Source organism: Rhizobium sp. NZLR1, from assembly GCF_017357385.1.
Lineage (GTDB): Bacteria > Pseudomonadota > Alphaproteobacteria > Rhizobiales > Rhizobiaceae > Rhizobium.
The window spans coordinates 3,845,086-3,902,756 of record NZ_CP071632.1 but is presented as its reverse complement, the minus strand read 5'-3'; the positions used below and the strand labels follow the sequence as shown (position 1 = coordinate 3,902,756).

The window sequence follows — 57,671 nt, the reverse complement described above, 5'->3', positions numbered from 1 at the left end:
GCCCCCTGTCTTGATCAAAGGGAAGACTTCGGATGAAACCGAAAGAACTTTCATAAGTCAGATATCCAGCTTGTCGATCATCGGTTGGGTGATCAGGCAGATGCCGCTTTCCGTCCGCCGGAAGCGCTTGGCGTCGAGTTTCGGATCTTCACCGACGACCAGGCCTTCCGGAATGACGACACCATGGTCGATCACCACATCCTTGAGCTGCGCCCGCCGTCCGATCTTCACGTTCGGCAGGATGACCGCTCCTTCCAATTTGGAGAAGGAGTTGGCCCTGACACCGGTAAAGAGCAGGCTGTTGTTGAGGCTGGCGCCGGAGATGATGCAGTCGCCGGAGACAACGGAGGAGGTGGCCGAGCCGCGGCGATCCTCGTCGTCGTGGACGAATTTCGCCGGCGGGGTGATCTCGGCATAGGTCCAGATCGGCCAGGACTTGTCGTAGATATCAAGCTCCGGAACGATCGCAGTCAGGTCGATATTGGCCTGCCAATAGGCGTCGATCGTGCCGACGTCGCGCCAATAGGGCTCGTGCTCGAAATCGGAACGGACGCAGGACTTGGCGAAACGGTGGGCGACTGCCTTACCGTTGTTGACAATATAGGGGATGATGTCCTTGCCGAAGTCGCGGCTGGAGTTCGGGTCGGCGGCGTCTCGGCGCAGCGCATCGAGCAGGAACTTGGTGTGGAAGACGTAGATGCCCATCGAGGCGAGGGCGAAATCCGGCTTGTCGGGAATGGGCGGCGGATCGGCCGGCTTCTCGACGAAGGCGATGATCTCGTCTTTCTCGTTGACGTGCATGACACCGAAGCCTGTCGCCTCCATGCGTGGCACTTCCAGGCAGCCGATGGTGACGTCGGCGCCGGAATCGACGTGCTGCTGCAGCATCCATTCATAGTCCATCTTGTAGACATGGTCGCCGGCGAGAATGACCATGTATTCGACACCATAATCCTCGATGATGTCGATGTTCTGATAGACGGCATCGGCTGTGCCTTCGTACCACTGCGTTTCAGAAACGCGCTGGCTGGCCGGCAGGATATCGAAGCTCTCGTTGCGCTCAGGGCGAAAGAAGTTCCAGCCGCGCTGCATGTGGCGGATCAGCGAATGCGCCTTGTATTGCGTGGCAACCCCGATGCGGCGGATGCCGGAATTCAGGGCGTTCGACAGGGCGAAATCGATGATGCGGGCCTTACCGCCGAAATAGACGGCCGGCTTGGCACGCCGGTCGGTGAGTTCCTTAAGACGGCTCCCCCTGCCGCCGGCCAGAACATAAGCCATTGCATCGCGGGCAAGTGGCTGAACGCGCTTCTCTACCATTTTCTCCTCCCACCAGTCACTAATTTTCAGGTTCAAGCATGATTGTCGCCAAGGGCGGCAAGGTGATCGAGCAGGTGATGTCGCCGCCGGCATCGACGGCCTGCACGCGCCCGCCATTGCCCTTGCCGCTGCCGCCGTAGATGTCGGCATCGGTATTCAGGATTTCCCGCCAGCGGCCTGCGGAGGGCAGGCGGATCGTGTAGTTCTCGCGGTAGACGGGGGTAAAATTGGTGATGACGGCGACCGGCTTTTGGCCCGGCGACTTGCGCAGCCAGGCAAAGACCGAATTCTGGTGGTCGTCGGCGACGAGCCATTCAAAACCTTCGCCCTCGCAATCGCGTTCATGCAACGCCGGCTTGCTGCGGTAGGTGAAATTGAGATCGCGCACCAGGCGCCGCATGCCCTCATGCATGCGATACTGCAGCAGGTTCCAATCGAGCGACTTCTCCTCGCTCCACTCGCTCCACTGGGCGAATTCCTGGCCCATGAACAACAGCTTCTTGCCGGGATAGCCCCACATATACGCGTAGTAGGCGCGCAGATTGGCGAATTTCTGCCAGTCATCGCCCGGCATCTTTGCGATCAGCGAGCCTTTGCCATGGACAACCTCGTCATGCGAGAGCGGCAGGACGAAATTTTCGGAATAGGCGTAAAGCAGGCCGAAGGTAAGCTCGTTGTGATGGTGTCCGCGGTATATGGGATCGCGGCTCATGTAGCTCAGCGTGTCGTGCATGAAGCCCATATTCCACTTGAAGCCGAAGCCGAGGCCGCCTTCATGGACCGGCTGCGAGACCTTCGGCCAGGAGGTCGATTCCTCGGCAATGGTCATGACGTTGGAATGATTGCCGTAGATGCGGATGTTGAGGTCCTGCAGAAAGCGGACCGCTTCGAGGTTTTCGTTGCCGCCATATTCGTTCGGGATCCATTCGCCGTGTTTGCGCGAATAATCGAGATAGAGCATCGAGGCGACGGCATCGACGCGCAGACCGTCGAGATGGAATTTCTCGGCCCAGTAAAGCGCGTTGTTGACGAGATAGGAAACGACCTCGGTACGGCCGAAATTGTAGATCGCCGTGCTCCAGTCCGGGTGGAAGCCCTTGCGCGGGTCTTCGTGCTCGTAGAGTGCCGTGCCGTCGAACCAGCCGAGGCCGTGCTCGTCGGTCGGGAAATGCGCTGGCACCCAGTCGAGGATGACGCCGATGCCGACCTTGTGGCAGCCGTTGACGAAACGGGCGAAACCTTCCGGCTCGCCGAAACGAGCGGTCGGTGCGTAGAGACCTGTCGTCTGGTAACCCCAGGAGGGGTCGTAGGGGTGCTCGGTGATCGGCAGGAATTCGATATGGGTGAAGCCCATGTCGTCGCAATAAGGGATGAGGCTGGAGGCGAGCTCGTCCCAGGAAAGCATCGTGCCATCGTCCCGGCGCCGCCATGAGGCGGCATGCACCTCGTAGATCGAGATCGGCTGGCGGCGCTTGTCGGTCTCGCGCCAGTGCTTCAGATGAGCTTCGTCATCCCACTCCTGTTCCAGATCGGCAGCGGTGATAGAGGCGGTCTTCGGTCGGAGTTCGCTGCGGCGGGCGAAGGGATCGGCCTTCAGCGGCAGCAGCACGCCGTCCTGGCCGCGGATTTCGAACTTGTAGGCAACGCCGATCGGTACGTCTGGGGCAAAGATTTCCCAGATGCCGCTATCGGAGCGGAAGCGCATGACGTGGCGGCGGCCATCCCAATTATTGAAATCACCGACGACAGAAACGCGCTGCGCATTCGGAGCCCAGACGGCGAAATGGATGCCCTGGGCGCCATCATGCTTGATGAGGTGGGCGCCCATCTTGTCGAACAGGCGCAGGTGTGAGCCTTGGCGGGCAAAATAATCGTCCATCGGCCCGAGCACCGGACCGAAGCTGTAGGGATCGGTGACAGCCCATTCGGCATCGCCGCGCCGGGCGCGGTAACGCACCGGCTGGAGCTTGGTGAGGGAAACCGGGCCGGCGAAGACGCCGTCGGCATGGAGCTGTTTCAGTTCGCCGATGACGCCGCCGTCGAGCGTCATCGCGGTGACTTCCTCGGCACCCGGGATGAAGCACCGGGCGACGAAGGCATCGCCTGCCTGGTGTGCACCTAGGACGGCAAAGGGATTGGAATGCGAGCCGGCAAGGATCGCCGCGATTTCATCTGCCGAAATTTCCCAGGAAAGCTTTACCTCAGGGACGGTTTTCGGCGTTTTCATCCGGCTCTCCAGATTTCGTCTGCATATTGCCTGATCGTACGGTCGGAAGAGAACCAGCCCATCCGCGCCGTGTTGTTGATTGTCTTGGTGTACCAGGCGGACTGGTCGGTCCAAATCTGATCGACTTCGCGCTGCGCCTGGGCGTAGGCGTCGAAATCGGCAGCGACCATGAACCAGTCGTGCGAATAGATGCCGTCGATCAGCGCCGTGTAACGGTTGCGGTCATCGGGCGAGAAGACGCCGGAGCTGATGGCAGCGAGCGCCTGGGCGAGTTCGCGCGAGCCCTCGATGATGGCGCGGGGATTGTGACCATCGCTGCGGACCTTTGAGACCTCGTCGGCCTTGAGGCCGAAGATGACGATGTTGTCCTCGCCGACATTGTCGCGCATCTCGACGTTGGCGCCATCGAGCGTGCCGATGGTCAGCGCACCGTTCAAGCCGAACTTCATGTTGCCGGTACCGGACGCTTCCATGCCGGCGGTCGATATCTGTTCGGAGAGGTCGGCGGCCGGAACCATGACTTCGGCGAGCGAGACATTGTAATTCGGCACGAAGACGATCTTCAGCAGGCCGCGCACCGACGGATCATTGTTGATCGTGCGGGAGACGTCGTTGATCAGTTTGATGATCAGCTTGGCGTTGTAGTAACTCGGCGCCGCCTTGCCGGCGAAGAGTTTCACGCGCGGCACCCAGTCGAGCTCGGGATGCGAGCGGATCTGGTCGTAGAGCGCGACGGCTTCGATGATGTTCAGCAGCTGACGCTTGTATTCATGGATGCGCTTGATCTGGATGTCGAATATCGCCGACGGATCGAGCTTCACGCCCATGCGGCTGGCGACCAGGTTGGAGAGCGCCACCTTGTTCGCCCGCTTTACCGCTGCGAACTTCTCCTGGAAGCTCGGATCCGAAGCATGCGCCTCGAGCGGGCGCAGCTTCTCGGCGTCGTCGAGGAATTCGTCGCCGATCGCCTCGCGGATCAGGCCGGTGAGACCGGGATTGCACTGCTGCAGCCAGCGGCGCGGCGTGATGCCGTTGGTCTTGTTGTTGATGCGATTGGGATAGAGTTTATGCAGGTCGGCAAAGACCGTGACCTTCATCAGGTCGGTGTGCAGGGCAGAGACGCCGTTGATCGAATGCGAGCCGACGAAAGCAAGGTTACCCATGCGCACGCGGCGGTCGCCACTTTCATCGATCAGCGAGATCGAGCGGATTTCCCCGTCGGAGAAGTTTTTGCCTTTGCGCGCGTCGATCAGAATCTTGGCGTTGATCGCATAGATGATCTGCATGTGGCGCGGCAGCAGACGCTCGAACAGCGGCACCGCCCAGCTTTCCAGCGCTTCCGGCAGAAGCGTGTGGTTGGTGTAGGAGAAGGTCCGGCGGGTGATATCCCAGGCCTGGTCGAAATCCATCCCGTGTACATCACAGAGCAGACGCACGAGTTCGGCGACCGAGACGGCGGGATGGGTGTCGTTCAGCTGGATCGCTACCTTGTCCGGCAGCGAAGTGAAATCGTCATATTGCTGCAGATGACGGCGCAGGATGTCCTGCAGCGAGGCTGAGGAGAAGAAGAATTCCTGGCGCAGGCGCAGTTCCTGGCCGGCCGGGGTGGCGTCGGCAGGATAGAGGACCCGGGTCAGGCTTTCGGCCTTGTTGCTTTCGCGCAGCGCCCCGATGTGGTCGCCGGCATTGAAGGCATCGAGCAGGATCGGATCGATCGGCTGCGCCGACCAGAGGCGCAAGGTGTTGACGCGCTTGCCGCGCCAGCCGACGGCCGGCGTGTCGAAGGCGGCGGCGATGACGCGCTCGGCCGGTTTCCAGACGTAACGCGGCTGGTCGTCATGGGTTGTGATGAATTCGACGGCGCCGCCGAAGCCGATTTCATAGGCGCTCTCGCGGCGCTCGAACTCCCAGGGATTACCGTGGGCGAGCCAGTTTTCCGGCAGCTCCACCTGCCAGCCGTCGGCCAACTGCTGGCGGAAAAGGCCGTGGACATAGCGGATGCCGTAGCCATAGGCGGGGACGTCGACCGTCGCCATGCTTTCCATGAAACAGGCCGCCAGACGGCCGAGGCCGCCGTTGCCGAGGGCGGCATCCGGCTCCAGGCCGGCAATGACGTTGACGTCGACGCCGAGCGAGGCGAGTGCATCGCGCACCTCCTCCATCAGCCCGAGGTTCGAGACGGCATCGCGCATCAGGCGGCCGATCAGGAATTCGAGGGAAAGATAATAAACGCGCTTGGCGCCGGTCGCGTAAACTTCGCGGGTGGAGGCCATCCATCTGTCGATGATGCGGTCGCGCACCACCAGGATTGTTGCCGTCAGCCAGTCATGCGGCTTTGCCACCTTGGCATCCTTGCCGATGCGGTAGGTCAGGCGTTCGATGATTTCTTCGGCGAGAATTTCCGGCTTTGAGCTGCGCGGGGCGGGGGAGGGGATAACCGGCTTGGAAACGGTGTTCATTGTCAGGTCTCGCCAATTTTAATTTGGTTTCAGGATGTTATGCCTGATCTAATCGATTTGTCGCTCGCATCGACGACAGTTTATGCATCGTTACTAAGCACTTGCAACAAAGGATTTGGACAAACGAAAAAATTGCGAAACCTTCATATTCACAGGGTTCAAGGGGGTTGATTTCAATCGCTTTTCCCGATCAGATGGATGGGATAGCGATAACGAAAAGCCGCCCCGGTTTGTTCCGGAGCGGCTTTTTGGTTCCCGTTTCTCGAGCGTTTATCAGTTCGTCAGACGTGTCATCTGTGCAGAGGCCTTCGCTCCGATCGCCTTGAAGGCGGCAAGCAGATCTTCCATTTTTTCCGCCTGGAAATAATGGGCGTCATCGGAAGCGCAATAATGCAGCAGCGCCTGTCCGCCCGCGGGCGCCATGAAGGCGATCGTGTAAATTTCGATGCCCTTGGATTTCGCGGTGTCGCATGTTGCCTTGGTCAAGGTGTCGTATGAACGGCCGTAGCTGCTGTCGTCGTTGTTGTCGCCATCGGTCATGAAAACGATGTACTTCTTGGGTACTTGCCCGGTCTTGAGCTTGTGAGCTGCGTCCTCGGCGTCATTGCCCGCGGCGTTCTTGGCGGTCAGAGATGTGTAAGCCGTGTTCACTGCGCCGCTTGAATTCGTGCCGCCTCCCGATTGAAGCGCGTTGACATAACTCGTGACAGCGGTGATCCCCCAAGCGAGCTTGCTCGGCGCGTATTGATTGATATCGTAGGATACGGCGCCGGTGCGCACATATTCGGCATTGGGATCAGCGCTGTTGAGCTGGCTAAAGAGACTGCCGGCGGCGATCTTCAGCGCCTCTATCTTGGTGTAGTAATTTGCGCGGCTGCCGGTGCATTTGTCGTAAACCCACTTATTATTCTTGCTGTTGTAGTGGAGGTTGCAGTCGTAGGTGAATGGTTCCGTCGGATCATCCACGTTGACGGTTTCGGTAGGATCTCCCATCGACCCTGATTTATCGAGCGCGAGATACATCGAGAGCGAGCCCTGGGTTTCCGAATGGCCGCCGACGGTCGTGCTTGATGTCGAAAGATGCTGCGTGCTGAAACCGACCGCCTGCATCAGCGGGTTGACGGTGAGGTCGTAACTTGGTGAAACCGTCACCTGATAGGATGTCGATTTGCCCGACGTCGTTGTCTTGATATCGACGCCTGTCGCGCTCTTGATATCGGCGCTGCTCTGCAGGTAATTCGCCATTTGTCCGGCGACGAAATTCCGCGCGAAGGCCTCGGCCTGCGAAGTCTGGATCGTGCCGTTCGCCAGCGCGGTCGCGGTTGCGAGCGCGGCGGAATCGGCGGCTTCCTGCAATTGCTGTTTGGAGAGCAATATATCGCCCACCTGGATCGCCATGCCGGCTGCACCGAAAAGAACGGGCAGCAGGATCGCCGTCATCATACCGAAATTACCGCCACGGTCGCTGAACATGCGACGCAGGCGGGGATGCAAAAAAGAGGTGCTCATCATGTTCACCCGAAATAGACCCTGTGGGTGACATTAGGCACGCTCCTCCTTTCCGTTGTCCTTACGACGTCAATACAATTTTAACGAATCGGCGGATTCTTCCAGTTTTGGGATTATTTCAGCGGGATCACGTCGACCGCCTGGTCGGCGCGTTGGCCGCCATAGCTTTTCAACACGCCGATGACGGGGACGACGTCGGAATAGTCCCGGCCGTAGGCGACGACGATGTGGTCGGTGCCGGCGGCGATGTTGTTGGTCGGGTCGAGCTCGATCCAGCCGATCGTCTCGCCGCACCAGACCCGCACCCAGGCATGCATGGCATCTGCACCTTCCAGCCGTTCCTTGCCCGGTGGGGGGATGGTGCGCAGGAAACCGGAGACGTAGCCGGCCGGAATGCCGAGGCTCCGGAGCGCCAGGATCATGATGTGTGTGAAATCCTGGCAGACGCCGCGCTTCAGCGTGAATGCTTCGAGCGGCGTCGTGTCCACCGTCGTCGCCTCGGGGTCGTAGGTGAAATTCTTGTTGATGCGGGCACAGAGCGCATGGGCGATCTGCATCGCCGTCAGATCAGGCATGGCGCAGCTTCGGGCATAGTCGCTGATCTCGCGCGCTTGGGTCAGGCGCGGGCTGTCGCCGAGGAAGTGGTGCGGCGAATCCGGCGCCAGCGACCAGATGCCTGATATCTCCTCCGGCAAGTCGGCGAGCAATGGCGAGAAATCGGCGGCGATCGGCTGGCTTTCCACCTGCACGCGGGCCTGCATGCGAATGTCGAGCGTCTCGTGCGGCGCGCGCAGCATGAAGGAGGTGGCGGGATGATCGAAGAAATCGACGAAATGCGACTGCTCCTCTGGCGTCGGCGAGATGGTGATCGAGCCGGCGACCAGCCGTTGCCGGTTGGTCAGTGACAGCGGCATCAGGCGCATGATGTGGCGGGCGCCGGAGGCCGGCACGTCGTAGCTGTAACCCATCCGAAGCGAAAGATCGTAGAGCATTGATGTCACCCGAGATAGGTCTGGGCGAGCAGCTCGGAAAGCTGCTCCAATTCGCGTTCGAGCCGTTGATAGACCTCGACCCCCATGCCCTCCGGCGTCATCACTGCCAGGCCGGAATGGAGCCGCATCGCCTCGCGGTAGAAGGGCGACATCTGGCCGTTGATCAGGGCGTTCGGCAGTTGCTCGACCTCGTGGTGGATCTCGTTCACCTGGAAGAGGACCGAGCGGGGGTTGAGGGGGTCGAGCGCCAAAAGGTCGGTGACGGTCAGCCTCGCCGTGTTGACGTTGTAGCGGCGGCGGTGGGTCATGACGCTGTCGCCGATCTCGAGCAGCATGTCGAGCGCGCCGTCGGGTGCTTCCGGGCCGGACATGTGGCCGAGCAGCCGCGTCATGTGCAGGCCGCGCTCGATATAACGGCCGAGCGAGAGGAAGCGCCAGCCCATGAAGCGGTACATGTTCTCGTGCACCAGCCCGGCGAAGCCCGCAAGCTTGCGCAGAAGGATGGTCATCGCGTGACTAGCGTCATCGCCTGCAGCGACGCTGACATGGAAACGGCGGGCGGTCTTGGCGAGATCGTTGAGGGCGAGCCAGCCATCCGGCGAGAAGCGGTCGCGGATGTTGCTTGCGGAATAAACGGCGCTGTCGATGTGGCGTAAAAGCGTTTCGGGCACGGCCTCGGCGGTATCGATATCGACAGCCGTGAGATACTCGGAGACGTCGGCGAGCAGCGGCTGGCTCGGATCGGCAGCCTCGGCATAACGCGCATGCCAGGCGCGCAGGATGCGCAGCGCCCCTTCGGCGCGCTCGATGTAGCGGCCGAGCCAAAACAGATTGTCGGCCGCCCGGCTTGGCAGGCTGCCCGGCATGTTGCGGGTGAAGCTGCCTTCGGCCGGCAGCAGAGTGTGGCGCTCGACCGGCTTGTCGCTGACGATCCAGACGTCGGCGGCCGCCCCGCCTGACTGCATAGCGATCGCCGCGACATCGGCGCCAGAGCCGATGCGGGCAAAACCGCCGGGCATGATCTGCCAGCCGTTCGCGGTGCGGGCGGCGAAGACGCGCAGCGACATCGGCCGCGGCACGAGCTTGCCGTCCACCCAGGCGGGCGTCGTCGAGAGCGTGACGACCTCCTGTCCCACAAGTTTCGGTCCGTCCGAACTCAGCCAGTCGGTGATGGAATCCTTGGCGGCCGCACGCAGTGACGAGCCGAGCACGGATTCGCCGCTGTCGTCGAAGAAGGGGGCGCGGGAATAGGCCGGGCCGATCACCATCTTCTCGATATTCTTTGCGACGTGCTCGCGCTCTTCCTCCTGGCCGCACCACCAGGTGGCGATCGATGGAAGTTGCAGATCCTGCCCCAGTAGACGGTGACAGATGGTCGGCATGAAGGCCAGAAGCGCCCGGGTTTCGAGAACCCCCGTACCGAGCGCATTGACGATGGTGACGCTTTCGGCGCGCAGCGCTTCGACGAGGCCGGGCGTGCCGATATGCGAATTCTGGTTCAGCTCCAGCGGGTCGGCAAAGGCCGAATCGAGACGGCGCCAGAGCACGCCGATCGGCTTCAGGCCGGCGACGGTGCGCACCATGACGCGGCCCTTGACGACGGTGAGGTCCTCGCCCTCGAGCAGCATGAAGCCGAGATAGCGGGCGATGTAGGCGTGCTCGTAATAGGTCTCGTTGGCGGGGCCTGGCGTCAGCACGGCGATGCGGTCGTCGCCCGAATGTTTCATGCCCTGCAGCGCGTCGCGGAAGGCGCCGAAGAAGGAGGCGAGGCGGTGGACCGGGGTTTCGGCGTAGATATCCGAAAAGGCCCGGGTCGTCGCGACGCGGCTTTCCAGCGCGAAACCGGCGCCCGACGGCGCCTGCGTCCGGTCGGCCAGCACCCACCAGTTGCCGTCCGGTCCGCGGCCGATCTCGAAGGCGCAGAAATGCAGATAATGGCCGGAGGCCGGCCGGATGCCGGCGAGCGGGCGTTGGAATTCGGGATTAGCGGCCATCAGCGCCGGCGGCAGCACCCCTTCCTGCACCAGCCGGTTGTCGCCGTAGATATCGGCAACGATCGCCTCGAGCAGGTCGGCGCGCTGGACGAGGCCTGCCGACAGCGTCTGCCATTCGCGCTCGTCGATCAGCACCGGAATATGCGAGATCGGCCAGGCGCGTTCGCCGGTGCCCTTGCTGCCATAGGCACGGTAGAAGACGCCGGCATCCCGGAGATAGCGGTCGGCGCGGGCGAAACGCTCGGCGAGATCCTTTTCCGGCATTGCGCTCAGATGCGACAGGAAATTCTTCCAGACCGGGCGGACAACACCTTTATTGTCGACCATCTCGTCGGCGGTGCCAGGAAGCGGCTCATAGTCGAAGGCCGCATCCTTGCCGATGCGGTCCTCTGCTTCTCCCCTGCGCTCAACTGCCGGCCTCTTACCCATCAAAACCCAAGCCTTAAACCCCCGGCCTTAACCTCAGCCTCAATCCCCCGGCTTCAAATTCCGGCGGGCCGCCTCAGATCCAGCGTTAGCGGGAATTCAAGAGAACCCGTCTCGGCGCGCGGGATATAACCACCCGCCGTATGTCCCCACGGCTCGAAGCGGGCGAGCCGCCTTGCTTCCGCCTCGTTGCCGTTGACCGGGAAGGTGTCATAGGTCCGGCCGCCCGGATGGGCAACATGATAGATGCAGCCGCCGATCGAACGCTTCGACCATGTATCATAAATGTCAAAAGTCAAAGGCGTGTTGATCGGCAAGACGGGATGCAGGCCGGAGGACGGCTGCCACGCCTTGTAACGGACGCCGGCGACCGATACGCCGGAGGTGCCGGTCGGCGTCAGCGGCAGAGTGCGGCCATTGCAGGTGACGGTGTAGCGCGCCGCATTGCTGGTCTCGAGCCGCACTTGAAGGCGCTCGACGGAGCTGTCGACGTAACGGGCAGTGCCGCCCGGCGCACCTTCCTCGCCCATGACGTGCCAGGGTTCAAGCGCCTGGCGCAGCTCCAGTTTGGAGCCTTCGTATTCGACCTCGCCGCAGAAGGGGAAGCGGAATTCGAGCTGAGCCTTGAACCATTCCGAACTGACGTCGAAGCCGTTTTCGCGAAGGTCGGCAAGCACGTCGAGGAAATCGGCCCAGACGAAATGCGGCAGCATGAAACGGTCGTGCAGAGTTGTGCCCCAGCGGACGAATTTGCCATCGACCGGGTTGACCCAGAACCGGGCGATCAGCGCGCGGACCAGCAATTGCTGGGCGAGCGACATGCGGGCGTTCGGCGGCATTTCGAAGCCACGGAACTCGATGAGGCCGAGCCGTCCGGTCGGACCGTCCGGCGAAAACAGCTTGTCGATACAGATCTCGGCGCGGTGGGTGTTGCCGGTAACGTCGGTCAAAAGGTGGCGGAACAGGCGGTCGACGAGCCAGGGCAGCGGCTGCTGGCCGCGGCCGGGTGCAGCGATCTGCGCCATGGCGATCTCCAGCTCGTAGAGGCTGTCGTGACGAGCCTCATCGATGCGCGGCGCCTGGCTGGTTGGGCCGATGAACATGCCGGAGAAGAGGTAGGAGAGCGAGGGGTGCCGCTGCCAGTGCAGGACGACGCTCTTTAAGAGATCGGGACGGCGCAGGAACGGGCTGTTGTTCGGATTGGCGCTGCCGACGACGACATGGTTGCCGCCGCCGGTGCCGGTATGACGGCCGTCGATCATGAACTTGTCGGCGCCAAGCCGGGTGTCACGCGCCTCCTCGTAGATCGCCGTAGTGATATCGACGCAGTCCTTCCAGTTCGAGGCCGGATGAATGTTGACCTCGATGACGCCGGGATCCGGGGCGACGCGGATGACATTGATGCGCTCGTCCTGCGGCGGCGGGTAACCTTCGATGTGGACCGGAAGCTTGAGCTCGGCGGCGGCGTTTTCGGCAGCGGCGATCAGCTCGAGATAATCTTCGATGCGCTCGACCGGCGGCATGAAGACGCAGAGCCTGCCGTCGCGCGGCTCGACCGACATGGCGGTGCGCACGGCCCCGCGGAGTTCACCGAGCGTCTGTTCGATCCGGCCGCGATTGCCCTCGTCGGCATTGAACGAGGCTTCAGGCATGGCGCGGCCGGCCGGTACAAAGACATCAGGCAGCGGTTCACGTGGGATCGTCGGATCGGCGGGGTGGATATAGGGATAACGCGCCGGGGGAACATAGGGCAGTGTGCCGAGCGGCAGGCGGTAACCGATGGGACTGTCGCCCGGGACGAGAAAGATATTGCCGCGGCGGGTGCGCCATTTCTCGCTGACCCAGACGCGGCTTTCAGCCGCCTTGGCGTTCCATGCTTGAACCGGGAGGATGTAACCCGTGGGGACGGTAAGGCCACGGGCAAACACCCGGGCGATGCGGTTGCGTTCTTCGGGATCCTTCAGCTTCGAATTCGACGGATCGACGTTTTCGGGAAGGCTGCCTTCCTTGATGATCCAGTCGGCTGGATCCTCATAGGCCGGCTGCACCATGTCAGGCTTGATCGCCAGTTCCTTTGCGATCGCCGTCAAAAACTTCTCGGCATCCTCGGCGGTGACGCCGGTATCTTTGCCTTCGACAGCCACCAGATCGAGGTTCTGCCAGACCGGCTTGCCGTCGCGGCGCCAGTAGAGCGAGAAGGTCCAGCGCGGCAGGCTTTCGCCCGGATACCATTTGCCCTGGCCATAATGCAGGAAACCGCCGGGGGCGAAGCGTTCGTGCAGCCGGCGGATCAGGCTGTCGGCCTTTTCGCGCTTGGTCGGGCCGACGGCGGCGGTGTTCCACTCCTCGGACTGGAAATCGTCGATCGAAACGAAGGTCGGTTCGCCGCCCATCGTCAGATGCACGTCCTCGGCTTCGAGGACACGATCGACCTTCTCGCCGAGTTCGTTGAGTTCGTCCCAGCTTTCATCGGAGAAAGGCTTGGTGATGCGCGGGTGTTCGGCGACGCGCGAGACCTTCATGTCGAAGGCGAATTCGGTTTCGGCCTCGCCGAAATAACCGCCCGAGATCGGCGCGGCGTTGCGATAATGCGGCGTGGCGGCAAGCGGGATGTGGCTTTCGCCGGTCAGCAGCCCAGACGTCGGATCAAGGCCGACCCAGCCGGCGCCGGGCAGATAGACCTCCGCCCAGGCATGCAGGTCGGTGAAATCGACTTTGGTGCCGGAGGGGCCGTCGAGTGCTTTCAGGTCCGGCGTCAGCTGGATGAGGTAGCCGGAGACGAAGCGGGCGGCAAGGCCGAGATGGCGAAGGATCTGGACGAGCAGCCAACTGGTGTCGCGGCAGGAGCCCTTGGCGCTTTCAAGCGTCTCCTCCGGCGTCTGCACGCCGGTTTCCATGCGGATGACATAGCCGATCTGCCGCTGCAGGCGGGCATTCAGGCCGACGATCATATCGACCGTCGGCTGGTCGGGCGACCAGTCGAGCGTCGGCAGCATTGCCTTCAGGCGGGGACCGGCCGGTTCCGGCGTCATATAGATCGAGAGATCTTCCTGGATCGTCTCAGGGTACCCGAAGGGCCACTTGGTTGCCTCTTCCTCGACGAAGAAGTCGAAGGGATTGTAGACCGTCATGTCGGCGACGAGATCGACCTCGATCTTGAACTCCGTCACCGGGTCCGGAAAGACGTAGCGGGCGAGGTAATTGCCGTAGGGATCCTGCTGCAGGTTGACGAAATGGTTGGAGGGCGTGACCTTCAGCGAGTGGCTGAGCACCCGTGTCTTCGAATGCGAGGCAGGTTTCAGTCGGATGATCTGTGGGCCGAGGCGGATCGGTTTATCATAAGTGTAATGGGTCAGATGATAGATGCTGGCTTTGATCGACATATTTCTCTTTTATCCGGCGCGCATCGTCGTGCGGCTTGCTGTTCCCGAAATCAGTGTGTGCAATGCAGCGAAAGAAAGCAAGCTGGAAAGGTCACCGGCATAATTCCTTAAATCGGAATCGATTTAAGGAATTATGCCGCGATTCAAAATGCTACGGCGTCCTTAGCGCGTCCGAAAGACGCGCGGCGTTGTAGAGGCTGAAGGCTTTTATGCGGCCTTGGCGAAGGTGACGGCCGCCTTCAGGCCCCTGCCATCCGGGCCCGGCTCCAGCGTCAGGTTGGCATTGAAAAGATTGGCGATTTCCTCGACGATCGGCAGGCCGAGGCCGGCGCCCGGCGCACCTGTCTCATTGCCGCGCGAAAAACGCCCGCGCACCGCCTCCAGCTTGTTGCGTGGAATGCCGGGGCCGTTGTCCTCGACTTCGAGGCGGATCGTCTCTGCTGCTGCGATGATGCGGACGGTGACCTCAGCTCCCTTGCCGGCATAGGCGATGGCATTTCCGGCAAGGTTGCGCAGCATTTCGCCGATGAGCAGCGGCTCGGCGCGGATCATCGCCGGGCTTCCGCCCTCGAAACCGAGATCGATGCCGGCGACGGCAGCCGTCGGGATCTGCTCACCGGTAATTTCCTGGGCGATGGCGGCAAGATCGATGGCGGAGGCGGTCAGTGCTTCCTTGGCGGTGGCCGCGTCGATCTTTGCCATCAGGAGAAGCTGGGCGAGGATGCGCTCGGCATGCGCCACCGCCTGATCGCCCTTCAGAGCTGCCGCCTGCGCCTCCTCAAGCGAGCCGGCGCGGGCAGAGAGAGCAAGCTGGGTGCGGATGATCGCCAGCGGCGTGCGCAGCTGATGGCTGGCATTGCCGGTGAAGTGGCGGAGCGCATCGAGGGCCGATTGCAGGCGGACCATGAAGCTATTCACCGTATCGACCAGCGGCTGGACCTCGCTCGGCACCGTCTGCTCGATCGGATGCAGATCATCGGGGCTGCGTTCGCCGATGGCGTCGCCGAGTTTGTAGAGCGGACGCAGGGCCACCGTGACTGAGATCCAGACAATGACGGCGGCACCCGCGATCATGAAGGCGAGGCGGAGTGCCGAGCGAACGAGGATTGCTTGCGCCAGCTGCCGTCGGCCAATGGTGGTTTCGGCGACCGTCACCACGAAGGGCACGGAGCGGATGCCCGTCGAGGCGGAGCGTTCGAGTGTGGCGACGCGGATCGGCTCTCCGCGGAAGCTGTCGTCGGCGAAGGCGGCGGCATTGGCGGGTGTCTTCTTCAGGACCGGCAGCGACTGGTAACCGGTGATAAATTTGCCCGGCGGACCGTCGACGCGGTAGAAGACGCGGTCCTGCGCGGCCGAGGTCAGCATTTCAAGCGCAACATAGGGGATATCGACCTGCAGGGTGCCGTCTTCGGCAACGACGACGCGTTCGGCGATCGCCAGCGCGGAGCCGGCGAGCACACGGTCGGAGACGATGTTCGAGGTCTGGACCGCCTCGCGATAGGTATCGGCGAGCGCCAGCGTGCCGATGACCGCTGTGGACACAAGTAGCCAGAAGAGCAGCCGGCGCCTGAGGGAATAGGCGGCTTTCATGAGGCCTCGGGAAGCTTGTCGAGATAATAGCCGATGCCGCGGGCGGTCTTGACCGTCAGGCCGTGCGGTGAGAGACGTTTCCTCAGGCGGCTGACATATTGCTCGATGGCGTTTGCCGAAATGTCGTCGTCGAAGGCCGTCAGCGACTGGATGATCGCCTCCTTGGCGACGACCTTGCCGGCCCGCATGAAAAGAATTTCGAGCAGCCCAAGTTCGCGGGCGGGAATGTCCAGCGGCGTGGCGCCTGCCGAAAAGGCTCGGGAATTGAGATCGAACGAGATGCTGCCAAAACTGACAGTCGCCGAGCGCAGGCCTGCCTGGCGGCGCAGCAATACGCGCACGCGGGCCTCGAATTCGGCGATGTCGAAGGGTTTGATCAGATAATCGTCGGCACCGAGATCGAGACCCTTCACCCGTTCTTCCGGCGTACCGCGTGCGGTCAGGATGAGCACGGCTGCCTGGTTTTGCCGGGCGCGCATGGCGCGCAGCACGTCGAGCCCGTCCATCTCGGGCAGGTTGAGGTCGAGGATCACCAGATCGAAATTTTCAGCGGCGATGACCGCATTGGCGGATGCGCCGTCGTGAACGACATCGACGGCATGGCCCGTGCCGCGCAAGATCGCCGACAGGCCGTCGGCCAGCGCGATATTGTCTTCGGTGAGCAGGATGCGCACGGATCTCCCCCTGTTTTTCAAAGGAGACTACAGAGGTGGGGGAGCGATGTCACAACGATTTTGAATATCGGGATTTTGAAGATTGGGATTTTCAAGATTGGGTGAACGCCGGGAAAGCCCGGCGTCAGCTTCCGGTCCTTTCGATCCGTTCGCGCTGCGTCAGTGCGGCGTTGAGGAGTTTCTGGAAACGGGGATCGTCGCGGATGTTGTCGAGATCGGAATCATTGTTGAACCATTTGATATGGTAGACGGAGCTGTTCGGCAGCAGCCTCTCAAGGAGATCGATCGCCTGGTCGGCATCGCCGAGGACGGAATAGACGCAGGCGAGATTATACTGCGCGACGATGTCGTCGGGATCGATGGCGATGGCGCGGGCGGCCCAGTCGCGCGCCCTGTTGATATCGCCCATATGCGCAAGCGCCAGCGCGCCGCGATGGGCCGGGCCGGAATTTTCCGGATTGACGTTCAGCGCGCGTTCGGCGCGCAGCAGGCCGAGGCGCGCCCAGTTTTCCGTATCCAGCAGACGGCCGAGCGAGCGGTAGGCGGACATCAGGTGGATCGGTGAGACGTAGTCGTCAGGACGGATCGCGGCGGCGCGGGTGAAATATTGAACCGATTCGGCAAAATTGCCGTGCATGAAGAAGAACCGGGCATAGTGGAAATTCGCCTCGAAGAGGTTCGGATCGAGCGCCAGGGCACGTTCGAACGCGGCCGCGGCCCTGTCGTCATAGCCGCTCTGATGCAGGGCCAGGCCGTGCGAGGCATGGGCCTCGGGAAGGTCGGGATCAAGCGCAAGCGCGCGGGCGCTCATGTCGAGGATGCGCCTCAGCGGCACGTCGTCAGGTGCCCAATCGCGGATCGCCGCGTCGCAATCGGCGATGCCGGCATAGGCGCGGGCATAGTCGGGGTCGAGTTCCACCGCCTTGCAGAACATGCGCCTTGCGAGCTGGAGATAGGATTTGGTCCAGGTGTGGGAAAGCTGACGGCCCCGGAGGTAATAGGTATAGGCCTCGACATTGGCGGTCGGCTCAGTGGCGATTGCCTTTTTCTCCTCCGGCAGCAGACGCACCTTGAGCTGGCCGACGATTGCATGGGTGATCTCGTCCTGGATGGCGAAGATGTCGGTGAGGTCGCGGTCATAACGTTCGGCCCAGAGATGATCGCCATTGGCGGTGTCGATCAGCTGGCCGGAAATGCGCACGCGATTGCCGAAGATGCGCACACTTCCCTCGAGCACGTAGCGCACACCAAGTTCCTGGGCGAGCCGCTTCACCTTCACCGATATGCCCTTGTAGGTGAAAATGGTATTGCGCGGCACGACGTGCAGGCTGGAGATCTTGGAGAGATCGGTGATGATGTCTTCGGTGATGCCGTCGGAGAAATAGTCCTGGTCGGCATCGCCGCTCATATTGGTAAAGGGCAGCACGGCGATGAAGCAGGTATTGCGGTTCTGCGCGACCAATTTCGCCGAGGAGGGCGGCGCCAGGGTGACGGTATAGACCTGAACCGGCTGCCGGATGTTCTTCAGCATATGCTCGCCGATGAATTCGAAGCCAAGATTGAGCCGCGCGCCGACCTGATCGCGCACCGAGGCCGATACGGCGATGCCGCCCGGCGCTGCGATACGCTCAAGCCTGGCGGCAAGATTGACGCCGTCTCCGAAGATGTCGCCGTTCTCGACCACGACATCGCCGAGATTGATGCCGATCCGGAATTCGACGCGTTCGTCTTTGGGCACGTTCTCGTTGCGGGCGGCCATGCTGCGCTGGATTTCGGCGGCGCAGGCGACCGCATTCACCACGCTCTGGAATTCGGCAAGGATGCCGTCGCCGGTGAGTTTGACGATCCGGCCCTTGTAGTCTGAAATCCGAATGTCGACCAGCTCGCAGCGATGGCGGTTCAGCGCCTGCAACGTGCCGGATTCATCGATGCCCATCAGTCGGCTGTAGCCAACGACATCCGCAGCGAGAATAGCGCTCAGTCGTCGTTCCATGACCCCTCCCCAGGATCTTCCCAGTTTAGTCCAGCTTTTTATAGAGTTTTTGTCGCGTAGAGTCGTCCCCCGAATAGAAATTCGGGCGAATTCGACGTTTTGACACGGCAGCGCGACCATATAGCGTCGCCGATCTTCATCAATACTCTGAATGGGTGAAGGATGATGCTTGTCGCTAATCCTTTGTGATGAAGGGTCGATTCTAATCGGAGAAATCGGGGTTTTTTGCTTTGGCCGATGCTTCCGGGGGTCGGTACATAAAACCGATCGCCGGTCGATTTTAGGCTTGAGCCGGACCCACGGGGCATAACCTAGAAGACGATTCGCGATCGTATCCAACGCGGTATGAATGCGATTCACGGTTGCTTCGGCGGTTGCCGTGACGCCGGCGCCGGTTATTGTGGTGATGTTTCATGCGCGGCGGAGATTTTGGATGACAGGTTCGGCCCGGAATTTTCTGGAGTTTTACGATATTCCGGAGGCCGGGCTTCGGTCGATTATCGCGCGCGCCGGTGAGTTCGCCAAAGCCTGGGATGGAAATGCGATGCCGCAGAGCCTTGCGGGCAAACGCGTTGCGCTGATTGCCGATGACGGCGGCTGGCGCAATACGACTGCCTTCGATCTCGGCATTCAGGCAATGGGCGGCATCTGCGTGCATGTGCCGATCGGCTTCAATGCCCGGGAGGAGACCGGCGATCTTGCGGGTTATCTCGGCAACTGGTTCGACATGCTGGTGATCCGCACAAGGGAATTGGCGACGCTGAAGGCGGTGGGGGCAGTCGCGCCGATGCCGGTCATCAATGCGCGCACCCGTTCCAACCACCCTTGCGAGACGCTCGGCGACCTTGGCTATATCAACAGCCGGCGCGGCTCGATCGACAGGTTGAAGGTCGTTGGGGTGGCGGCGGATGCGAATATCCTGCGCTCCTGGGTCGAAGCGTCGATCGCATTGCCGGTCGAGGTGGTGCAGGTCTATCCAGAGCGCTGGCACATCCGTGACGCCGCGCTGCTCAACAGGCGTTTTCGCGTGAGCACCGATATGGGCGAGTTGCTGGATGCCGACATCGTCATCACCGATTCATGGCCGGGTGACGTCGCCGGAGACGCGCTCGCCGGCTATCGGATCGGGACCGATCTGCTCGATCGGCTGCGGAAGGATGCGATCTTCCTGCCGTGCCCGCCGGTTAGGCGCGGCGAGGAGGTGACGACCGAAGCGATGGAGCATCTGCTGTGCCAAAGCCGCGCCGCCAAGGCTTTCCTGCTGCATGCACAAAACGCCCTGATGGAATGGATCCTCGCCTAGTTCCACCGCCCTTGCTCCTCCCCGCGCCCTCAGGCATTGTTACGGCATGAGGAGAGTTTTGATCTTGCTGCTGGCGTTCTGGCCGGGCTTTGCGCTCGCCGAGCAGGCCTTCTATCCGGCGAAATCGGGCAAGGCCGATGCGCCGGTGCTGACGGTTTATTCCTCGCTCGACGAGCCGTTGGCGCGGCCGATGATCCGGGGATTCCAGGAAGCCAATCCCGACGTCGCGGTCAAATACGAGGACATGCTGACCGGCGATATCCACGACCGGATCGTCAGGGAGACGGATGCCGGCAAGAAGACCGCGGATTTCGCCTTTTCCTCGGCGATGGACTTGCAGGTGAAGCTGTCCAATGACGGATATGCGCAGGTCAGCAACCTGCCGATGAGCGCCGCATGGCCGAAATGGGCGAACTGGCGCAACACCGCCTATGCGCTGACCTTCGAGCCGGCGGTGTTCGTCTATCACAAGCCGAGCTTTGCGCATGAGCCGGTGCCGAGCTCGCGGGCGGAATTCGTCGATTACCTCAAACGCAAGGGCAACGACGTCTATGGGCGGATCGGCACCTACGATATCGAGCGCTCCGGCGTCGGGTTTCTTTTCATGGCGCGCGACCAGGAGCAGTTCGGCGACATATGGTCGGTGATCGGAGCGATGGGGGCTGCCGGCGTCAAGCTCTATTCAACGAGTTCGGCGATCCTCGAACGTGTAGCCGACGGGCGCTTCGTGCTCGGCTACAATATTCTCGGCTCCTATGCGGCCGACTGGGCCTCGCGGTTTCCGGATGTCGGCATCGTGCTGCCGAAAGACTATACCGTGGTGATGTCGCGGATCGGGCTGGTGCCGCAGGCGGCGGCCGAGCCGGAACTCGGCCGGCGTTATCTCACCTTCTTCATGTCGAGGGAAGGGCAGACGATCATGGCGCGCGAGCTACAGATCCCGGCCGTTAGCCCCGAGGTGGCAGGGGAAAATACCGCCAATACGCTGCAGGAACTGCTCGGCGCCCAACTGCGGCCGGTGCCGGTCAGCCCCGGGCTGATGGTTTATCTCGACCAGGTGAAACGGGCGCGGCTGATCGCGCATTGGAACGAGGTCCTGCGGGCACAGTGAGGCGTTCAGGGTTCGGCTGGTTCACACATGGAACCCAGGACTTAGGCCCGCGCCTGGTAATTACGGCAAAAAAGTGGCCTCTTCTCCTGGATATCTCCCCGATGTCAGCTAAATGACAGCTTGTTGTGGTGGCTTTGGCTACTTCTTCTCCGTGGAGGCGGAGAGCTGAAGCCTTGGGAGGTATTCTGCTCGTCATTCAGGACACTTGCGTCCGCTGGCCGGCCATTCCTCCCGATTCCCAGAGAATAACAGGCGGTTCGCTCAACCGCCGACGGAGGAAACATCGTGAAGCATACTTTCATCGCAACCCTGCTTGCCGCGACCATCGCGCTGCCGGCCTATGCGGCCGACTACACCATCATCGCGCCGGCTGCCCCCGGCGGCGGCTGGGACCAGACGGCCCGCTCGCTGCAGACCGCGCTGCAGCAGGAGAAGATCTCCGGCAACGTGCAGGTCCAGAACGTTCCAGGTGCCGGCGGCACCATCGGCCTTGCGCAGTTTGCCAGCCAGGCTGCCGGCAACCCGAACTCACTGATCGTCGGCGGCTACGTCATGGTCGGCGCGATCCTCACCAACAAATCGCCGGTGACGCTCAAGGAAGTCACGCCGATCGCCCGTCTGACCGGCGAGTATGAGGCCGTCGTTGTTCCTGCTGCGTCCGAGATCAAGACCATGGCCGATCTGGTTGCGGCGCTGAAGAAGGATCCGGGCGCCGTTTCCTGGGGCGGCGGTTCGGCCGGTGGTACCGACCACATCACCGTCGGCCTGATCGCCAAAGCCTCCGGCGTCGATCCGACCAAGATCAACTATGTCGCCTTCTCCGGCGGTGGTGAGGCGCTCGCCGCCATTCTCGGCGGCCAGGTGACAGCCGGCGTCTCCAGCTACAGTGAGTTCGAATCGCAGGTGAAATCCGGCACGCTCCGCCTTCTCGCCGTATCCAGCGACAAGCGTATCGACGGTGTCGATGCCCCGACGCTGAAGGAAGCCGGCACCGACGTCGTCATCCAGAACTGGCGCATGGTCGCCGCTGCTCCCGGCCTGTCGCCAGAGCAGGTGGCAAGCGTCACCGCCGATTTCGAGAAGCTGCATAGCTCCGCCACCTGGCAGGAAACTCTGAAGACCAAGGGCTGGGCCGACACCTATCTGTCCGGCGATGCCTTCAAGGCGCAGCTCGAGAAGGATGTCTCCGCCACTGAAGGCATTCTTAAAGATATCGGACTTGTTCAATGAGCGAGGATAACACCTCCTCGGCAACGACACGCCGCCCTGATTGGGCGGCGTTCATCATTGCCGTTTTCCTCTTCGTCATCGCCGGCGTGATGGCCTGGGATGCCTCGCATCTGAAGACGATCGCACAATACGACCGCATTGGCCCGGCGACAGTACCTCAAGTGGTGGCGTTCGGGCTGTTCTGTCTCGGGATCTGGACTGCCGCCGAAGCCTGGCGCGGCGATTTTCCGGAACGCGAGACGCAGGAAGTGGCGCCCGTGATCTGGATCGTCGCCGGCCTGGCCGGCCAGATGCTGCTTCTGCGCGTCGCCGGCTTCTCGATCGCGACCGGTATCCTCTTCGCGCTGACGGCACGCGGTTTCGGCAAACGCAAGCTCTGGATCTCGCTGCCGCTTGGCATCGTCCTCAGCTTCGTCGTCTGGGCGATCTTCTCGCAGCTGCTGCAATTGACGCTGCCGGCCGGCCCGCTCGAACATCTGTTCTTCTGACCGCGCGGGACGCGCTGTCAGCTCTTTTGATTTTGCGCGGCGCTTGACCCCGAAATCGCGTGGTCGGGAACGCCGCTTGGGACACCAAGATGAGCACATTTGAATTCCTATGGCAGGGTATCCTGGTTGCGATGCAGCCGATGAACCTGGTTTATGCGCTGGTCGGCGTGACGCTCGGCACCGCCGTCGGCGTGCTGCCCGGCATCGGCCCGGCACTCACCGTGGCGCTGCTGTTGCCCGTGACCTATAAACTCGATCCCGGCGGCTCGCTGATCATGTTCGCTGGCATCTACTACGGCGGCATGTATGGCGGTTCGACGACATCGATCCTGCTCAACACACCGGGTGAAAGCGCCTCGATCGTCACCGCGCTCGAGGGCAACAAGATGGCGCGCGCCGGGCGCGGCGGACCGGCGCTGGCGACAGCGGCGATCGGCTCCTTCGTCGCCGGCCTGATTGCCACGCTCGGGCTTGCCTTTATCGCTCCCTATATCGTCAAGCTGGCGCTGATCTTCGGGCCGCGCGAATATTTCGCGCTGATGGTGCTTGCCTTCGTCACCGTCTCCTCGGCCTTCGGCGATTCTGCATTAAGAGGGCTGACGTCGCTGTTCATCGGTTTCGCGCTCGCCATGGTCGGCATCGACCAGCAGACGGGGCAGGCGCGGCTTTCCTTCGGCATTCCCAACCTGCTCGACGGTGTCGAGGTAACGACGCTGGCGGTGGCGATGTTTGCGATCGGCGAGACGCTTTATATCGCCGCGCAGGGCAACCGGATCGCGGAGAAGGTCGAGGCGGTCAAGGGTTCGCTATGGATGACCGCCGAGGACTGGGCGCGCTCGTGGAAGCCCTGGCTGCGCGGCACGCTGATCGGTTTCCCGATCGGCGCGATGCCGGCGGGCGGCGCCGAAATCGGCACTTTCCTCTCGTATGCGACCGAAAAGCGGCTGGCGAAGAACCCGGAGGAATTCGGCCATGGCGCGATCGAAGGCGTGGCCGGTCCGGAAGCTGCGAACAACGCATCGGCCGCCGGCACCCTGGTGCCGCTTCTGACCCTCGGCCTGCCGACGACGGCAACCGCGGCGATCATGCTTGCCGGCTTCCAACAATACGGTTTGCAGCCGGGGCCGCTGCTGTTTGCCACCAATCCGCAGCTCGTCTGGGGGCTGATCGCCAGCCTGCTTATCGCCAATGCGATGCTGCTGATCTTGAACCTGCCGATGATCGGGCTCTGGGTGCGGTTGCTGACCATTCCGAAGCCGTGGCTCTATGCGGGCATCCTGCTGTTTGCGACGCTGGGCACGATCGGCGCCAATCCATCGGTGTTCGAGCTCGGCATGCTGCTCACCTTCGGCCTGCTCGGCTATGTGATGCGGCTCTTCGGCTATCCGATCGCGCCTGCCGTCGTCGGCCTGATCCTCGGACCGCTTGCCGAGCAGCAACTGCGCCGGGCGCTGGCGATCAGCCAGGGCGACGTCACGACGCTGGTGATGTCGCCGATCGCGGCAGGCCTGCTCATCGCGGCGGCGGCGGCCTTTCTCATTCCGCTGATCCTGCGGCTTCGCGGCAGGGGCCAGGTGCTGTCGCAGCTGGCGGCAAACGAAGACTAAAAACTAAAAGAAAAAGACGACCTTACCCCTCCCTTGAGGCCGGCCATGGAGACATGCGCCGGCCTCCAATTTTTGCATAGCGGGGGTGATTTTCTGTGCATTGTAGACGTGTATGCGCGATGCCATCTATAAATGGTCAATCAAAGCAAGAGGAAATGGACAATGTCCGCCATCCGCAATTCAGTCCGTACAGGCTTCTTTGGTCGCGCATTTGCCGTGCTTGGCGCCGCAAATGCCGTTAGCGCTGCCGTTGAAGCCGGCCGCCGGCCGCGTGCCTCCGACCTCAGGGAACTCGGCATCGACCCGACCTCCTTCGGTCAGGTCTCCCGCTAACACTTCAAGCCATGCACGAATGAATTAGCCCGCAACCGGATGGTCGCGGGCTTTATTTTTTCTGAAGGCGTGCCGCGGTGCCGAGCACCGCGGCTTGCAACATCAGGCGTGAAGTTCTTCCTGCCCGGCGGCGTGATCTTCCGCCCGCTCGCGCTTGTTGTGGCGAATGGACGACCAGAGCGACAGGCCGATCAGCGCCGCGCCGCCGAGCCCGGTGATCACCTCGGGGATGTGCACCAGGGTCTGCGTATACATGATCACCGAAAGGATCAGGATGGCATAGAAGGCGCCATGCTCGAGATAGCGGTATTCGGCAAGCGTTCCCTTTTCCACCAGCATGATCGTCATCGAGCGCACATACATGGCGCCGATGCCGAGGCCGATCGCGATGACGAAGAGGTTCTGCGTCAGCGCAAAGGCGCCGATGACGCCGTCGAAGGAGAAGCTGGCATCCAACACCTCCAGATAGATGAAGGCGCCGAGGCCGCCCTTGGCGGCAGCGCTCATCGTCTGCTGCGAGGCATCGAGCAGTCCGCCGACCACCTCGACCGCGAGGAAGGTGAGCAGTCCGTAGATGGCGCAATGGACGAAGACGGTGGCTTCCTCGCCGCCGATCAGCCAGGAGAAAACCAGCATCAGCGCCAGCACGAAGGCGATCTCGATGCCCTTGATGGTGGCGGAGCGCGCCATCACCCTTTCCAGGCCTGGAAGCCAGTGGATTTCCTTCTTGTGGTCGAAGAAGTAGTTGAGGCCGACCATCATCAGGAAGGTGCCGCCGAAGGCTGCGATCGGCAGATGCGCGTCGTTCATGATGCGGGCATATTCGGCCGGCTCGCGGGCGGCAAGCACCAGAGCATCCCAGGGGCCGATCTGTGCCGCGATCGCGACGATCGCCAGCGGGAAGACGATGCGCATGCCGAAGACGGCGATGATGATGCCCCAGGTGAGGAAGCGTTTCTGCCAGACCGGCGTCATCTCTTTCAGCTTGTTGGCGTTGACGATGGCATTGTCGAAGGACAGCGAGATCTCCAGAACTGCAAGCACCGTGCAGATGAAGAAGACTGTCGCCATGCCGCCGATCGTGCCCGTGGTCTGCCAGCCGAGCACGGCGCCAAGAACAAGGCCGAGGGCGGTGACGATGAAGGCCCAGCGGAAATAGCTGAGCGAAGATGTGTGGGTCACGGGCTGGTTCATGGCCGCACCTCGCGGCCGCAAATCATGGTGGCGAGGGTGGAGAGGGAAAGACGCGGCATGCCACAACGGGCATGCGGGTCAGGCATGGTGAGCTTGTTCATCGATGAAAAATCCGCCGGCTAAGCTGCAGGCGGTACCGACATCACGAGAGCGCCGTAAAAACTCTCGCCAGAGGGGCCCGGCACCAAAACTCCCCGTCAGCCGATGTCTGGCAGGCTGCGGGATAGGCTCTAGGTAATGAGCTTCTCCGGCCAGTCAAGGCCGGCCGCCACATTGAGATCGGACAATTTTTTTGGAACCATACGGGTGCCCGGCCGTTAGGCTCTGGTTGAGCTTAAAAAAGGAGGCCGATGATGCACACTTCGACCCATATTCCCGACAAACGCACCGAGGCGTCCGACCGCATGAAGCGGGCGAAGCCAAACCGCATGCAGAAGGCGCAGGTGTTGCCGCCGCATCATGTCGACCTGACGCTGACGCCCGGCGTCTATCACGACATTCACGTGCCGGCCCATGTGACCGGTGCGGATCTTTCCAAGGGTGGTCCCGACATCAAGAGCAATGCAGAGACCAAGAAATAACCAGCATTCCGGAAGGCTCTTTTGCGCACTGACGGCAGATTTGAAACAGGGTGAGAACAATATGACGATCAACTTTGTGCCCCGCGAGATCTTCATCCGGCACGAGAATGAATGGCAGGCCGTACGCGAGGCGGCGGACGAGCGCATCAATATCCGCAAACGGGAAAAGCCGCTGGCCGCGTCCGTCGGTGGCGCGACACCGGTTGCAAAAAACGATCCTGCAGCCGCACCCTCCGAATGAGCAACAGACAATCACGCAGATACAGGCGCCCGGTATGATGCCGGGCGTCTCGTTTTCGACTGGTCCTCATCCCGATCGACATGCCGTGCGGAATTGGAGCCGAGCCGTTGTTTGAGCTTCCAGAAGGCGAAGAGCACGCAGGCGGCGGCCAGCGTCGTGAGAAGGCAGTCGGCCGATACGGGATTTGTTCGGCTTTTTCCCCTCAGGCGTTTCGATTCCCCCACCGGCTTCTCCGATGCCGGCCGGTGCCTAAATGTCATTTGAGGTAAAGATCGGCGAACAAGACATCATCCTGTCGCCGCGCCAACCTTTCAGAAAGGATTGGGCGGCGATAATCCCTGCCTCACGGGAATCGGACAGATGGCCAGGACAGCGACACGCGGCCGCCGCAAGGCGCCGGCGAGAGGAAAGAGCAAAGCGAGCAGCAGTGGCGGATTGCTGCCCTGGGCAGTAATCGGCATCGCCGCGATCGGCGGCATTGTCGCCCACGACCATTGGAAGAGCATTCAGCCGATGTTTGCAGGGCAATCGGCGTCGATGACGCGGGAAACGGCGGAGCCGAGACCTGCCGTCAGGAAGGACGTGTCGCCGAAGCAGGTGGCGCTTGCCACACCCTTGCCGAAAGCCGTACCGCCGGCGCCGCAATCGCAGCTGCTGCCGCCGGCGACGATCCCGACGCCGGTCATCCAGCCGGTCAAGGCGGTGCCGTCCCCGCTTACCCCTGCCAATCCGGAAACCGGGACGGTCGCGTTCGGTTATTGCGGGCAGGGCGCCCATATCAATTGCGTCGGCGATGGCGGCGTCTTCTGGTACAAGGGCGAGAAGATCGTGATCGCCGATATGGCAAGCCCTGTCGTCGACCAGGCGCGCTGCGATGGCGAACGCAGGGTCGCCTTTGCCGCCAAGTCGCGGCTGCTGGCGCTTCTGAACGCCGGTCCCTTCACCATGAATGCCGCGGGCAAAGCCGAGCCCTCAGGCGCGCCGCGCGTCGTCTCGCGCGACGGGCGCTCTTTCGGCGCGCAGCTGATCAATGAAGGGCTGGCGCGCAAGCCGGGCGCTGCCGGCGGCGCCTGGTGTGCCTGACGGCCAGAGCATTTCCGTTTTTCTTCGAATCACGGAATGCTGTGCCTCTTTGTTTTCACGCAATCTCGGGTTTTCACTCAATCCCGGACGTAAAATCGCCGCGCACTTTTGCTGGAACTGCTCTACTTTCCCTTTTTCACCAGTTTGCCGCCGGTGCGGAAGCTGCCGGCAAACGAGGAATCCTTGCTTTCGGCAGTGCATTCGATCGCGATCGGCTTGCCGGCATAGGGATTGCCGAAAGTGCAGAAGCCGGCGACCTTGACCTCCCCGGTCATCTTGTTGCCGACACCCGTGGTGACGAGGCTGAGCGGCAGGCGGGCATTACCGTTGGAAGCGGGCTTGATGCCGCTACCGTCGCCCTGGAACCCAAGCGCCTTGCCATCCGACGTGAAGATGAAGGTCACCACCCCATTGGCGAGGGTGACGCTGGCAAGTTCGTTCTTGCAGCCCTTGGTGGCATCGAACTTGGCGACAACAAGCTTGGCGCATTTGCCGGACAGCGTAATGACCCCCGGAGCCCCTGGAAACGTCTCTACAGGAGCTTGCGCGGCAGAAGCCGGCAGGGCCAGGGCGACGGAAAAAATGGCGGCGGCAACAAACGCGGATAACTTCATTTCGATCTCAAACCCCATGTCCTGGCGAGGCGAATCACACCTCTCAGCCTCGATTCGCCATGGCATGGCTCTGTGTCCGAATTTGGTTCCATTGTCCCCGCGGCACAAAGATACCATGGCCGCCGGGCCTGCCGGCGATCGATTGCAAGGTCAAGCAATGGGATTGGCGGCCGGACATCGAAAAAGGACCGATGTGACGCGACGATGGCAAGGCGCTCATCGAGCGCCTGCCGTCTTGGACGCACTTCTGGTCAAGGGGAATGGGCCCAGGCAGGGAAATCCAGGCCCATTCTTTCCCGATCGGAGGTCAGTCAGATCAGGAATTTGTAGCTGCCGGTTTACAGTTCCCCGCGTCTTTTAAGACGCACAGAGGACGCTGCAGCACTTTGAAGTGCTGCAGCCTTTTATTAGAACGCGCGCTGCAGGCGGAAGTAGCCCGAGGTTACGTCTTCAGCATTGTCCGGATCGAGGTACTGAACCGAAACCTTTGCCGAGAGGTTTTCAACGATCTGGTAGTCGATCGTTACGCCGGCCTTCCAGGCGCTGACGTCGTCGTTGAACTCGCCAGCAGTGACACCGTAGTTGTCGTAGTACTGAACAGCCGGGGTAATCTTCAGCTTGTCAGTCGCCTTGATGGCGTATTCGGCCGCGATCGCCCATTCAGCCTTGTTGTAATAGGCGTTCGGGTTCGTTGCGTAGACAACTGCGAGGCCGAGCGTGCCCGGACCGACAGCAACCGTACCCATAGCGCGGACGGCGCCTTCTTCGTTGTCGGTGTCGTAACCGGCAGTGATCTGGTAGCTGAATGCACCAGCCTTGCCGCCGAGACCGACTGCAACGCCGACGTTGTTGGCGGTTTCGCCATCATAGAACGGGCTGTCTTCCAGCTCGTCGACGCTGATGCCAGCGTAGAAAGCGTCGGTTTCGTACTGATAACGGATGGAGTTATGCAGCGTGACCGGCGAACCGATGTCGTCGGTTTCGCCTGAGAGGCCGTCATCCCACCAGCTGTAGAACAGACCGGCGCGGAAGCCGGCGATGTCGATATAAGCGGAGTCGAGCTGAGCCTTCTGAGCGGTTGCGTTGTCAGCATTGAACTGCATGACGATGACGCCGGTCAGCGGACCGTATTCGGTGTCGCTCTTGGCGGTGAACTGAACCTGGCCGCGCGTACGGGCGTCCCAATCCGAGTCGTTGGCGACGGAACCGCCGCCGCCGGCGCCGATCGAGCTGGCGTGCGGAGCAACGTCAACCTGGAAACGGATGTAGCCGTTGATCTTGAGGCAGGTTTCGGTGCCCGGGATGTAGAAGTAGCCGGTGCCGTAAGCGTCGCAGACGCGGACATATTCAACCGGTTCCGGTTCGGCAGCAACGATAGCGTCGGCAGCCTGAGCGCCGGATACTGCTGCAAGTGCAGCAGCGGAGCCGAGAAGAAGGCTCTTAATGTTCATGGAATAACCTCCAGTTCAGATGCAAGAGGATGAAGACCGTTGCCATCGGCAGTCCCTACGTATCTTCATCCCGTGTGACCGAAGCGGCACCCTTTAGCTTGGCGCCTGCCTCGCCGCGGAAATTACATAGGCGATGCTGCGCCGCAACGAGATTGTCGATCATGACAGTAGGCTCGGTCAGCTATGTTGCTGAAATAACACGCGTTTTGTCACAAACCCGTCATCTCTCCGTCACAAAACCGGACTTCCGGATGCTCGAGCAACGAGGGGCTGAATCCCAGCGAGTGATGTGCAATTGATGATCGTGTGAGCACGCCCTCATATGCGGCGCGTCATGACTGCCATCTGCACGGACCAGCCAAGGCCGACAACATGGTTTGCCGGGACAGGCCATGTCGATGTCGCCTCGAGAAGCGACGAAGGTCCGGCATCGGCAAAAATAAATTGGATGGAGACCGAGAAAATTCACCAAACAGCGGCTTGGCGAAATCCCTTGTGGGGCAAGGGGATCGGATGGTGGGCGTGACAGGGATTGAACCTGTGACCCCTACGATGTCAACGTAGTGCTCTCCCGCTGAGCTACACGCCCATCCGATGGCGGCGGATAGATCACAAAACCTTTGGAGCCGTCAATAGGCTTTTTGCAGTTTTGTGACGTGCCGCCCGGCAAGCCTTACGCGGCAAGCATCTTGTTGACCTCGTCGACGAGATCGCGCAGGTGGAAAGGCTTGGAAAGGACCTTGGCATCCTTCGGCGCCTTCGAATCAGGGTTCAGCGCCACCGCCGCAAAACCGGTGATGAACATCACCTTCAGGTCGGGGTCGAGTTCGGTGGCGCGGCGCGCCAACTCGATGCCGTCCATTTCCGGCATGACGATATCGGTCAACAGCAGCGAAAACGGCTCCTCGCGCAGCCGGTCGTAGGCGCTGGCGCCATTGTCATAGGAAAGGACCTTGTAACCGGCCTTTTCGAGCGCTTTCACCAGGAAGCGGCGCATGTCGTTGTCGTCTTCTGCGAGAAGTATCTTCTGAGTCATCAATCCAGACCGCTGATCAATAAGTTTTTGGTGGGCTGCCAAGCGTTTACACTAGTCTTCACCCGGTAAACAACCGGTGAATTGCCCGTGCCCGACCGCCATCCCTGCTACATAGTATGGACTTGAGGCCGGGCAACTGGCAACATGGGCAAAGCAGTCAGTTCATGACATGGTAAAGAGGGCCGAAAGTGCCGGAAATACGCGAATACGAGCTTTTTGAGGTTCATGAGCCCGTGTCGCAGACCATCCCTTTCGTCTACAACTCCCCCCATAGCGGCCGTATTTATCCACCGGAATTTATCGCGCAGTCCAGGCTCGAGGGTATCGCCATCCGTCGTTCCGAGGATCACTATGTCGACGAGCTGTTCGGCTCGGCCGTCGCACTCGGCGCACCGCTGCTGGCGGCCAACTTTCCGCGCGCCTTTCTCGACGTCAATCGCGAGCCCTACGAACTCGATCCGCGGATGTTCGACGGGCTGTTGCCACCCTATGCAAATGTCAATTCGCTCCGCGTCGCCGGCGGGCTCGGCACCATCCCGCGTATCGTCGCCGAGAACATGGAGATCTATGCGCGGCGCCTGCCGGTGCAGGAGGGGCTCGACCGGGTCGAAGCGGTCTACAAGCCCTATCATGCGGCGCTGCGCCGGCTGATCGCGCGGACGCATGTGCAGTTCGGTTTCGGCGTGCTGATCGACTGCCACTCGATGCCCGGCAATGTGCGCGTCGCCGGCAGCACCGCACGGCCCGACTTCATCATCGGCGATCGTTATGGCACCAGCGCTTCGGCCGAGCTTTCGCGCGCGGCCATCGCCATCCTCGAGGAAATGGGCTTTGCGGCGATCCGCAACAAGCCTTATGCCGGCGGCTTCATCACCGAACATTACGGCCGGCCTTCGCGCGGACTGCACGCGCTGCAGATCGAAGTGAACCGGGCGATCTATGTCGACGAGGTGACGCTGGAGAAACGCGGCGATTTCGCCGTGGTCGCTGAGGCGGTCACGGCTTTCATGCAGCAGATGGCGGACTATGTCGAGAAGTTCGCCGGCGATCGGGCGCTGGCCGCCGAATAACCTCTGTCGATTATACCGACGTCTTTCCACTTGGTCTTCCCGGCCAAAAAAAACCGCGCTTGTAAGCGCGGCTAAGTCTAGGGAGGAAACACCCAAGGAGGGTATTTACAGTCAGAAGACTGTACAAACGACGCTACTATTGCATTGCACAAATGTCAAGCAATATATTGCGCTGCGACATCTTTGGGCAGTGGGCGCGTAATGGAAGCGATTGGAGGGTTCGTCGCAACCCTATCGAACTGCCTGCTGTGTTTGCATTCCCGCTGCTTTTCGTTATGAAAGCGTCACTCCCGCCAGCCAAACGGATCCCTCATGCTTCCTGACCGTTCGTTCTTCAACCGCCTGGCGGAAGCCGCCCGAGCCGAGACGCTGCCGCGCTTCCGCTCCGGTCTCGATGTCACGAACAAGCTTTCCTCCGGTTTCGATCCGGTGACGGAGGGCGACCGGGCGGCCGAACTCGCCATCCGGGCGCTGATCGAGGAGAATTTCCCCGGCCACGGCATTCTCGGCGAGGAACACGGCAATGTCGGGCTCGACCGCGAATATGTCTGGGTGATCGATCCGATCGACGGCACGCGTGCCTTCATCTCGGGCGTGCCGGTATGGGGAACCCTTATCGGCCTGCAGAAAGAGGGGCGGGCGATCATGGGCATGATCGAACAGCCGTTTACCGGCGAACGTTATTTCGCCGACCAGAACGGCTCGCTCTATACCGGGCCGGAGGGGGAGCGGCGGCTGGCGACCCGCCAGTGCGACACGCTTTCGAACGCCATCCTGTTCACCACCTCACCGCATCTCTTTAACGGCGAGGAGATGGAGAAATACCGCGAGATCGAGGGTCAGGTCCGGCTCTTCCGCTACGGCTGCGACTGCTATGCCTATGCGCTGCTTGCCGCCGGCCATATCGATCTCGTCATCGAAAACAGCCTGAAGCCCTATGACGTCGGCGGCATCATTCCCGTCATCGAGGGGGCGGGCGGCATCATCACCACCTGGGACGGCGGACGGCCGGAAAACGGCGGCTCGATCATCGCCGCCGGCAGCCGGGCGGTCTATGAGCAGGCGATCGCCGTCCTGCAGCGCTGATCCCAAGCTCGGTCGTGCCGATCGGGTGTCAGGTTCCGAGGGCGGCGACGTCCTGGTTTTCTTCGGCATCGCTGCCGGGAATGAAGGCGTGGAAGGCGGCAAGGGCTGCCGCGCGGTAGGTATCCCGTTCCTGGAAGATCTCGTGGCGGGCGCCGTTGATCGGCACCAGTTGACCGGCGCGGAAATAACGCGATAGCCGCTCCTGCGCCGTGTAGGGCACGACACCGTCACGGGTCGGGGCGATGACGATGGTCGGGATGGTGATCGAGAAGAGATGGTTGGGTGAGGTCACCCGGTCCATGGTGCGAAAAGCCTCGATCAACCAGCGGGCCGTCGGCGGCCCGAGCGTCAGCTCCGGATGGGCTTTCATCATCGCGACGTTGCGCTCGAAACGGTGTTCGTCCGAGGTCAGCGGATTGTCGCGGAAATCCGGCTCCTTCAGTTTCGACGTCAGCGGCAGGAAGCCGAGGCCGAGGGCGGTCAACGTGCCGGCTAGCGTTCGGATAACGCGCGGTGATGCCGACTGGCCGGTCAGGCCGATGAAGGGCGCCGACAGCACCATGCGATCGATACGGGTGGTAAGATAGGGGGCGGCCGAGAGCGCGATCAGCCCGCCTGTGGAATGGGCGAGCAGGTAGAAGGGCAGGCGTGTATCCGGCAGTACCACCTTTTCGAGGAAGGTGTCCAGATCGCGCTCGTAATCGACGAAGCGGCGGATGTGGCCGTGATTGCGGCGCTTCAGCAGCCGCGGCGAACCGCCTTGGCCGCGCATGTCGAAGGTAGCGACCCAGAGGCCTTTGGCCGTCAGGTCGCGGATCGTCTCGAAATATTTTTCGATATATTCGTTGCGGCCATGCAGGATGACGACAGTGCCCTTGGCGACCTGGGCGGCGGAACGGAAAACGGCATAACGCAGCCGGTGGCCGTCATGGGTTTCGAAGAACCCCTCCGTGCGGTTTTCCGGGGCGGGATTGTCGGGCGTCGAATAGAGAACCTGATCCATGACTTTGCCAATGCGCCGCTGCTGACTGCTTCGTCTTCAGGGATAACGCATGGCATCCGGCTTGGAAAGCGTTGGGGCCGCCAAGCCGCGGCCCGAAAAGGGCCGGCAGGAGCATGAGGTGCTCACAGCCGGCCGAGTTTGAGGCTGAAGAAGAAGGGACGATGCACTTCAGCCGCCGGGACCAGATTCACCCGACGTTGCGATCTCTAGGCTCATGCGCCTGAATGCGCTCCGAACCGGCCGTTCATGCGCGGTTCACGGGCCGATCGAGGCGAATCCGAAAGGGTCTTGAACTCGTCAAATCCCATCACCATCTCCTCTTTGCGGGTGCCGAAGAGGGCCCGCGCAACCGTCCCGAGGCCGCCAAAGATGGGGTTTCAGGGGCATTTCATCGCAACACGTCGCTTCCACAGGAGGACATCATGCGTCACGTAGACTTCTCTCCCCTTTATCGCTCCACCGTCGGTTTCGACCGGCTGTTCACCATGCTCGACAGCCTTGCCCAGCCGGAGCAGGCCCAGACCTATCCGCCCTATAATATCGAGCGCACCGGTGAAAACACCTATCGCATAACCATGGCCGTTGCCGGTTTCGACGAGACCGAACTTTCGATCGAGGCCCATGCCCATGTGCTGTCGGTGAAAGGCGAAAAGAACGAGGAACCTGCCGAAAGCGGCGAATTCCTCTACCGCGGCATTGCCAAGCGCGCCTTCGAGCGGCGCTTCCAGCTTGCCGACCATGTTGAGGTGACGGCCGCTTCGCTGAAGAACGGGTTGCTGCACATCGACCTTCTGCGCAACATTCCCGAGGCCATGAAGCCCCGCAAGATTGCGATCGCCGCAGAACCGATCGAGGCTCCGAAGGCCATCGAAGCGCAGATTATCAACGGCTGATTGTTTCCCCTTCGGGTAAAAGAGACGGCGCTCTCATCGGGGCGCCGTTTTTATTATGGCATTGCGGTTCAAGCCGGGCTCGCGGCTTCGTCTATTTCCTTTTCCGTCGCCCGGCGGGCTGCGGCGGCCGCGTATTTCTGAGCGATAACGGCGCAGACCATCAACTGGATCTGGTGGAAGAGCATCAGCGGCAACACGATCGCGCCGATCGACTGGCCGGCGAAGATGACGTTGGCCATCGGCACGCCGCTTGCGAGACTTTTCTTCGAGCCGCAAAAAGTGATGGTGATCTGGTCGGGCCTGTTGAAGCCCAGGCCGCGGCTGCCGAACATCGTCAAAACGAGGACAATTGCCAGCAGAACCATGTCGGCAACGATGACGACCGCGATATCGGCGATCGAGAAGGTATGCCACAGCCCCTCGACGACAGCTGTGCTGAAGGCGAGATAGACGACCATCAGGATCGAGCCGCGGTCGACCGGCATCAGGATCTTTTTCTTGGCGCGGATCCAGTCGCCGATCCAAGGCTGCAGGATCTGGCCGACAATGAAGGGGGCAAGCAGCTGCAGCAGGATCTGCTGCAGGGCGTCGAAGGAGAAGCCGCCATGGCCGCCGACCGAAAACAGCAGGCCGACGAGCAGCGGTGTCAGAAACATGCCGAAGATGTTGGATGCCGAGGCCGAGCAGATGGCGGCAGGCACGTTACCGCCGGCCATCGAGGTGAAGGCGATCGACGACTGTACGGTCGACGGCAGCACGCAGAGGAAGAGGATGCCGAGATAAAGCGGCTGCGGCAGGATGGTGTCGGGAATCAATCCGAGCGCCAGGCCAAGCAGCGGGAAGATGCCGAAGGTGGTCAGCAGGATGACGAGGTGCAGTCGCCAATGCAGCAGGCCGGCAATGACGACATCGCGCGAGAGGCGGGCGCCATGCAGGAAGAACAGCAGCGCGATGGCAAGATCGGTGGCGATGCCGAAATAACCCGCGAATGTGCCGTGTGCCGGAAGCAGCGAGGCGAGGATGACGGTGCAGACCAGCAGGATGGTGAATGTATCGGGCAGAAAGCGGCGCATGGCGATCTCGCGGCATGATAAAACAGTCATTGCTTTCTCGTCCATTGTGATCCAGGATGCAATGAATAACAGTTATCGAGAAACTGGATATTCATGCTCGACCTTTCGCAATTGCGCAGTTTCGTCGCTGTCGAACAGATGGGCAGTTTCACGCTCGCCGCAGACAGGTTGGGCCTCGGGCAGTCGACGGTCAGCCAACATATCCAGCGGCTCGAGGCTGCGCTTGGGCGCAAGCTGCTCGTCCGTGACACACATAAGGTGATGCTGACCGGCGATGGCGAGGCGCTATTGTCGCACGCGCGCGCGATGCTTTCGATCGCGGGGCAGGTGCAGTCGCTGTTTCAGAGCAACAGCCTGCGCGGCAGCCTGCGGCTCGGGGTGTCGGAGGATTTCGTCACCAGCCAGTTGCCGGCGGTGCTGGAGGATTTCGTTCGTTCGCATCCGTCGGTCGACCTGGAACTGACGGTCGCACTATCAGGCGTCCTCTACGAGATGCAGGACAATGGCGAGATCGACCTGGTGCTCGCCAAGCGCCGGCTCGGCGATGCCCGCGGAAAGCTCGTCTATCGCGAGCCGCTCGTCTGGCTGGCGCGTGATCCGGAGCGTGTGCTGGCCTCCGGCCCTTTGCCGCTGATCGCCTTTCCGCCGCCGAGCGTCACACGGGTAATCGCCTTGGAGGCGCTGGCGCGAAACGGCGTCGCCTGGCGGATCGTCTGCACCTGCGGGAGTCTCAGCGGATTGACGGCGGCGGCGCGGGCCGGGATGGGCGTGCTGGTGCAGCCGCGCAGCATGGCGCCCTCGGGCCTGAAAGAGATCGCTGCGGGTAAACTCCCGGTGCTGGAGGATGTGGAATTCGTGCTGGTGCCGCGCAAAGGGGCGGATCAGGCGCTGGTCTCGGCGCTGTCGGACGATATTCTGCAAAAGGTGAGGGGGCTGAGGTCGGGGTGAGGCACTGCCGTTTCGGCGGTCGATCAGGCGGCCAGGCACTTGAGGAAACCATCCACGTCCGCTTCCGTCGTCGCGAAGCTGGTGACCAGGCGGATCAGGGTTTCACTTTCGGAAACCAGCTCGGGCGTTGCCGCTGGGGTCGGCCATTCGTAGAATTTCGCGCCCTTTTCCTCGGCGGTTTTTGCCGCATGTTTGCTGACGACGGCAAAGACTTCGTTGGACGCGGTCGGCCAGGCGAGGCGCGCGGCGTTGCTTATGGCAATGCCGGCGCGCAGTCGATCGGCCATGCCGTTCGAGTGGCGGGCGAGATCGAGCCAGAGGCCATTTTCGAAATAGGCATCGAACTGAGCGGCGATGAAACGCGACTTGGAGAAAAGCTGGGCGGCGCGCTTGCGGATGAACGGCATTTCCCCGGCTTGATCCGGATTGAAAAAGACGATCGCTTCCGCGCACCAGCAGCCGTTTTTGGTGCCGCCGAAGGACAGCATGTCGACGCCGCGTTTCCAGGTCATTTCGGCAGGCGTAGCGCCGAGCGCGACCAGCGCGTTGGCGAAGCGGGCGCCATCCATGTGGAGCGGCAGGCTGCGCTTTCTGGCGATGGCGGCGATCTCGCCGATCTCCGGCAGGGAATAGACGGTGCCGATCTCGGTTGTCTGGGTGATGGTCACTGCGCTGGCGCGGCCTTGACGGACGGCATCTTCTGGAAAGCCTGCGATTTTGGCGACGAGCTTCGCTGGGTCGATCTTGCCGGCTTCGCCGTCGACGGCAACGAGGCGGGCGGAGCCGGAGAAGAATTCCGGAGCCCCGCATTCATCCTCGATCACATGAGCCTGCGAATGGCAGAAGGTGATGCCGCCGGGGCGCTGGACGCTTGCCAGCGACAGGGAGTTGGCGGCCGTGCCGGTGGCGACGAAGAAGACCGAAACGTCGCGCTCGAAGATCTCGGAAAAGCGGGCCGCGACCTTCTTGTCGAGGTCGCCGGCGCCGTAGGCGGCGGCAAAACCGGTCGATTCCATCAGCAATCGTTCGGCAATGGATCGATGGGCGCCGGCCCAATTATCGGAAGCAAAGAACATGAGGGGAAACCGTTGGAAGGGAAAGCTTGGCAAGTCGCAGCGGAGATTACGCCAAAGCTTCACGGGATCAAGGTTGCCGCTCGCGACACATCACAGAAATCGAACTACGCAATCAATAAAAAGAATAATCACGAATATTGTAATTTTATGTCGCGACGACCATTTCTCGGGCAATCTTCCGTCGCAAATTGATGTTTTTTAGCGGCGCGCTCTTGCGGAGCGAAGTGCTTTCTGGCATAGAGCTGATGAATTAGGACAGTGTTGCTGTCCTATTTTGGCCTTCACGGCCGAGGAGGCGCTGAAAACCCTGGAACAGATGGGCTTTCACGCTATAGTTCTTCCGAGCGTCAAGCCTCAAGTGGCGGCGCGCGGAGGCGAATGGCAGGCGCGGAACGCGACGGTTTGCTTTCCTTCAAAGCAGATGTCTGCGGCCGATCTTCACCATGCAGCAGCGCTGTCATGCGCCGAACCTATCTTCGGGTTGCGGCGCGGGACGAAAAGCCGCCCGCAGCCCCGCGGGCTTCGACAGGAGGAAAGATGATGACGAAGACGCCATCCATGGAATTTGACCGGTTCGCTGCTGCCGAGGTGCGCGCCACGGCCAATACGTCCAAATCCGCCTCCGGCCTGCCGAAGAAGCAGGGCCTCTACGATCCCCGCAACGAACACGACGCCTGTGGCGTCGGCTTCGTCGCGCATATGAAGGGTCAGAAGTCGCACCAGATCGTCAAGGACGGCCTGTTCATGCTCGAAAACCTGACGCATCGCGGCGCCGTCGGCGCCGATCCGCTGATGGGCGACGGTGCCGGCATCCTGGTGCAAATTCCCGACCGTTTCTTCCGCGAGGAGATGGCCGCGCAAGGCATCACGCTGCCGCCGGCCGGCGAATATGGCGTCGGTCATATTTTCATGCCGCGCGATGAAAAGCAGATCGAGCACTTCAAGAAGGTGATCAAGGACGTCATCGCCGAGGAAGGTCAGGTCTGCATCGGTTTTCGCGACGTGCCGGTCGACAATTCCTCGCTCTCCAAGGCGCCGGCCATTGCCGCAACCGAGCCGCATCATGTGCAGGTCTTCATCGGCGCCGGCGAGGATGCCGAAAACAACGACGAGTTCGAGCGTCGGCTGTTCACACTGCGCAAGGTGATCTCCAACCGCATCTATGACGAGTTCGACGGCGAGGAGAGCAATTTCTATCCGGTATCGCTGTCGTCGGCGACGGTGGTCTACAAGGGTATGTTCCTGGCCTATCAGGTCGGCGTCTATTACAAGGACCTGTCGGATCCGCGTTTCGAAAGCGCGGTCGCCCTCGTGCACCAGCGCTTCTCCACCAACACCTTCCCGTCGTGGAAGCTGGCGCATCCCTACCGCATGGTTGCCCATAACGGCGAGATCAACACGCTGCGCGGCAACGTCAACTGGATGGCGGCGCGCCAGGCGTCGGTGTCGTCGCCGCTGTTCGGTGAGGATATCTCGAAGCTCTGGCCGATCTCCTACGAAGGACAATCGGACACGGCCTGCTTCGACAATGCGCTCGAATTCCTGGTGCGCGGCGGTTATTCGATGGCGCATGCGGTGATGATGCTGATCCCGGAAGCCTGGGCTGGCAACCAGTCGATGGCCGCCGAACGCAAGGCCTTTTACGAATATCATGCCGCCTTGATGGAGCCCTGGGACGGGCCGGCGGCCGTCGCCTTCACCGACGGCAAGCAGATCGGTGCGACGCTCGACCGCAACGGCCTGCGACCGGCGCGCTACCTCGTCACCGATGACGACCGCGTCATCATGGCGTCGGAAGCCGGCGTGCTGCCGGTTCCGGAGGAGAGGATCATTCAGAAGTGGCGCCTGCAGCCGGGCAAGATGCTGCTGATCGATATGGAAGAAGGCCGCATCATCTCCGACGACGAGGTGAAGTCGCAGCTGGCGACGGCGCATCCCTATCGCAGCTGGCTCGGCCGCACCCAGCTTATCCTGGAAGAACTGAAGCCGGTGGAGCCGCGGGCGCTGCGCCGCGACGTGTCGCTGCTCGACCGTCAGCAGGCCTTCGGTTACACGCTCGAAGACACCCGCATCCTGATGTCGCCGATGGCGACGACGGGCCAGGAGGCGATCGGCTCGATGGGCACGGACACGCCGATCTCCGCGATGTCGGAAAAGCCGAAGCTGCTCTACACCTATTTCAAGCAGAACTTCGCGCAGGTGACGAACCCGCCGATCGACCCGATCCGCGAGGAACTGGTGATGAGCCTCGTCTCCTTCATCGGGCCGCGGCCGAACATTCTCGACCACGAGGGTGCGGCGAACGCCAAGCGGCTCGAGGTGCGTCAGCCGATCCTGACCAACGGCGATCTCGAGAAAATCCGCTCGATCGGTCATACGGAAGACCGTTTCGACACCAAGACGCTGGATTTCACCTATGATATCGAGCGCGGCGCGGCTGGCATGCCCGAGATGCTCGACCGGCTCTGCGAGCGCGCGGAAGCCGCCGTCAAGGGCGGCTACAACATCATCGTGCTCTCCGACCGCCAGATCGGGCCGGACCGGATCGCCATTCCTGCGTTGCTTGCCACAGCGGCGGTGCACCATCACCTGATCCGCAAGGGGCTTCGCACCTCGGTCGGTCTCGTCGTCGAGACCGGCGAACCACGCGAGGTCCATCATTTCTGCCTGCTTGCCGGCTATGGCGCGGAGGCGATCAATCCGTACCTCGCCTTCGACACGCTGCTCGACATGCATGCCAAGGGCGAATTCCCGAAGGAAGTGGATGCCACCGAAGTCGTCTACCGCTACATCAAGGCGGTCGGCAAAGGCATCCTCAAGGTCATGTCGAAGATGGGCATCTCGACCTATCAGTCCTATTGCGGCGCGCAGATCTTCGATGCGATCGGCCTGCAGTCGGAGTTCATCGACAAGTATTTCTTCGGCACCGCGACGATGATCGAAGGCGTCGGCCTCGAGGCGATCGCGGCGGAGACCGTCGACCGCCATACCGCGGCCTTCGGCGCGGATCCGCTGCTTGCCACGACGCTCGACATCGGCGGCGAATATGCCTACCGCATGCGCGGCGAAAGCCATGCCTGGACGCCCGATGCAGTCGCCGCCCTTCAGCATGCCGTGCGCGGCAATGCCGAGGACCGCTACCGCGAATTCGCCGATATGGTGAACAATTCGGCGCTGCGCATGAACACGATCCGCGGGCTCTTCAGCGTCAAGAGCGCCGAGGCGCTCGGACGCAAGCCGGTTTCGATCGACGAGGTCGAGCCGGCGGCCGATATCGTCAGGCGTTTCTCGACCGGGGCGATGTCCTTCGGCTCGATCTCCAGGGAGGCGCATACGACGCTGGCGATCGCCATGAACCGGATCGGCGGCAAGTCGAACACCGGCGAGGGCGGCGAGGAATCCGACCGCTACATGCCGCTGCCCGATGGTTCGATGAACCCGGAACGTTCGGCGATCAAGCAGATCGCGTCGGGCCGCTTCGGCGTCACCACCGAATATCTCGTCAATTCCGACATGCTGCAGATCAAGGTGGCGCAGGGCGCCAAGCCCGGCGAAGGCGGCCAGCTGCCGGGTCACAAGGTCGATGCGACGGTTGCCAAGACCCGCCATTCGACGCCGGGTGTCGGCCTGATCTCGCCGCCGCCGCATCACGACATCTACTCGATCGAAGATCTGGCGCAGCTGATCTACGATCTGAAGAACGTCAACCCGACCGCGGATGTCTCGGTCAAGCTCGTCTCGGAAGTCGGCGTCGGCACGGTTGCTGCCGGCGTTGCCAAGGCACGCGCTGACCACATCACGGTCGCGGGCTTCGACGGCGGCACGGGTGCGTCGCCGCTGACCTCGCTGAAACATGCCGGCAGCCCCTGGGAAATCGGCCTTGCCGAGACCCAGCAGACGCTGGTGCTGAATGGCTTGCGTTCGCGCGTCGCGCTGCAGGTGGATGGCGGCCTGAAGACCGGCCGCGACGTCATCATCGGGGCACTGCTCGGCGCTGATGAATTCGGCTTCGCCACCGCGCCGCTGATTGCGGCCGGCTGCATCATGATGCGCAAGTGCCATCTCAACACCTGTCCGGTTGGTGTGGCGACGCAGGATCCGGTGCTGCGCAAGCGCTTCAAGGGCGCTCCGGAGCACGTCATCAACTACTTTTTCTTCGTTGCCAACGAAGTGCGCGCAATCCTCGCCTCGCTCGGGTTTACCCGGCTCGACGATATCATCGGCGCCTCGGAGCTCCTTGAGAAGGACGAGATGCTGAACCACTGGAAGGCGAAGGGCCTCGATTTCAGCCGTATCTTCCACAAGGTTGATGCTGCCAAGGAGGAGACCTTCTGGACGACCCGGCAGAAGCACCCGATCGACGATATTCTCGACCGCGCGCTGATCGAGCAGGCACAGCCGGCACTGACCGCCAAGACACCCGTTGCCTTCGAGGTCGGCATCAAGAACGTCGACCGGTCGGTGGGCGCGATGCTTTCCGGCGAAGTCGCCAAGCGTTACCGCCACCGCGGGCTGAAGGAAGACACGATCAATGTGACGCTTCGCGGCACGGCCGGCCAGAGTTTCGGCGCCTTCCTGGCGCGCGGCGTCACCTTCAACCTGATCGGCGACGGCAACGACTATGTCGGCAAGGGGCTTTCGGGCGGAAAGATCATCATCCGGCCGCCGGAGAATTCGAGGATCGTGGCCGAGAACTCGATCATCGTCGGCAACACCGTGCTTTACGGTGCGACCGAGGGTGAATGCTACTTCCGCGGTGTGGCGGGCGAGCGGTTCGCCGTGCGCAATTCGGGCGCAATCGCGATCGTCGAGGGTGTCGGCGACCATGGCTGCGAATACATGACCGGCGGCGTCGTCGTCGTGCTCGGCGCCACGGGCCGCAACTTCGCGGCCGGCATGTCCGGCGGTGTCGCCTACGTGCTCGATGAGACCGGCGATTTCGCCAGCCGCTGCAACATGGCGATGGTCGAGCTCGAGCCGGTGCCCGAGGAGGACGACATGCTGGAGAAGCTGCATCATCACGGCGGCGATCTCATGCACAAGGGACGCGTCGACGTCTCCGGCGACATGACGCGCCATGACGAGGAGCGCCTTTACCAGCTGATCTCCAACCATCTGCACTATACGGGCTCGACCCGCGCCAAGCAGATCCTCGACAGCTGGGCCGACTACCGTCCGAAGTTCCGCAAGGTCATGCCGGTCGAATACCGTCGTGCGCTCGAGGAAATGGAACGCAGTCGGATGGGCATCGCCGCGGAATGATTTGTACTGGGGCATCCGTCACCTGCTGACTGAGGTGACGGATGACGAAATATCTCGACGACCCGTGTGGAGCCGACGGCGAAGGCTGTCTTGATCGCACGGATGTCTTGCAAGGGATATGATCCAATGACGGTCAAGACAAGCAACTCGCTCGGGCTACCGGGACTGACGATAGACAGATTGGCTGCGGTGAGGCGGTCATGAGGGTAAGGGACGAAAATATGGGTAAGGTAACAGGGTTTCTGGAAATCGACCGGCAAGTGGCGAAGTACCAGCCGGCGTCGGATCGTATCCGTCATTTCCGTGAGTTCACGATCCCGATGTCGGACCTGGAAGTGCAGAAACAGGCTGCGCGCTGCATGGACTGTGGCATCCCCTATTGCCACGGCCCCACCGGTTGCCCGGTTCATAACCAGATCCCCGACTGGAACGACCTCGTGTACAACAACAATTGGGAAGCGGCGATCCAGAACCTGCATTCGACCAACAACTTCCCTGAATTCACCGGGCGCGTCTGCCCGGCGCCTTGCGAGGAAGCCTGTACGTTGAATCTCGAGGATGCGCCGGTTGCCATCAAGACGGTCGAGCAGGCAATCGCCGACAAGGCCTACGAGCTCGGCTTCATCCGGCCGCAGCCGGCCACGGTGCATACGGGCAAGAAGGTCGCCGTGATCGGCTCCGGTCCTGCCGGCATGGCGGCCGCCCAGCAGCTCGGCCGCGCCGGCCACGAGGTGCACGTCTATGAGCGCGAGACCAAGCCGGGCGGCCTGCTGCGTTATGGCATCCCCGATTTCAAGATGGAGAAGAACTTCATCGATCGCCGTGTCGAGCAGATGAAGGGCGAGGGCGTCACCTTCCATTGCGGCGCCAATGTCGGCGTCGACGTCAAGGTCGAGCAGCTGTTGGCCGATCACGACGCCGTTCTCTACTGCGGCGGCTCCGAAACCCCGCGTGAGGCTGGCATTCCGGGCGCCGACCTTGCCGGCGTGCATGATGCGATGCCCTATCTCGTGCAGCAGAACCGCCGCGTCGGGCGCGAGAACATCGACAGCGTCGGCTGGCCGTCAGACCCGATCCTTGCCGGCGCCAAACACATCGTCGTCGTTGGTGGCGGCGATACGGCTTCGGACTGCGTCGGCACGGCGTTTCGCCAGGGAGCCGTCAAGGTCACCCAGCTCGACATTCGGCCGCAGCCGCCGGAGAAGGAAGACAAGCTTGCCGTCTGGCCCTTCTGGGCGACGAAAATGCGCACCTCCTCCTCGCAGGCCGAGGGCGCGGTGCGTGAATTCCAGGTGGCCACACTTGAATTCGTCGGCGAAGACGGCGTGCTGATCGGTGTCAAGTGCTGTGAGGTCGATGAACGCCGGCGGCCCGTTCCGGGCACCGAATTCGTCATCCGGGCCGATCTCGCCTTCATCGCCATCGGTTTCCGTGGCCCGTTCACCGGCAGCGTGCTGAAGGAGCTCGAGGGCAAGCTGACGCTCAACACCGACAAGCGCGGCTCGACCAACGTCGTCGCCAACGACCGCAACTACAAGACTTCGGTCGACAAGTTCTGGACGGCGGGCGACGTACGCCGCGGCCAATCGCTGGTGGTCTGGGCGATCCGCGAAGGCCGCCAGGCGGCGCGCGCTATCGACGAGGAATTGATGGGCTCGACCGTCCTGCCGAACTGACCGTCGGCGGCACAGACGCTCACAACACAAGAGCTCCGCCCTACGGCGGAGTTTTATCGTAAAGCGCTGCGTGTCCTGTCGACGCGCAAGGACGCTTTAAAGCGCGTCGGATCAAATTTGATTCATGCGACGCGCTTTAGCTCTTTGTTTTGATGCATGTCGTTATCCCGGAACCGCTGCACACTTCCGGGCGACATGCATTATCGCTTTGGACTATACCCGGGTGCGACCGCTTGACGCGCCGGCATTCGGCGCAAGCCTCAGGCAATACCGGGAAGCGAGATTTTCGCAGGACGCGGGCTCGGGAAGAGTCGGCGGCGACCGGAGCGGAGGTGCCATGCCGTTTCGGTGAAGGCATTTCACCATCGGCCGCGGGCGTTAGGGACATCGACCGCCGCGAATGTTCGACAAGGATTTTTCAAATGGTTTCTGCACTTGACAGCACGCGGCTGGTTTCTGCCCGATATGCGCTGAAAAACCTTCGCAGCTCCGATGACAGTTCGCAGGATACGCAGAGTTCGTCGGCTGCCGGTATCTTGAGCAGCTATGGGCTCGATCCGAGCTCCGCCTCGCTGCTTTCCAACCAGGCCCTGTCAGGGCTGCTCGACACGCTTTCATCCCAGAACGACACGTCCGATGCGACCGACACGACGGGCGGAAGCGCCGACGTGACCAGCGCCTCCTTCATGTCGATGCTGAAGAAGCAGCTGCAGGATGCGGCTGCGGCCGAAGGCGAGAGCGGCAAGGCCCACGACATGCTAGCCGCCCTCGAAGCGGGCACGCTGACCATCTCCGACCCGACGCAGGGCGTATCGATTGCTGCCTGGGACGTGGACGATGCCGATGAGGCGGAAACTCAGAGCAAGGACGGCAAGGAGATCGATGTCAGCGGCTGGAGCGACTTCCTCGATGCGCATCTGGAGCGCGGCGCCGACGGCGCTTTCGTCAAGGAAAACGGCAGCTATGTCGACCAGACGAACGACAGCAACGCCTTCTTCGGCCTGATCGGCTCGAACTACTATTATCTGAGCTGGCCGCAGGCGACGGCGACATAAACGGAACGACGAGCAAGGCTGGCGCACGCGGCCTTTTCATTTGACCGAGACTTCGGCCGCCGTCTTTGCCACCGGCAGGCGGTAATCATCGATGCGCCCAGGAGGCGCGGGCGTCATTTCGCCCTGCTCGACCAGCAGGTCGCGGGGCGACCGCGTCAAAGCCACAGGCGGCGGCCTTGCGCCGAGAAGCTCGGCGCCGCCGTCGAGATTGGGATCGGAGAGGCTGATCGGCACGGTGTGTTCGGCCGGATTGGCGGGAAGGCCGAGACCGGGCAGATTGCTGGAGTCGAGGCGAACCAGATCGGGGCTTGCCTGCGTGCCGAGAAGACGCCGTGCCGGTTTTTCCACATAGAAGGCGAGCTTGCGCCGACCGGCCTGGGTAAGGTTGATGCCATCGGATGTGCGCAGTCTGACCTGCTGGCCGTTCACATCCGAACCGGTGACGATGAAGTTGCTGTTTTCATCGACGAAACCATCCCAGATATCGACGAATTCACCACCGATGCTTTCGACCTGATTACGGTAGAGCTGGTTCATCTGGACGGCATCGGCCGTCATCTGATCGGATTCGAAGGCGGGAAGGCCGACCCAGAGCAGCGGGATCTTGCGGTCGGTAACTTGCCTGCCGAAGGAGAGAACACGGCGGCGGTATTCGGTAAACCAGCTATCGGTGCGGAATTTTTCCTTGGCCGTATCGGTCATCATCTGCTGGCGATCGTTGGCGCCGATCATCACGACGACCATTGCCGGCTTCAGCTCGTCGATCATCTTCGGCAGTTGTTCCGGCCAGTCGTAATAATCGTCGCGGACGAGACCCGATGAGACATTGCCGCGGGCTTCAACGACAACCCCCGGCGAGGTCTCGAAGGCGGCAGTGAGGCCGTCGCCAAGGCCGCTGGCCAGGAAATCGCCGACGATCAGGATCTTCTTGGCGTCGCCGAGCTTCTGCACCACCGGCTCCTCCTGCACGGGCGCGCGGAGCGGCGGCGCGGTGCGGGTGTTGACGACGGCTTTCTGCGACGGCGGTCGCTTGTGCTGCTGGCGCCTCGGCTGCGGGACGTCGGGGGCTTGCGGGCCGTCGTCGAGATAGCGCCGGCCGAGGAAGAAATCGAGGATCGAACGCCGCTGGTAGCGCTGCTCCTGCGCTTCCGCAATATGCACCGGCGCAAGGGCGCCGAGGCATAGCGAAGCGGCCGCCACGGCGAGCATGAGCCAACGGATTGGGGTTCGATCAGTTTTATTCGTCATGGGCAGTTCCGCATCTGCCGGCATCTTGCACGCAGGGTAGGCCAGCGTCCACTCCCGCTGCTATGTAGGTCACGGTTCTGCCAGTTGTAGGGCATATGCCGAAAAGTATGTGTGGTCTTCGGGCGGCATCATACCCTATTTCCTTGATTCAAAGGCGGATTCAGGTTCCGTTCGATCCGGTCGGGATCATCAGGTCTAGCGGCGTAGTGCGTTCAGAAGCGGCAGCGAGGGCTCGCCATCCGGCTGCATTCCGATGCGCGACTGCGCGGCTGAGATCGCCGCCTTCGAACCCGAGCCGAAATTGCCGTCGACCTCGCCATTGTAATAGCCGAGCGTCTTCAGGCGGGTCTGCAGCTCGAATTTCTCGGTGACGTCAAGGGCGCCGTCCGGGCGCGGCCAGCGCTGCTGCAGGCCGCCGTAGCCGGCGATCTGGTCGGCGAGCAGGCCGACGGCAAGCGCATAGCTGTCCGACGCATTGTAGTTCTTGATGGTGAAGAAGTTGGCGGTCATCAGGAAGCCTGGGCCGCCGGCGCCAGCCGGCATCTTCAGCATGGCCTTGGTGGTGCTCTCTCGGAAAGCCTTGCCGTTCGGGCGTGCCAGGCCGAGTGCCGCCCATTGGGCCAGTGTGTGGGTTTTGCCGGCCTGATTGGCGGCTGCGGCGGGAACGACAACCTCGTAGCCCCAGGTCTTGCCGGTGTCCCAGCCGTTCTTCATCAGAAGATTGGCCGAGGTCGCCAGTGCATCGGGCACCGAGTTCCAGATGTCGCGATGGCCGTTGCCATCGGCATCGACAGCATAAAGCAGGTAGCTTGTCGGAATGAACTGGGTGTGGCCCATGGCGCCGGCCCAGGAGCCGGTCATCTCGCGTGCCGGCACATCGCCGTTCTGCAGGATCTTCAGCGCGGCGACCAGCTGCTTCTTGGCGAATTTGGCGCGGCTCGGATCGGCATAGCCAAGCGTTGCGAGCGCCCGCGGCACGTAGTGCAGCCGGTCGTCCTTGTCGAGGATTGCGCCGTAATTCGATTCCATCGACCAGATGGCCAAGAGAATGGTCTTGTCGACGCCGAATCGCCGCTCGATCGCATCGAGCGTTCTTGCGTGCTTAACGGCCATCTCGCGGCCGATCTTGATCGTATAGGGATTGACACGGGAATCGACGTAGTCCCAGATTTTCGAAGTGAATTCCGGCTGGTAGGCCGCCTTTTCGAGCACGGTCGGATCGGGCTCGGTCACTCCGGAAAAGGCCTTTTGATAAGTTGCCTTACTGATGCCACTCTGAGCGGCAGTTTGGTAAAAATCCGCGATCCATTTCTGGAACCGGGAATCGGCTTTCGCGTTGTCAGGAACCAGCCCGACCTGGGCGGCGACAACGAGGGCGAGAGCAAGACCACGAAGGGAGTATTTGTGATTCTGGGCCATCGACAATCGTATCCGTCATCTTCAGTTTCCGGTGCAGCGGGGCATCATGTCCGCCCAAACCCGAGACTACAGGAACGGAGTCAACAAATTCTTTACCATGGCGATCCGCTGCGGTCACCATTTGCAAAACCGTAGCAATTCTATACTAGTTAAAGCTAAAAAGCTCCATTTCCAAGCGATATGATCGAACCAGGAGGCCGCGTGTGGCTCAACACAATAAAGTTCGTAAAGCAGTATTTCCGGTTGCGGGGTTAGGAACGCGATTCCTACCGGCAACCAAGGCTGTTCCGAAGGAAATGTTGACCGTCGTCGACAAGCCAATCATTCAATATGTCGTCGATGAGGCGATCGAGGCCGGGATCGAACATCTGGTTTTCGTCACCGGACGCAACAAGCACGTCATCGAAGATTATTTCGACATCCATTTCGAGTTGGAGCAGACGCTGCGCGAGCGCGCCAAGAAGGCCGAGATAACCCTTCTCGCCCAGCAATTGCCGAAGGCCGGCACGGTGAGCTTTACCCGCCAGCAGGAGCCGCTCGGCCTCGGCCACGCGGTTTGGTGCGCCCGCGAAATCGTCGGTGACGAGCCCTTCGCACTGTTGCTGCCCGATATGATCATGAAGGGCGACAAGGGCTGCATGAAGGGCATGATCGACCTCTACGGCCAGAGCGGCGGCAATATCATCGCCGTTGAGGAATGCGCGCCCGACCAGGCCCATAAATACGGCATCGTCGGCGTCGGCGAGGCGATCGGCGATGGCTTCCGAATCACCGGCATGGTGGAAAAGCCTGCCAAGGGGACAGCGCCTTCCAACTTCTTCATCAACGGTCGCTACATCCTGCAGCCGGAGATCTTCAAGATCCTCGAAACCCAGGAGCGTGGCGCCGGCAATGAGATCCAGCTTACCGACGGCATGCTGAAGCTGCTGAAGGAGCAGGATTTCGCCGGTTACCACTTCCGCGGCGCGACCTACGACTGCGGCGCCAAGGATGGCTTCATCCTGGCAAACGTCGCCTTCGCTCTCGAACGCGACGATATCCGCCCGACCGTCGAAGGCGGCTTCAAGGAATTGCTCGCCGGTCTGAAGTAACCTTCCCGCACAGCATATAAATGATAGAGCGCCGCGTATCCTCCCAGATGCGTGGCGTTTTTGCATCCCTAAATTAAAGCGCGTCGCACTTAGCTTGATTCATGCGACGCGCTTTAGCTCTTTGTTTTTGTGTATGTCGTTATCCGGGAACCGCCGCACACTTCCCGGCGACATGCATTAGCGCTTCAACTTGAGACCAACGCCGGCTCGCAATTGCTGCGAATCGGTGCCTTCCTTGCGCGTTGTCAGCTCGTAACCGAGCGTGCTGGTCAAATCGAGATAGCGGTTGATGTTCCAGGTCAGACCGGTCGCGGCGGTATAGACGAGTTCGTCATTGATGGTGCTATCTGTGGGATAATCGCGCCACGTTACCCCGCCGATCATCGTCCCGACCAGATTGTCGCGCAGCTGGTGGGTGACCGTCGTCGTCAGCGCGTGCGAGACGTAGCCGCTTTCGCCCGCCGTGGTCGAGGGCTGGATGCTCGTCTGCAGGTCGAGATTGACGTCGGTGCCGCGGATCGGCGACCAGAGCAGGCTCGCATCGAGCGTGGCGGTATCGATCGAGGACAGGCGGCTGTCTTCGAAATTCGCCATCTCGTAGCCGACACCGACTTCACCCTTCAGCTTTTCGCCGAGGTCGACCTCGACGCCTGCCTTGGCGCCATAGGCGTGGCCAGAACGCTCATAGCCGGCGGAATCGCGCGTCTCGTCATAGACACTCCGGCCGATCGTCGCCTCGATGAAGGGGATGAGCGCGGGGGACAGCTCGTAACCGACGCGGCCGCGCAGCGTGCCAGCCGTCTGGTTGCGGTCGCTCAGCTCAACGGTCGTGCCGTTCGCAAGCGTGGCATCCGAATAGATCGAGCGGGTCAGTGCCAGTGCCGTCGTGCCGCGCAGGATGCCGAAATCGCGTTGGACTGAGGCGCCCGCGCTAAACTCCTGCACATCAGACTGCTGTGCTGCGTTGGCGATGGCCTCGGGATCGTCCGTATCCTCGCGGTAGAAATTGTACCCGGCGGTGAGATGCGCGACCGTATCGTCGGAAAGATCCAGCCGGAGGTCGCCGTTGACTTTGAAGGACGGCTGCTCCTCGCCCTCGCCGCTGATATTCCTCTGCCAGGCGCCTTCCGAAGTTACGGTCAGCTGATGCCGGCCCCAGTCCGAGGTCAGGGTCGCGGCTGCGTCCGTTTCGAGGAAGGCGCGCCGTTGCCTGGTGTTGCCGTCCTTGGTGGTCTCGGTGTTGATGCTCTGGGTGACGCTCGGGCGGAGCACGAACGTGCCGATCGGAATGCCCGGCGTTTCGGCCGCCGAGGCACTTTCGGCAGTCCTACGGCGCGGCAGCGTCTCGTCGATCGGCGTTTCGCGTGTGTTCAGCCGGCGGATGTCGTCGTCGAGGATGGAGCCGGTAATGTCGTCGCTGGCTTGCGCATCCGGTATCGCCGGCCTCTGCTGGGCATCGTCCGCGTTCGCGGATGTGCCGTTTGTCGCGGGCGTGGCGGTATCGTCGGTCTCGTCATCAAAACCGGCAGCATTGTTCGTGGTGCGATAGTCCTGAGAGGCCGTGGAGCGCCTGTTTGCCGTGCCTGCCGGCTGCGGCGAGGCGGACTGTGCAAAGGCTGTCTGACCGAGCAGCAGACTGCAGAACGCGACAAACGAGACGGCACGGCTCATGGCGCGGAGCGGCGTCACACTGCTCGTCTGTTTTGGCTGGCCCATGCAATTCGCGCCTGACATGCTTTCGGTTCTTACCCAAAGGTAAAGCCTCGTGGTTAATCATTCGTTGCCGGCGGCGGGCGCTGTTCACATTTCGGAAAGAGTGCGGGGTGGACTTGGAAAGTGAAAAGGTCTAACGCAATTTCATGAACAGAAGAGCGATAAACCTCGTTGAAAACAGCGTGCTCGAATCGGCAAAACGCACGATAGAGACCGAAAGACGCGGTCTTGAAGCGCTTGAACAGGCCTTTGACAATGGATTGGCCGGTCCTTTCACGCGCGCCATTGAAGTGATCGGCGACATCTCGGGGCGGGTCATCGTCACCGGCGTCGGCAAAAGCGGACATATCGGCGCCAAGCTCGCGGCGACGTTCGCTTCAACGGGGACACCTGCCTTTTTCGTGCATGCGGCGGAGGCCAATCACGGCGACCTCGGCATGATCGCGCGCGACGACGTCGTGTTGGCGATTTCCAAAGGCGGCGAGAGTGCTGAGCTCAAGAGCATCATTTCCTTCACGCGGCGCTTCTCCATTCCGCTGATCGCGATCACTTGCAGCGACCGTTCCTCGCTTGCGACCGCCGCCGATATCGTCCTTCTCGTGCCGAATGAGCAGGAGGCCTGCCCGAATGGGCTGGCGCCGACGACCTCGACGCTGATGCAGCTTGCGATCGGTGATGCGCTGGCGGTGGCGCTGTTGGAGGCGCGCGGTTTTACCGCGACGGACTTCCACGTGTTCCATCCCGGCGGCAAGCTGGGGGCGAGCCTGATGCACGTCGCCGATATCATGCATACCGGCGAGCGGCTGCCGCTCGTTGCCAAGGGCACACCGATGCCGGAGGCGATCACGGTGCTGTCGCGCAAGCATTTCGGTTGCGTCGGCGTGCTTGACGAGGATGGGCGGCTCTGCGGGATCGTCACCGAAGGCGACATGGCGCGCAACCTGACCCGCAATCTCTCCGAACTTGCCGTCGACGACATCATGACGCGGACGCCGAAAACCGTGAAGTCGACGGTGCTGGCGACCGCCGCCCTGGCGTTGCTCAACCAGCATCACATCGGCGCGCTGATCGTCACCGACGACGACCGCAGGCCGGTCGGACTGGTGCATTTCCATGACCTACTGCGGATTGGCGTCGCCTGAGGCGCGCCGCGATCCAACGGGTTCACTTCCTGCGCTTTAGGTCTTTGTTTTTGCTCGATCAGACAGGTTCGACTGTGAGGTCGCGGCCGTTGCTCGAAACCACCTTCACCTGCGTTCCGACGGGCAGGTCCGGTCCCATCACCTGCCATAGCGTATCGTCGAGGCGGATGCGGCCGCGGCCCTCGCTGATCGGTTCGTGCAGCGTCGCGGTGCGGCCGACGAGGCTCGCGCCGCGCTGATTGAGGAAGGGCTCGTCGGTCGTGGAATTGCGCAGCGTCAGCCGACGGCCGGCGAACGTCGTGGCTACCGCGAGCAGCGCAAAAAGGATCGCCTGCAGCTCCCAGACCCAGAAGGCGCTGTCCCAGAAGAGCAGCGACAGCGCGCCGACGATCAAGGCGGCCAGGCCGATCCAGACCAGGAAGAAGCCGGGTACGATCATTTCCGCGGCGAGCAGCACGAGGCCTGCGACCCACCAACTCCACGGACCAAGTTCGGCGACGATCTTCGCCAGCATGGCTTATCGCTCCGGATCGGGATTGAAAGGATTGGGGGTCGACGGATTGATCGGCGGCGTCGAGCGCGCCGGCGCGGGGCGCGGACGCGACAAGGGTGGCAGCGTTGCCGGGTTGTTGCCGGCATCGCCGAAGACTTCGCGGGCAATGGCGCCGATGCCGCCGAGCGAGCTGAGGATGGACGAGGCTTCCATCGGCATCATCACGATCTTGGAATTGGATGCGGAGCCGATCGAGGTGAGCGCCTCGGTGTATTTCTGCGCAACGAAATAATTGATCGCCTGAATGTCGCCGGCGGCGATCGCTTCGGAGACCATCTTGGTCGCTTTGGCTTCAGCCTCGGCCAGGCGTTCGCGAGCTTCAGCATTGCGGAAGGCGGCCTCGCGCTGGCCTTCGGCCTGGAGAATGGCCGATTGCTTGGCGCCTTCGGCCCTGAGGATCTGCGCGTTGCGCGAGCCCTCGGCTTCCAGCACCTGGGCGCGCTTCTCGCGCTCGGCCTTCATCTGGCGAGCCATGGCATCGACGAGGTCGCGCGGCGGCTGGATGTCCTTGATCTCGACACGAGTGACCTTGATGCCCCAGGGATGCACGGCCTCGTCGACGACGCGCAGCAGCCGGTCGTTGATTGCATCGCGGTTGGAAAGCAGCTCGTCGAGATCCATCGAGCCCATGACCGAGCGGATGTTGGTCATGGTCAGATTGAGGATGGCATTTTCGAGATTGGCGACCTGATAGGCGGCCTGGGCGGCGTTCAGCACCTGATAGAAGGAGACGGCATCGGCCGAGACCGAGGCATTGTCCTTGGTAATCACCTCCTGGGTCGGCACGCTCAGCACCTGCTCCATCACGTTCAACCGGGCGCCGACACGCTCGATGAAGGGAGTGATCAGGTTAAGTCCGGGCTCCAGCGTGCGGGTATAACGCCCGAAGCGCTCGATCGTATAGCGGTAGCCCTGCGGCACGGTTTTGATCCCGGCAAAGAGCACCAGAATGACGAAAATGACCAGCACGATCACGACGATATCGAAGCCGCCGAACAGCATGAAAAATTCCTCTCATCCGCGCATGCGCGCGCGTGCACACCATAGATGTGGTGAGTTAGCATGTTCTTTGCGAGGAGGAAACGACACACGCATGCCCACCTCCCATCCAAGTGGAAAGAAGGTTTGGTCTTGCAATGCCCATTCGGGCTGTCGCCGGCTAACCGTGCAGTGCTGCCTTCTGAAAACGGTTTCTCAGACCCAGCCCTGCAATTCGCGGCGGACGACCTTTTCCAGCACCGTCATGCCGTCCTCTCCGTCGTTGAGGCAGGGGATATGCGCGAACGTCTCGCCGCCGTTCTCATCGAAGGAATGAGCAGCCTGTTCGGCGATCTCCTCCAGCGTCTCCAGACAGTCGGAGACGAAGCCGGGATTGATGACAGCGATGCGCTTGACGCCGTCCTTGGCAAGCTTCTCCACTGTCTTGTCTGTATAGGGCTGCAGCCATTCCTCCGGCCCGAATCGGGACTGGAAGGTGACCATGAAGTTTTCCTTGGTGAGCCCGAGCCGCTCGCGCAGCAGCCGGCCGGTCTTCTGGCATTGGCAGTAATAGGGATCGCCCTGCTTGAAATAGGATATCGGAATGCCGTGGAAGGAGGCGAGCAGCATTTCGGGCTTCCAGTCGAGCGTCGAAAGATGCCGTTCGACAGACTTCGCGAGCGCCTCGATATAGGTCTCGTCGTCGTGATAGGCGGGCACGGTGCGCAGCGCCGGCTGCCAACGCATCGAGAGCAGCTTCTGGAAGGCCTTGTCGTTGACCGTGGCGGTCGTTGCCGCCGCATATTGCGGATAGAGCGGGAAGAGCACGATGCGGTCGCAACCCTCTTGCTTCAGCGCCTCGATGCGCGAAGCGATCGACGGGGTGCCGTAGCGCATCGCCCAGTCGACCTTGACGTTATCAAGATCCCTCAGGCGCCCGGTCATCAACTCCGACTGGTTGCGCGTGTAGGTGCGGAGATAGCTTTCGTTCTTCTCCTTGTTCCAGATCAGCTCATAGGCCTTGCCGACTTTCTGCGGGCGGGTGTTGAGCACGATGCCGAACAGGATCGGATACCACTTCCAGGGCGACCATTCGATGACGCGGCGATCGGTCAGGAATTCCCTGAGATAGCTGCGCATCGAGGTATAATCGGTGCCGTCGGGCGTGCCGAGATTGACCAGAAGGACACCCACCTTGCCTGACTTGACGGCCGGATGGTCCGCCGGGCGGTGTGAAAGATCTGCTGTCATTTGGCCCCAACGCTCTCTTTTCTGTCTCGTCGGCTCATACGCAGCCTGGAGATCTTGGTTCACCCTATAGAAAGAAAAACCGGCCCGGGAAACCCCGGACCGGTCATGGCAATCGGGACAAATTGTCTTATTTTGCCGGAACTTCGATCTCTTTGCCGACCGTCAGGTGGCGTGGGTTCGGACTGCCGTTGGCCTCCGAAAGCTTCCGCCATAGCGTGCCGTCGCCATAGAAGGTCACGGCGAGATCCCAGAAGGTGTCGCCCGCGGCGATCACGTAGGTGGACGGCGCCGTTGCGGCGGGTGCCGACGCCGGTACCGGTTCCGCAGTAGGCGCGGGTGCGGCCGGCGTGGCCGGAGCTGGCGCTGCCGCAGGGGCGGGGGCAGGTTCGGTGGTTGGTGCAGGTGCTGCCGGCGTCGCCGGAGCAGCGGGTTCGGCGGCGGGGGCCTGCGCCACAACCGCGGCGATTTCGGTGACGCGGCCGTCGGTATAGGGTTTATACGGTGAGTGGGCTGCCAGATATTCGGCGGTCACGTCGGCGAGATCCGGGCCAAAATCATAGGCGTTCTTGCCGTCCTTAAAGATCGAATAGCCATCGCCGCCGGCCCGCATAAAATTGTTGGTGGCGACCTTGTAGGTCTTACCAGGGTCGATCGGGGCGGAGTTGTCGCCCTCCTTCACCTGGACATCGCTGACGCGGCTGCCGACAGGTTTGGACTGGTCGAAGGAGAATTTCAGGCCGGCGACCTGCGGGAAGCGGCCGGCGCCCTGATCGATCTGGCTGACGCCGTTTTCAAGCGCCTTGACGACATCTGCGCCGGTTGCCTCGAACGTGGCAAGCGTGTTCTGGAAAGGCAGGACGGTGATGACTTCGCCCTGGGTGACCTCGCCGCCGTCGATCGAAGCACGCAGACCGCCGCCATTCTGGACGGCGATGGTAACGCCTTGGTTTTTGGTGCGGTCGAGCATGGCGTCGGCCACCAGATTGCCCATCGAGCATTCCTTGACGCGACAGACCTTGCGGTCGCCCTCGATCGGGGCCTCGGAGGAACCGATGACCTTCTTGCGCAATTCTTCGATCGGTTTGGCCAGTTCGGTGATGCGGGCAACGACGGCCGGATCGGGCGTAAAGGTTGAATCGATCAGGATCGGATCGCCCTTGGCATCCTTGACGACGCCGCTATCGTCGAAATTGACGACGAGATCGCCGAGATATTTGCTGTAAGAGGCAGCCTGAACGACCGGCACCTTGTAGCCACCGGGATTGTCGACCATCGTCGGGTAGGGGCCTTCAGCCTTTGGATCGGTATTGGAGAGCAGGCTATGGGAGTGGCCGCCGACAACGACATCGACGTCTGGGATCTTGGCGATCAAAGCGAGATCGCGGGGGTAACCAACATGGGTCAACGCGATGATCTTGTTGACACCCTGGCCCTTCAGATCCTGAACGGCGGAGGTTATCGCCTGGACGTCATCGGCGATCGTGACATTCGGGCCGGGGGAGGAAAGTTCGGCCGTATCATTGGTGACGGCGCCGACAATACCGATCTTCTGGCCGCCGACATCGAGCACCAGCGACGGCTTGATGCGGTCGCCGAGCTTGGAGGCGGCTGTCGCCTTAACGTTCGCCGTCACGACAGGGAACTGCACCTTGTCGAGGAAGGTCGCAAGCCCGTCCTCGCTGTCGTCGAATTCATGGTTGCCGACGGTCATGGCGTCGAACTTCATCAGGTTCAGGAATTCGGCTTCGGCAGCGCCCTTATAGGTCGTGTAGAAGAGCGAGCCCTGGAAATTGTCCCCGGCATTCAGGAGGACGACGTTCTTGCCCGACAGCGCCTGACGCCGCTGGTCGATCGCGACCTTCAGGCGGGCAGCACCCCCGAAGCATTCGTTCTTGCCTTCTTCCTCGGCCGAGCAGGTGGAGTCGAACTTGTTGATCGATTCGATGCGCGAATGGAAATCGTTAATATGAAGAATATTGAGTTCGTAATCCGCAAAGGCAGCGCCCGCGCTCAGCGCCAGCATGGACGCGGTCAAAAGACCGAAGCTGAAAGACTTCGTCATCCCTGTTCTCCTGATTGGGCGAGAGATCCCCCTGATCCTCGCCGATCCCTTCATAGTCCGCCGGGGGCGGTCCCGGCCTGCGGATGTTCCATCAGAGGATGGGCGACCGCAAGAGAAAGCTGGGCTAGGCCTGACGCTTTCCAAGGGGGCAGGGCAAAAAAGCCGGTTGCTATCCCCGGCATTCGCCGGCGGCGGCATTTCGATAGAGTTCGTGCACGGCCTCCGCAATATTC

Annotated in this window: 44 protein-coding genes and 1 tRNA gene (2 of these 45 only partly in view); 18 read left to right on the top strand and 27 right to left on the bottom strand. The window is 61.8% G+C overall.

The genetic code is table 11. The features are described from left to right. The 11 genes from glgA to J3O30_RS19185 form a co-directional block, all read right to left on the bottom strand. Positions 1-54 carry the start of a glycogen synthase GlgA gene (gene glgA, locus J3O30_RS19235; RefSeq protein ID WP_207581793.1) on the bottom strand. The gene continues 1,389 nt to the left of window position 1, outside the view, so the window shows 54 of its 1,443 coding nt (coding positions 1-54); its start codon is at positions 52-54; its stop codon lies beyond the left edge, outside the window. 3 nt (positions 55-57) lie between these two features. Further along, complete coding sequence (gene glgC / locus J3O30_RS19230) at positions 58-1,320, bottom strand: glucose-1-phosphate adenylyltransferase (RefSeq protein ID WP_207581792.1); 1,263 nt, start codon at positions 1,318-1,320, stop codon at positions 58-60. Positions 1,321-1,339: 19 nt separating this feature from the next. Beyond that, entirely contained in the window at positions 1,340-3,547 is a 2,208-nt protein-coding gene (gene glgB, locus J3O30_RS19225; protein WP_207581791.1) for a 1,4-alpha-glucan branching protein GlgB, read from the bottom strand. Continuing rightward, positions 3,544-6,006, bottom strand: a complete 2,463-nt coding sequence (locus tag J3O30_RS19220) for a glycogen/starch/alpha-glucan phosphorylase (protein WP_207581790.1) — start codon at positions 6,004-6,006, stop codon at positions 3,544-3,546. The genes glgB and J3O30_RS19220 overlap by 4 nt, the downstream gene beginning before the upstream one ends. A gap of 273 nt (positions 6,007-6,279) precedes the next feature. Continuing rightward, complete coding sequence (locus J3O30_RS19215; RefSeq protein ID WP_207581789.1) at positions 6,280-7,515, bottom strand: TadE/TadG family type IV pilus assembly protein; 1,236 nt, start codon at positions 7,513-7,515, stop codon at positions 6,280-6,282. A gap of 113 nt (positions 7,516-7,628) precedes the next feature. Continuing rightward, positions 7,629-8,507 (bottom strand): transglutaminase family protein, encoded by an 879-nt coding sequence (locus J3O30_RS19210; RefSeq protein WP_207581788.1) that lies wholly within the window; start codon positions 8,505-8,507, stop codon positions 7,629-7,631. A gap of 5 nt (positions 8,508-8,512) precedes the next feature. Then, positions 8,513-10,930, bottom strand: a complete 2,418-nt coding sequence (locus J3O30_RS19205) for a circularly permuted type 2 ATP-grasp protein (RefSeq protein ID WP_207581787.1) — start codon at positions 10,928-10,930, stop codon at positions 8,513-8,515. A gap of 53 nt (positions 10,931-10,983) precedes the next feature. Continuing rightward, positions 10,984-14,310: a transglutaminase family protein gene (locus J3O30_RS19200; protein ID WP_207581786.1), complete on the bottom strand. Its 3,327-nt coding sequence runs from the start codon at positions 14,308-14,310 to the stop codon at positions 10,984-10,986. 207 nt (positions 14,311-14,517) lie between these two features. Then, complete coding sequence (locus J3O30_RS19195; RefSeq protein ID WP_207581785.1) at positions 14,518-15,900, bottom strand: sensor histidine kinase; 1,383 nt, start codon at positions 15,898-15,900, stop codon at positions 14,518-14,520. After that, the gene (locus J3O30_RS19190) at positions 15,897-16,574 is read right to left on the bottom strand and encodes a response regulator transcription factor (protein WP_207581784.1); all 678 of its coding nucleotides are present in this window, start codon (positions 16,572-16,574) and stop codon (positions 15,897-15,899) included. Before J3O30_RS19190 ends, J3O30_RS19195 begins: the two co-directional genes overlap by 4 nt. A 124-nt stretch (positions 16,575-16,698) precedes the next feature. Continuing rightward, on the bottom strand, positions 16,699-18,567 hold the full coding sequence (locus tag J3O30_RS19185; protein WP_207581783.1) for an adenylate/guanylate cyclase domain-containing protein: 1,869 nt from the start codon (positions 18,565-18,567) through the stop codon (positions 16,699-16,701). A 433-nt stretch (positions 18,568-19,000) separates the two neighbouring features. Here J3O30_RS19185 and J3O30_RS19180 point away from each other — a divergent pair, with 433 nt between their 5' ends. The 6 genes from J3O30_RS19180 to J3O30_RS19155 all read left to right on the top strand — a co-directional run bounded on the left by J3O30_RS19180 (position 19,001) and on the right by J3O30_RS19155 (position 24,639). Further along, the gene (locus J3O30_RS19180; protein WP_207581782.1) at positions 19,001-19,870 is read left to right on the top strand and encodes an ornithine carbamoyltransferase; all 870 of its coding nucleotides are present in this window, start codon (positions 19,001-19,003) and stop codon (positions 19,868-19,870) included. A 64-nt stretch (positions 19,871-19,934) separates the two neighbouring features. Next, entirely contained in the window at positions 19,935-20,981 is a 1,047-nt protein-coding gene (locus tag J3O30_RS19175) for an ABC transporter substrate-binding protein (protein WP_207581781.1), read from the top strand. Positions 20,982-21,266: 285 nt separating this feature from the next. After that, the gene (locus J3O30_RS19170) at positions 21,267-22,211 is read left to right on the top strand and encodes a tripartite tricarboxylate transporter substrate binding protein (protein ID WP_207581780.1); all 945 of its coding nucleotides are present in this window, start codon (positions 21,267-21,269) and stop codon (positions 22,209-22,211) included. Continuing rightward, a complete protein-coding gene (locus tag J3O30_RS19165) occupies positions 22,208-22,699 on the top strand; it encodes a tripartite tricarboxylate transporter TctB family protein (RefSeq protein WP_207581779.1) in 492 nt (163 codons plus the stop codon). The genes J3O30_RS19170 and J3O30_RS19165 overlap by 4 nt, the downstream gene beginning before the upstream one ends. An 89-nt stretch (positions 22,700-22,788) precedes the next feature. Beyond that, positions 22,789-24,306, top strand: coding sequence for a tripartite tricarboxylate transporter permease (locus tag J3O30_RS19160; protein ID WP_207581778.1), 1,518 nt, complete (start codon positions 22,789-22,791; stop codon positions 24,304-24,306). A gap of 162 nt (positions 24,307-24,468) precedes the next feature. Beyond that, positions 24,469-24,639, top strand: a complete 171-nt coding sequence (locus tag J3O30_RS19155) for a hypothetical protein (RefSeq protein ID WP_207581777.1) — start codon at positions 24,469-24,471, stop codon at positions 24,637-24,639. Between the two features lie 102 nt (positions 24,640-24,741). Here the strand turns inward: J3O30_RS19155 and J3O30_RS19150 are convergent, their stop codons facing one another. After that, positions 24,742-25,833: a DUF475 domain-containing protein gene (locus tag J3O30_RS19150; RefSeq protein WP_207581776.1), complete on the bottom strand. Its 1,092-nt coding sequence runs from the start codon at positions 25,831-25,833 to the stop codon at positions 24,742-24,744. 350 nt (positions 25,834-26,183) lie between these two features. Between J3O30_RS19150 and J3O30_RS19145 the strand changes: the two genes are divergently transcribed. The 3 genes from J3O30_RS19145 to J3O30_RS19135 all read left to right on the top strand — a co-directional run bounded on the left by J3O30_RS19145 (position 26,184) and on the right by J3O30_RS19135 (position 27,738). Next, positions 26,184-26,414, top strand: a complete 231-nt coding sequence (locus J3O30_RS19145) for a hypothetical protein (protein WP_025570441.1) — start codon at positions 26,184-26,186, stop codon at positions 26,412-26,414. A gap of 61 nt (positions 26,415-26,475) precedes the next feature. Further along, complete coding sequence (locus J3O30_RS19140) at positions 26,476-26,655, top strand: hypothetical protein (RefSeq protein WP_207581775.1); 180 nt, start codon at positions 26,476-26,478, stop codon at positions 26,653-26,655. A 360-nt stretch (positions 26,656-27,015) separates the two neighbouring features. Next, positions 27,016-27,738 (top strand): hypothetical protein, encoded by a 723-nt coding sequence (locus J3O30_RS19135; protein ID WP_207581774.1) that lies wholly within the window; start codon positions 27,016-27,018, stop codon positions 27,736-27,738. A gap of 122 nt (positions 27,739-27,860) precedes the next feature. Here J3O30_RS19135 and J3O30_RS19130 read toward each other — a convergent pair whose 3' ends face one another. From J3O30_RS19130 to cpdR1, 4 genes are all read right to left on the bottom strand, one after another. Then, entirely contained in the window at positions 27,861-28,352 is a 492-nt protein-coding gene (locus J3O30_RS19130; RefSeq protein WP_246762690.1) for a hypothetical protein, read from the bottom strand. 407 nt (positions 28,353-28,759) lie between these two features. Beyond that, a complete protein-coding gene (locus J3O30_RS19125) occupies positions 28,760-29,803 on the bottom strand; it encodes a porin (protein WP_207581773.1) in 1,044 nt (347 codons plus the stop codon). A gap of 514 nt (positions 29,804-30,317) precedes the next feature. Then, a tRNA-Val gene (locus J3O30_RS19120) sits at positions 30,318-30,392 on the bottom strand. An 84-nt stretch (positions 30,393-30,476) separates the two neighbouring features. After that, positions 30,477-30,839 carry a response regulator CpdR1 gene (gene cpdR1 / locus J3O30_RS19115; RefSeq protein ID WP_003542883.1) on the bottom strand — a complete coding sequence of 121 codons (363 nt, stop codon included), beginning with the start codon at positions 30,837-30,839 and terminating at the stop codon, positions 30,477-30,479. 188 nt (positions 30,840-31,027) lie between these two features. Between cpdR1 and J3O30_RS19110 the strand changes: the two genes are divergently transcribed. Continuing rightward, positions 31,028-31,909: an N-formylglutamate amidohydrolase gene (locus J3O30_RS19110; RefSeq protein ID WP_207581772.1), complete on the top strand. Its 882-nt coding sequence runs from the start codon at positions 31,028-31,030 to the stop codon at positions 31,907-31,909. A gap of 312 nt (positions 31,910-32,221) precedes the next feature. Next, complete coding sequence (gene hisN / locus J3O30_RS19105; protein ID WP_207581771.1) at positions 32,222-32,995, top strand: histidinol-phosphatase; 774 nt, start codon at positions 32,222-32,224, stop codon at positions 32,993-32,995. A 28-nt stretch (positions 32,996-33,023) separates the two neighbouring features. On the opposite strand, the gene J3O30_RS19100 is transcribed toward hisN, so the two are convergent. Continuing rightward, the gene (locus J3O30_RS19100; protein WP_207581770.1) at positions 33,024-33,998 is read right to left on the bottom strand and encodes an alpha/beta hydrolase; all 975 of its coding nucleotides are present in this window, start codon (positions 33,996-33,998) and stop codon (positions 33,024-33,026) included. Positions 33,999-34,420: 422 nt separating this feature from the next. Between J3O30_RS19100 and J3O30_RS19095 the strand changes: the two genes are divergently transcribed. Continuing rightward, complete coding sequence (locus J3O30_RS19095) at positions 34,421-34,891, top strand: Hsp20 family protein (RefSeq protein WP_207581769.1); 471 nt, start codon at positions 34,421-34,423, stop codon at positions 34,889-34,891. Between the two features lie 68 nt (positions 34,892-34,959). Here J3O30_RS19095 and J3O30_RS19090 read toward each other — a convergent pair whose 3' ends face one another. Further along, the gene (locus J3O30_RS19090; protein ID WP_246762689.1) at positions 34,960-35,994 is read right to left on the bottom strand and encodes a bile acid:sodium symporter family protein; all 1,035 of its coding nucleotides are present in this window, start codon (positions 35,992-35,994) and stop codon (positions 34,960-34,962) included. 63 nt (positions 35,995-36,057) lie between these two features. Between J3O30_RS19090 and J3O30_RS19085 the strand changes: the two genes are divergently transcribed. Then, entirely contained in the window at positions 36,058-36,912 is an 855-nt protein-coding gene (locus J3O30_RS19085; RefSeq protein WP_207581767.1) for a LysR family transcriptional regulator, read from the top strand. Positions 36,913-36,935: 23 nt separating this feature from the next. Here J3O30_RS19085 and J3O30_RS19080 read toward each other — a convergent pair whose 3' ends face one another. Continuing rightward, complete coding sequence (locus J3O30_RS19080; protein WP_207581766.1) at positions 36,936-37,988, bottom strand: low specificity L-threonine aldolase; 1,053 nt, start codon at positions 37,986-37,988, stop codon at positions 36,936-36,938. A gap of 537 nt (positions 37,989-38,525) precedes the next feature. Here J3O30_RS19080 and gltB point away from each other — a divergent pair. The 3 genes from gltB to J3O30_RS19065 all read left to right on the top strand — a co-directional run bounded on the left by gltB (position 38,526) and on the right by J3O30_RS19065 (position 45,981). Continuing rightward, complete coding sequence (gene gltB / locus J3O30_RS19075; RefSeq protein ID WP_207581765.1) at positions 38,526-43,250, top strand: glutamate synthase large subunit; 4,725 nt, start codon at positions 38,526-38,528, stop codon at positions 43,248-43,250. Between the two features lie 221 nt (positions 43,251-43,471). Next, positions 43,472-44,926, top strand: a complete 1,455-nt coding sequence (locus J3O30_RS19070) for a glutamate synthase subunit beta (protein ID WP_207581764.1) — start codon at positions 43,472-43,474, stop codon at positions 44,924-44,926. A 422-nt stretch (positions 44,927-45,348) separates the two neighbouring features. Next, positions 45,349-45,981, top strand: coding sequence for a hypothetical protein (locus J3O30_RS19065; protein WP_207581763.1), 633 nt, complete (start codon positions 45,349-45,351; stop codon positions 45,979-45,981). A 36-nt stretch (positions 45,982-46,017) separates the two neighbouring features. On the opposite strand, the gene J3O30_RS19060 is transcribed toward J3O30_RS19065, so the two are convergent. Next, complete coding sequence (locus J3O30_RS19060) at positions 46,018-47,253, bottom strand: DUF459 domain-containing protein (protein ID WP_207581762.1); 1,236 nt, start codon at positions 47,251-47,253, stop codon at positions 46,018-46,020. A gap of 171 nt (positions 47,254-47,424) precedes the next feature. Beyond that, entirely contained in the window at positions 47,425-48,648 is a 1,224-nt protein-coding gene (locus J3O30_RS19055; protein WP_207581761.1) for a lytic murein transglycosylase, read from the bottom strand. Between the two features lie 203 nt (positions 48,649-48,851). Between J3O30_RS19055 and galU the strand changes: the two genes are divergently transcribed. Next, complete coding sequence (galU, locus tag J3O30_RS19050; RefSeq protein ID WP_207581760.1) at positions 48,852-49,739, top strand: UTP--glucose-1-phosphate uridylyltransferase GalU; 888 nt, start codon at positions 48,852-48,854, stop codon at positions 49,737-49,739. Between the two features lie 177 nt (positions 49,740-49,916). Here galU and J3O30_RS19045 read toward each other — a convergent pair whose 3' ends face one another. Continuing rightward, a complete protein-coding gene (locus J3O30_RS19045; RefSeq protein WP_207581759.1) occupies positions 49,917-51,455 on the bottom strand; it encodes an outer membrane beta-barrel protein in 1,539 nt (512 codons plus the stop codon). A gap of 143 nt (positions 51,456-51,598) precedes the next feature. On the opposite strand from J3O30_RS19045, the gene J3O30_RS19040 reads away from it, so the two are divergent. Beyond that, complete coding sequence (locus J3O30_RS19040) at positions 51,599-52,594, top strand: KpsF/GutQ family sugar-phosphate isomerase (RefSeq protein ID WP_207581758.1); 996 nt, start codon at positions 51,599-51,601, stop codon at positions 52,592-52,594. A gap of 58 nt (positions 52,595-52,652) precedes the next feature. Here the strand turns inward: J3O30_RS19040 and J3O30_RS19035 are convergent, their stop codons facing one another. The 5 genes from J3O30_RS19035 to J3O30_RS19015 all read right to left on the bottom strand — a co-directional run. Beyond that, a complete protein-coding gene (locus J3O30_RS19035; RefSeq protein WP_207581757.1) occupies positions 52,653-53,108 on the bottom strand; it encodes an NfeD family protein in 456 nt (151 codons plus the stop codon). A gap of 3 nt (positions 53,109-53,111) precedes the next feature. After that, entirely contained in the window at positions 53,112-54,149 is a 1,038-nt protein-coding gene (locus tag J3O30_RS19030) for an SPFH domain-containing protein (RefSeq protein ID WP_207581756.1), read from the bottom strand. Between the two features lie 192 nt (positions 54,150-54,341). Then, positions 54,342-55,376, bottom strand: coding sequence for a ferrochelatase (hemH, locus tag J3O30_RS19025; protein ID WP_207581755.1), 1,035 nt, complete (start codon positions 55,374-55,376; stop codon positions 54,342-54,344). A 127-nt stretch (positions 55,377-55,503) separates the two neighbouring features. Next, positions 55,504-57,438, bottom strand: a complete 1,935-nt coding sequence (locus tag J3O30_RS19020) for a bifunctional UDP-sugar hydrolase/5'-nucleotidase (protein ID WP_207581754.1) — start codon at positions 57,436-57,438, stop codon at positions 55,504-55,506. Positions 57,439-57,607: 169 nt separating this feature from the next. Then, positions 57,608-57,671, bottom strand: the final stretch of a protein-coding gene (locus J3O30_RS19015) for a hypothetical protein (RefSeq protein ID WP_207581753.1). It continues 257 nt past the right edge of the window; the window shows 64 of its 321 coding nt (coding positions 258-321); the start codon falls outside the window, past its right edge; its stop codon occupies positions 57,608-57,610.

What these genes read in the sequence shown, in the direction of transcription:
- glgC (WP_207581792.1), bottom strand. Translation starts at nt 1,320, where the DNA reads ATGGTAGAGAAGCGCGTTCAGCCACTTGCCCGCGATGCAATGGCTTAT.
- glgB (WP_207581791.1), bottom strand. Translation starts at nt 3,547, where the DNA reads ATGAAAACGCCGAAAACCGTCCCTGAGGTAAAGCTTTCCTGGGAAATT.
- J3O30_RS19220 (WP_207581790.1), bottom strand. Translation starts at nt 6,006, where the DNA reads ATGAACACCGTTTCCAAGCCGGTTATCCCCTCCCCCGCCCCGCGCAGC.
- J3O30_RS19215 (WP_207581789.1), bottom strand. Translation starts at nt 7,515, where the DNA reads ATGAGCACCTCTTTTTTGCATCCCCGCCTGCGTCGCATGTTCAGCGAC.
- J3O30_RS19210 (WP_207581788.1), bottom strand. Translation starts at nt 8,507, where the DNA reads ATGCTCTACGATCTTTCGCTTCGGATGGGTTACAGCTACGACGTGCCG.
- J3O30_RS19205 (WP_207581787.1), bottom strand. Translation starts at nt 10,930, where the DNA reads ATGGGTAAGAGGCCGGCAGTTGAGCGCAGGGGAGAAGCAGAGGACCGC.
- J3O30_RS19200 (WP_207581786.1), bottom strand. Translation starts at nt 14,310, where the DNA reads ATGTCGATCAAAGCCAGCATCTATCATCTGACCCATTACACTTATGAT.
- J3O30_RS19195 (WP_207581785.1), bottom strand. Translation starts at nt 15,900, where the DNA reads ATGAAAGCCGCCTATTCCCTCAGGCGCCGGCTGCTCTTCTGGCTACTT.
- J3O30_RS19185 (WP_207581783.1), bottom strand. Translation starts at nt 18,567, where the DNA reads ATGGAACGACGACTGAGCGCTATTCTCGCTGCGGATGTCGTTGGCTAC.
- J3O30_RS19180 (WP_207581782.1), top strand. Translation starts at nt 19,001, where the DNA reads ATGACAGGTTCGGCCCGGAATTTTCTGGAGTTTTACGATATTCCGGAG.
- J3O30_RS19165 (WP_207581779.1), top strand. Translation starts at nt 22,208, where the DNA reads ATGAGCGAGGATAACACCTCCTCGGCAACGACACGCCGCCCTGATTGG.
- J3O30_RS19160 (WP_207581778.1), top strand. Translation starts at nt 22,789, where the DNA reads ATGAGCACATTTGAATTCCTATGGCAGGGTATCCTGGTTGCGATGCAG.
- J3O30_RS19155 (WP_207581777.1), top strand. Translation starts at nt 24,469, where the DNA reads ATGTCCGCCATCCGCAATTCAGTCCGTACAGGCTTCTTTGGTCGCGCA.
- J3O30_RS19150 (WP_207581776.1), bottom strand. Translation starts at nt 25,833, where the DNA reads ATGAACCAGCCCGTGACCCACACATCTTCGCTCAGCTATTTCCGCTGG.
- J3O30_RS19145 (WP_025570441.1), top strand. Translation starts at nt 26,184, where the DNA reads ATGATGCACACTTCGACCCATATTCCCGACAAACGCACCGAGGCGTCC.
- J3O30_RS19140 (WP_207581775.1), top strand. Translation starts at nt 26,476, where the DNA reads ATGACGATCAACTTTGTGCCCCGCGAGATCTTCATCCGGCACGAGAAT.
- J3O30_RS19135 (WP_207581774.1), top strand. Translation starts at nt 27,016, where the DNA reads ATGGCCAGGACAGCGACACGCGGCCGCCGCAAGGCGCCGGCGAGAGGA.
- J3O30_RS19130 (WP_246762690.1), bottom strand. Translation starts at nt 28,352, where the DNA reads ATGAAGTTATCCGCGTTTGTTGCCGCCGCCATTTTTTCCGTCGCCCTG.
- J3O30_RS19125 (WP_207581773.1), bottom strand. Translation starts at nt 29,803, where the DNA reads ATGAACATTAAGAGCCTTCTTCTCGGCTCCGCTGCTGCACTTGCAGCA.
- cpdR1 (WP_003542883.1), bottom strand. Translation starts at nt 30,839, where the DNA reads ATGACTCAGAAGATACTTCTCGCAGAAGACGACAACGACATGCGCCGC.
- hisN (WP_207581771.1), top strand. Translation starts at nt 32,222, where the DNA reads ATGCTTCCTGACCGTTCGTTCTTCAACCGCCTGGCGGAAGCCGCCCGA.
- J3O30_RS19100 (WP_207581770.1), bottom strand. Translation starts at nt 33,998, where the DNA reads ATGGATCAGGTTCTCTATTCGACGCCCGACAATCCCGCCCCGGAAAAC.
- J3O30_RS19095 (WP_207581769.1), top strand. Translation starts at nt 34,421, where the DNA reads ATGCGTCACGTAGACTTCTCTCCCCTTTATCGCTCCACCGTCGGTTTC.
- J3O30_RS19090 (WP_246762689.1), bottom strand. Translation starts at nt 35,994, where the DNA reads ATGACTGTTTTATCATGCCGCGAGATCGCCATGCGCCGCTTTCTGCCC.
- J3O30_RS19085 (WP_207581767.1), top strand. Translation starts at nt 36,058, where the DNA reads ATGCTCGACCTTTCGCAATTGCGCAGTTTCGTCGCTGTCGAACAGATG.
- J3O30_RS19080 (WP_207581766.1), bottom strand. Translation starts at nt 37,988, where the DNA reads ATGTTCTTTGCTTCCGATAATTGGGCCGGCGCCCATCGATCCATTGCC.
- gltB (WP_207581765.1), top strand. Translation starts at nt 38,526, where the DNA reads ATGATGACGAAGACGCCATCCATGGAATTTGACCGGTTCGCTGCTGCC.
- J3O30_RS19070 (WP_207581764.1), top strand. Translation starts at nt 43,472, where the DNA reads ATGGGTAAGGTAACAGGGTTTCTGGAAATCGACCGGCAAGTGGCGAAG.
- J3O30_RS19065 (WP_207581763.1), top strand. Translation starts at nt 45,349, where the DNA reads ATGGTTTCTGCACTTGACAGCACGCGGCTGGTTTCTGCCCGATATGCG.
- J3O30_RS19060 (WP_207581762.1), bottom strand. Translation starts at nt 47,253, where the DNA reads ATGCCGGCAGATGCGGAACTGCCCATGACGAATAAAACTGATCGAACC.
- J3O30_RS19055 (WP_207581761.1), bottom strand. Translation starts at nt 48,648, where the DNA reads ATGGCCCAGAATCACAAATACTCCCTTCGTGGTCTTGCTCTCGCCCTC.
- J3O30_RS19045 (WP_207581759.1), bottom strand. Translation starts at nt 51,455, where the DNA reads ATGGGCCAGCCAAAACAGACGAGCAGTGTGACGCCGCTCCGCGCCATG.
- J3O30_RS19040 (WP_207581758.1), top strand. Translation starts at nt 51,599, where the DNA reads ATGAACAGAAGAGCGATAAACCTCGTTGAAAACAGCGTGCTCGAATCG.
- J3O30_RS19035 (WP_207581757.1), bottom strand. Translation starts at nt 53,108, where the DNA reads ATGCTGGCGAAGATCGTCGCCGAACTTGGTCCGTGGAGTTGGTGGGTC.
- J3O30_RS19030 (WP_207581756.1), bottom strand. Translation starts at nt 54,149, where the DNA reads ATGCTGTTCGGCGGCTTCGATATCGTCGTGATCGTGCTGGTCATTTTC.
- hemH (WP_207581755.1), bottom strand. Translation starts at nt 55,376, where the DNA reads ATGACAGCAGATCTTTCACACCGCCCGGCGGACCATCCGGCCGTCAAG.
- J3O30_RS19020 (WP_207581754.1), bottom strand. Translation starts at nt 57,438, where the DNA reads ATGACGAAGTCTTTCAGCTTCGGTCTTTTGACCGCGTCCATGCTGGCG.